The organism is Nesterenkonia sp. NBAIMH1 (genome assembly GCF_007922635.1).
Lineage (GTDB): Bacteria > Actinomycetota > Actinomycetes > Actinomycetales > Micrococcaceae > Nesterenkonia > Nesterenkonia pannonica.
In genome coordinates this window covers 1647107-1702928 of record NZ_CP042335.1, presented here as the reverse complement: position 1 = coordinate 1702928, position 55822 = coordinate 1647107, and the positions used below count along the sequence as shown (strand labels likewise).

General features: G+C 67.3%; 54 protein-coding genes and 4 tRNA genes (2 of these 58 cut by a window edge). 22 read left to right on the top strand and 36 right to left on the bottom strand.

The window, feature by feature from the left end:
* The 6 genes from rplA to FS388_RS08050 form a co-directional block, all read right to left on the bottom strand.
* Positions 1-180 carry the 5' portion of a 50S ribosomal protein L1 gene (gene rplA / locus FS388_RS08075; protein ID WP_146340952.1) on the bottom strand. 528 nt of this gene lie to the left of the window's left edge, so only the first 180 of its 708 coding nucleotides appear in the window; it begins with the start codon at positions 178-180; its stop codon lies beyond the left edge, outside the window.
* A gap of 103 nt (positions 181-283) precedes the next feature.
* Entirely contained in the window at positions 284-715 is a 432-nt protein-coding gene (gene rplK / locus FS388_RS08070; RefSeq protein ID WP_146340951.1) for a 50S ribosomal protein L11, read from the bottom strand.
* Between the two features lie 128 nt (positions 716-843).
* A complete protein-coding gene (nusG, locus tag FS388_RS08065; protein ID WP_146340950.1) occupies positions 844-1587 on the bottom strand; it encodes a transcription termination/antitermination protein NusG in 744 nt (247 codons plus the stop codon).
* A gap of 37 nt (positions 1588-1624) precedes the next feature.
* A complete protein-coding gene (gene secE, locus FS388_RS08060; RefSeq protein ID WP_210410169.1) occupies positions 1625-1870 on the bottom strand; it encodes a preprotein translocase subunit SecE in 246 nt (81 codons plus the stop codon).
* Between the two features lie 116 nt (positions 1871-1986).
* A tRNA-Trp gene (locus tag FS388_RS08055) sits at positions 1987-2059 on the bottom strand.
* 128 nt (positions 2060-2187) lie between these two features.
* The gene (locus FS388_RS08050; RefSeq protein ID WP_146340949.1) at positions 2188-2676 is read right to left on the bottom strand and encodes a hypothetical protein; all 489 of its coding nucleotides are present in this window, start codon (positions 2674-2676) and stop codon (positions 2188-2190) included.
* Positions 2677-2784: 108 nt separating this feature from the next.
* Between FS388_RS08050 and FS388_RS08045 the strand changes: the two genes are divergently transcribed.
* Entirely contained in the window at positions 2785-3990 is a 1206-nt protein-coding gene (locus FS388_RS08045) for a pyridoxal phosphate-dependent aminotransferase (protein ID WP_146340948.1), read from the top strand.
* Positions 3991-3994: 4 nt separating this feature from the next.
* Entirely contained in the window at positions 3995-5026 is a 1032-nt protein-coding gene (locus tag FS388_RS08040) for a 6-phosphofructokinase (protein ID WP_146340947.1), read from the top strand.
* Positions 5027-5039: 13 nt separating this feature from the next.
* On the opposite strand, the gene FS388_RS08035 is transcribed toward FS388_RS08040, so the two are convergent.
* The 3 genes from FS388_RS08035 to FS388_RS08030 are packed head-to-tail and all read right to left on the bottom strand — an operon-like array spanning position 5040 to position 6636.
* A complete protein-coding gene (locus FS388_RS08035; RefSeq protein WP_210410168.1) occupies positions 5040-6215 on the bottom strand; it encodes a folate-binding protein YgfZ in 1176 nt (391 codons plus the stop codon).
* Positions 6216-6222: 7 nt separating this feature from the next.
* Positions 6223-6345 carry a hypothetical protein gene (locus FS388_RS13350; protein WP_256369548.1) on the bottom strand — a complete coding sequence of 41 codons (123 nt, stop codon included), beginning with the start codon at positions 6343-6345 and terminating at the stop codon, positions 6223-6225.
* A gap of 30 nt (positions 6346-6375) precedes the next feature.
* Positions 6376-6636 carry a hypothetical protein gene (locus tag FS388_RS08030; RefSeq protein ID WP_146340946.1) on the bottom strand — a complete coding sequence of 87 codons (261 nt, stop codon included), beginning with the start codon at positions 6634-6636 and terminating at the stop codon, positions 6376-6378.
* A 161-nt stretch (positions 6637-6797) separates the two neighbouring features.
* Here FS388_RS08030 and FS388_RS08025 point away from each other — a divergent pair, with 161 nt between their 5' ends.
* The 6 genes from FS388_RS08025 to asd are packed head-to-tail and all read left to right on the top strand — an operon-like array spanning position 6798 to position 12082.
* Positions 6798-7466 carry a response regulator transcription factor gene (locus FS388_RS08025; RefSeq protein WP_146341932.1) on the top strand — a complete coding sequence of 223 codons (669 nt, stop codon included), beginning with the start codon at positions 6798-6800 and terminating at the stop codon, positions 7464-7466.
* An 18-nt stretch (positions 7467-7484) separates the two neighbouring features.
* Positions 7485-8447: a mycothiol synthase gene (gene mshD / locus FS388_RS08020; protein ID WP_146340945.1), complete on the top strand. Its 963-nt coding sequence runs from the start codon at positions 7485-7487 to the stop codon at positions 8445-8447.
* Between the two features lie 2 nt (positions 8448-8449).
* On the top strand, positions 8450-9475 hold the full coding sequence (locus FS388_RS08015) for an NUDIX domain-containing protein (protein WP_371708135.1): 1026 nt from the start codon (positions 8450-8452) through the stop codon (positions 9473-9475).
* 10 nt (positions 9476-9485) lie between these two features.
* On the top strand, positions 9486-10292 hold the full coding sequence (locus FS388_RS08010) for a thymidylate synthase (protein ID WP_146340944.1): 807 nt from the start codon (positions 9486-9488) through the stop codon (positions 10290-10292).
* A gap of 17 nt (positions 10293-10309) precedes the next feature.
* Positions 10310-10834, top strand: coding sequence for a dihydrofolate reductase (locus FS388_RS08005; protein WP_246836353.1), 525 nt, complete (start codon positions 10310-10312; stop codon positions 10832-10834).
* A gap of 45 nt (positions 10835-10879) precedes the next feature.
* The gene (gene asd, locus FS388_RS08000; protein WP_146340942.1) at positions 10880-12082 is read left to right on the top strand and encodes an aspartate-semialdehyde dehydrogenase; all 1203 of its coding nucleotides are present in this window, start codon (positions 10880-10882) and stop codon (positions 12080-12082) included.
* 9 nt (positions 12083-12091) lie between these two features.
* Here asd and FS388_RS07995 read toward each other — a convergent pair whose 3' ends face one another.
* From FS388_RS07995 to nirD, 9 genes are all read right to left on the bottom strand, one after another.
* The gene (locus tag FS388_RS07995; protein WP_146340941.1) at positions 12092-13210 is read right to left on the bottom strand and encodes a UDP-N-acetylmuramate dehydrogenase; all 1119 of its coding nucleotides are present in this window, start codon (positions 13208-13210) and stop codon (positions 12092-12094) included.
* A gap of 21 nt (positions 13211-13231) precedes the next feature.
* Positions 13232-14011, bottom strand: a complete 780-nt coding sequence (locus tag FS388_RS07990; protein ID WP_146340940.1) for an amino acid ABC transporter ATP-binding protein — start codon at positions 14009-14011, stop codon at positions 13232-13234.
* Positions 14008-14817 (bottom strand): amino acid ABC transporter permease, encoded by an 810-nt coding sequence (locus FS388_RS07985; protein WP_146340939.1) that lies wholly within the window; start codon positions 14815-14817, stop codon positions 14008-14010. Before FS388_RS07985 ends, FS388_RS07990 begins: the two co-directional genes overlap by 4 nt.
* Before the next feature lie 5 nt (positions 14818-14822).
* On the bottom strand, positions 14823-15737 hold the full coding sequence (locus FS388_RS07980) for an ABC transporter substrate-binding protein (RefSeq protein WP_246836154.1): 915 nt from the start codon (positions 15735-15737) through the stop codon (positions 14823-14825).
* A gap of 92 nt (positions 15738-15829) precedes the next feature.
* Positions 15830-16285, bottom strand: coding sequence for a MaoC/PaaZ C-terminal domain-containing protein (locus tag FS388_RS07975; RefSeq protein ID WP_146340938.1), 456 nt, complete (start codon positions 16283-16285; stop codon positions 15830-15832).
* Positions 16285-16743, bottom strand: coding sequence for a MaoC family dehydratase N-terminal domain-containing protein (locus FS388_RS07970; protein ID WP_146340937.1), 459 nt, complete (start codon positions 16741-16743; stop codon positions 16285-16287). The genes FS388_RS07975 and FS388_RS07970 overlap by 1 nt, the downstream gene beginning before the upstream one ends.
* Positions 16740-17021 (bottom strand): hypothetical protein, encoded by a 282-nt coding sequence (locus FS388_RS07965; protein WP_146340936.1) that lies wholly within the window; start codon positions 17019-17021, stop codon positions 16740-16742. The genes FS388_RS07970 and FS388_RS07965 overlap by 4 nt, the downstream gene beginning before the upstream one ends.
* 34 nt (positions 17022-17055) lie before the next feature.
* Positions 17056-17841 carry a sirohydrochlorin chelatase gene (locus FS388_RS07960; protein ID WP_246836153.1) on the bottom strand — a complete coding sequence of 262 codons (786 nt, stop codon included), beginning with the start codon at positions 17839-17841 and terminating at the stop codon, positions 17056-17058.
* Positions 17838-18182 carry a nitrite reductase small subunit NirD gene (nirD, locus tag FS388_RS07955; RefSeq protein WP_210410167.1) on the bottom strand — a complete coding sequence of 115 codons (345 nt, stop codon included), beginning with the start codon at positions 18180-18182 and terminating at the stop codon, positions 17838-17840. The genes FS388_RS07960 and nirD overlap by 4 nt, the downstream gene beginning before the upstream one ends.
* A 185-nt stretch (positions 18183-18367) precedes the next feature.
* On the opposite strand from nirD, the gene nirB reads away from it, so the two are divergent.
* Both nirB and FS388_RS07945 read left to right on the top strand, forming a co-directional pair.
* A complete protein-coding gene (gene nirB / locus FS388_RS07950) occupies positions 18368-21085 on the top strand; it encodes a nitrite reductase large subunit NirB (protein WP_146340934.1) in 2718 nt (905 codons plus the stop codon).
* Between the two features lie 26 nt (positions 21086-21111).
* Positions 21112-22290, top strand: a complete 1179-nt coding sequence (locus FS388_RS07945; RefSeq protein WP_146340933.1) for a uroporphyrinogen-III synthase — start codon at positions 21112-21114, stop codon at positions 22288-22290.
* A gap of 9 nt (positions 22291-22299) precedes the next feature.
* On the opposite strand, the gene glpK is transcribed toward FS388_RS07945, so the two are convergent.
* The 3 genes from glpK to FS388_RS07930 are packed head-to-tail and all read right to left on the bottom strand — an operon-like array spanning position 22300 to position 26497.
* Positions 22300-23856 carry a glycerol kinase GlpK gene (gene glpK, locus FS388_RS07940; protein ID WP_146340932.1) on the bottom strand — a complete coding sequence of 519 codons (1557 nt, stop codon included), beginning with the start codon at positions 23854-23856 and terminating at the stop codon, positions 22300-22302.
* 47 nt (positions 23857-23903) lie between these two features.
* Positions 23904-24632: an MIP/aquaporin family protein gene (locus FS388_RS07935; protein ID WP_146340931.1), complete on the bottom strand. Its 729-nt coding sequence runs from the start codon at positions 24630-24632 to the stop codon at positions 23904-23906.
* A gap of 59 nt (positions 24633-24691) precedes the next feature.
* Complete coding sequence (locus tag FS388_RS07930; protein ID WP_146340930.1) at positions 24692-26497, bottom strand: glycerol-3-phosphate dehydrogenase/oxidase; 1806 nt, start codon at positions 26495-26497, stop codon at positions 24692-24694.
* A gap of 107 nt (positions 26498-26604) precedes the next feature.
* Between FS388_RS07930 and FS388_RS07925 the strand changes: the two genes are divergently transcribed.
* Positions 26605-27573, top strand: coding sequence for a sugar-binding transcriptional regulator (locus tag FS388_RS07925; protein ID WP_146340929.1), 969 nt, complete (start codon positions 26605-26607; stop codon positions 27571-27573).
* Here FS388_RS07925 and FS388_RS07920 read toward each other — a convergent pair whose 3' ends face one another.
* From FS388_RS07920 to FS388_RS07910, 3 genes are read right to left on the bottom strand one after another with little or no spacing between them, the layout of a single operon-like run.
* Entirely contained in the window at positions 27574-29097 is a 1524-nt protein-coding gene (locus tag FS388_RS07920; RefSeq protein ID WP_146340928.1) for an FAD-dependent oxidoreductase, read from the bottom strand.
* The gene (locus FS388_RS07915; protein WP_246836152.1) at positions 29094-31325 is read right to left on the bottom strand and encodes a molybdopterin oxidoreductase family protein; all 2232 of its coding nucleotides are present in this window, start codon (positions 31323-31325) and stop codon (positions 29094-29096) included. The genes FS388_RS07920 and FS388_RS07915 overlap by 4 nt, the downstream gene beginning before the upstream one ends.
* Before the next feature lie 10 nt (positions 31326-31335).
* Entirely contained in the window at positions 31336-32718 is a 1383-nt protein-coding gene (locus FS388_RS07910) for an MFS transporter (RefSeq protein WP_146340927.1), read from the bottom strand.
* Positions 32719-33153: 435 nt separating this feature from the next.
* On the opposite strand from FS388_RS07910, the gene FS388_RS07905 reads away from it, so the two are divergent.
* The 4 genes from FS388_RS07905 to FS388_RS07890 all read left to right on the top strand — a co-directional run bounded on the left by FS388_RS07905 (position 33154) and on the right by FS388_RS07890 (position 36404).
* Entirely contained in the window at positions 33154-34977 is a 1824-nt protein-coding gene (locus FS388_RS07905; protein WP_146340926.1) for a DEAD/DEAH box helicase, read from the top strand.
* A gap of 66 nt (positions 34978-35043) precedes the next feature.
* Positions 35044-35115: transfer RNA gene (locus FS388_RS07900), tRNA-Thr, on the top strand.
* A gap of 78 nt (positions 35116-35193) precedes the next feature.
* Positions 35194-35267, top strand: a tRNA-Met gene (locus FS388_RS07895).
* 720 nt (positions 35268-35987) lie between these two features.
* Complete coding sequence (locus FS388_RS07890; RefSeq protein WP_146340925.1) at positions 35988-36404, top strand: hypothetical protein; 417 nt, start codon at positions 35988-35990, stop codon at positions 36402-36404.
* A 2555-nt stretch (positions 36405-38959) separates the two neighbouring features.
* Here FS388_RS07890 and FS388_RS07880 read toward each other — a convergent pair.
* The 3 genes from FS388_RS07880 to FS388_RS07870 are packed head-to-tail and all read right to left on the bottom strand — an operon-like array spanning position 38960 to position 42253.
* Positions 38960-39544, bottom strand: a complete 585-nt coding sequence (locus FS388_RS07880; protein ID WP_146340923.1) for an MOSC domain-containing protein — start codon at positions 39542-39544, stop codon at positions 38960-38962.
* Complete coding sequence (locus FS388_RS07875; protein WP_146340922.1) at positions 39541-40716, bottom strand: cystathionine gamma-synthase; 1176 nt, start codon at positions 40714-40716, stop codon at positions 39541-39543. The genes FS388_RS07880 and FS388_RS07875 overlap by 4 nt, the downstream gene beginning before the upstream one ends.
* Positions 40709-42253 carry a pyridoxal-phosphate dependent enzyme gene (locus FS388_RS07870; protein ID WP_146340921.1) on the bottom strand — a complete coding sequence of 515 codons (1545 nt, stop codon included), beginning with the start codon at positions 42251-42253 and terminating at the stop codon, positions 40709-40711. The genes FS388_RS07875 and FS388_RS07870 overlap by 8 nt, the downstream gene beginning before the upstream one ends.
* Before the next feature lie 145 nt (positions 42254-42398).
* Here FS388_RS07870 and FS388_RS07865 point away from each other — a divergent pair, with 145 nt between their 5' ends.
* Positions 42399-43451 (top strand): DNA-3-methyladenine glycosylase, encoded by a 1053-nt coding sequence (locus FS388_RS07865; protein WP_246836151.1) that lies wholly within the window; start codon positions 42399-42401, stop codon positions 43449-43451.
* Between the two features lie 4 nt (positions 43452-43455).
* On the opposite strand, the gene FS388_RS07860 is transcribed toward FS388_RS07865, so the two are convergent.
* From FS388_RS07860 to FS388_RS07850, 3 genes are all read right to left on the bottom strand, one after another.
* Entirely contained in the window at positions 43456-44058 is a 603-nt protein-coding gene (locus FS388_RS07860; RefSeq protein WP_168198658.1) for an aminotransferase class I/II-fold pyridoxal phosphate-dependent enzyme, read from the bottom strand.
* Between the two features lie 29 nt (positions 44059-44087).
* Positions 44088-44798, bottom strand: coding sequence for a GntR family transcriptional regulator (locus FS388_RS07855; RefSeq protein ID WP_146340918.1), 711 nt, complete (start codon positions 44796-44798; stop codon positions 44088-44090).
* Positions 44799-44919: 121 nt separating this feature from the next.
* Positions 44920-45001, bottom strand: a tRNA-Tyr gene (locus FS388_RS07850).
* Between the two features lie 94 nt (positions 45002-45095).
* Between FS388_RS07850 and FS388_RS13065 the strand changes: the two genes are divergently transcribed.
* The gene (locus FS388_RS13065) at positions 45096-45479 is read left to right on the top strand and encodes a co-chaperone YbbN (RefSeq protein ID WP_168198657.1); all 384 of its coding nucleotides are present in this window, start codon (positions 45096-45098) and stop codon (positions 45477-45479) included.
* Positions 45480-45558: 79 nt separating this feature from the next.
* Here FS388_RS13065 and FS388_RS07840 read toward each other — a convergent pair whose 3' ends face one another.
* Positions 45559-46782 (bottom strand): cobalamin-independent methionine synthase II family protein, encoded by a 1224-nt coding sequence (locus tag FS388_RS07840; RefSeq protein ID WP_146340916.1) that lies wholly within the window; start codon positions 46780-46782, stop codon positions 45559-45561.
* Between the two features lie 235 nt (positions 46783-47017).
* Between FS388_RS07840 and FS388_RS07835 the strand changes: the two genes are divergently transcribed.
* Complete coding sequence (locus FS388_RS07835) at positions 47018-47506, top strand: YajQ family cyclic di-GMP-binding protein (RefSeq protein WP_146340915.1); 489 nt, start codon at positions 47018-47020, stop codon at positions 47504-47506.
* A gap of 30 nt (positions 47507-47536) precedes the next feature.
* Here FS388_RS07835 and FS388_RS07830 read toward each other — a convergent pair whose 3' ends face one another.
* A complete protein-coding gene (locus FS388_RS07830; protein WP_146340914.1) occupies positions 47537-48778 on the bottom strand; it encodes a Na/Pi symporter in 1242 nt (413 codons plus the stop codon).
* 133 nt (positions 48779-48911) lie between these two features.
* Here FS388_RS07830 and FS388_RS07825 point away from each other — a divergent pair, with 133 nt between their 5' ends.
* From FS388_RS07825 to FS388_RS07815, 3 genes are read left to right on the top strand one after another with little or no spacing between them, the layout of a single operon-like run.
* Complete coding sequence (locus FS388_RS07825) at positions 48912-49775, top strand: M48 family metalloprotease (protein WP_146340913.1); 864 nt, start codon at positions 48912-48914, stop codon at positions 49773-49775.
* A gap of 9 nt (positions 49776-49784) precedes the next feature.
* Positions 49785-50219 carry a hypothetical protein gene (locus tag FS388_RS07820; RefSeq protein ID WP_146340912.1) on the top strand — a complete coding sequence of 145 codons (435 nt, stop codon included), beginning with the start codon at positions 49785-49787 and terminating at the stop codon, positions 50217-50219.
* Between the two features lies 1 nt (position 50220).
* Positions 50221-50718: an HIT family protein gene (locus FS388_RS07815; protein ID WP_146340911.1), complete on the top strand. Its 498-nt coding sequence runs from the start codon at positions 50221-50223 to the stop codon at positions 50716-50718.
* Positions 50719-50757: 39 nt separating this feature from the next.
* Here FS388_RS07815 and FS388_RS07810 read toward each other — a convergent pair whose 3' ends face one another.
* Together FS388_RS07810 and FS388_RS07805 are read right to left on the bottom strand one after the other, a co-directional pair.
* Positions 50758-51813, bottom strand: coding sequence for a polyprenyl synthetase family protein (locus tag FS388_RS07810; RefSeq protein ID WP_146340910.1), 1056 nt, complete (start codon positions 51811-51813; stop codon positions 50758-50760).
* A gap of 11 nt (positions 51814-51824) precedes the next feature.
* The gene (locus tag FS388_RS07805; protein ID WP_371708122.1) at positions 51825-52547 is read right to left on the bottom strand and encodes a demethylmenaquinone methyltransferase; all 723 of its coding nucleotides are present in this window, start codon (positions 52545-52547) and stop codon (positions 51825-51827) included.
* A 44-nt stretch (positions 52548-52591) separates the two neighbouring features.
* On the opposite strand from FS388_RS07805, the gene FS388_RS07800 reads away from it, so the two are divergent.
* Positions 52592-53863 carry an isochorismate synthase MenF gene (locus tag FS388_RS07800; RefSeq protein WP_146340908.1) on the top strand — a complete coding sequence of 424 codons (1272 nt, stop codon included), beginning with the start codon at positions 52592-52594 and terminating at the stop codon, positions 53861-53863.
* On the opposite strand, the gene menD is transcribed toward FS388_RS07800, so the two are convergent.
* Positions 53845-55743 carry a 2-succinyl-5-enolpyruvyl-6-hydroxy-3-cyclohexene-1-carboxylic-acid synthase gene (gene menD, locus FS388_RS07795; RefSeq protein ID WP_146340907.1) on the bottom strand — a complete coding sequence of 633 codons (1899 nt, stop codon included), beginning with the start codon at positions 55741-55743 and terminating at the stop codon, positions 53845-53847. The two genes, FS388_RS07800 and menD, sit on opposite strands and share 19 nt — an antisense overlap.
* Positions 55740-55822: the final stretch of an o-succinylbenzoate synthase gene (locus tag FS388_RS07790; RefSeq protein WP_146340906.1), read on the bottom strand. 964 nt of this gene lie beyond the right edge of the window; 83 of the gene's 1047 nt are visible here — the last part of the coding sequence; its start codon lies beyond the right edge, outside the window — the gene reads right to left on this strand; its stop codon occupies positions 55740-55742. The genes menD and FS388_RS07790 overlap by 4 nt, the downstream gene beginning before the upstream one ends.

Below are 55822 nucleotides of genomic sequence, written 5' to 3'. Positions count from 1 at the left end.
GCGGACCATCTGGTCCGCCTTGCGGGGGTCCACCGAGAGCCGCATAGCGACCTCCACGGTGGCGTCCGTCTTGGACGGGTTGGTGTCCTTGGCCAGGGCGACAGCCTGAGTCGGCGAGTACAGAGCGTCCTCGTCGATCTTGGCGGCCGCGGCCCGGAATGCTTTGCTGCGCTGTGCCATCTGCGTTCTCTCCTTAGCAGTTGTGGTACGCGGGCCGCGCTCGGCCCTTCCCACGCCGCCCGGCAGTCCTGCCGGGCCGGTTCTTCGATTCTGAAGCCGACAGTCAGCTGTCGACGGTGATGCCCATGGATCGGGCGGTGCCTGCAACGATCTTGGAGGCAGCCTCCATGTCGTTGGCGTTGAGGTCCTCCATCTTCGTCTGTGCGATCTCCGCAACCTGGGCCTGCGTGAGCTTGCCGACCTTCTCGGTGTGCGGAACGCCGGAGCCCTTCTTCACGCCTGCGGCCTTCTTGATGAGCTCTGCAGCGGGCGGAGTCTTGGTGATGAAGGTGAAGGAGCGGTCCTCGTAGACCGTAATCTCCACAGGGATCACATTGCCGCGCTGGGTCTCAGTCGCCGCGTTGTACGCCTTGCAGAACTCCATGATGTTCACGCCGTGCTGACCGAGAGCAGGACCGATGGGGGGCGCCGGGTTGGCGGCGCCCGCTTCGATCTGCAGCTTGATCAGACCGGCGACCTTTTTCTTGGGAGCCATAATCTGTCCTTACTGTTCGTGCGTCCTGCCGGCTCAGGAGCGAGGCAGCAGGGGTGAGCGGACCTGGCCGGGCCGCCCGTACCGTCGCCGGGCTTCCAAAGCTTGAAGCGCGACGACGAATTCTGGGGTCAGTAGATCTTCTCGACCTGGTTGAAGTTCAGCGTGACCGGAGTCTCCCGCTCGAAGATGGAGACGAGGACCACCAGCTGGCGCGAATCGGCATGAATCTCGTTGATCGTTGCAGGCAGGGTCGCGAACGGCCCGTCCGTGACCGTGACAGACTCGCCGACCTCGAAGTCCACCTTGACGTCGCTGGAGGACGCCTGAGCAGAGCCGCCCTGGCCATCTCCGGCCTCGCCCTTCTTCTGCTCGCCGGGCTTGCCGAGGCGGTGGTCCTTGAGCATCTGGAACACCTCGTCCGTGGACAGCGGCTGCGGGTCGTGCGCGTTGCCCACGAATCCGGTGACGCCCGGCGTGTGACGGACGACGCCCCATGACTCATCGGTCAGGTCCATGCGGACCACGACGTAGCCGGGAATGCGCACGCGGTTGACGATCTTGCGCTGGGTGTTCTTGATCTCGACGACCTCTTCCATGGGGACATCGATCTCGAAGATGTGCTCCTCCATGTCCTGGGTCTGGATGCGAGTCTCCAGGTTGGACTTCACGCGCTTCTCGTAGCCGGCGTAGGTGTGCACCACGTACCAGTCGCCGAGGCCTCGGCGGAGCTCGGCCCGGAGCTCTTCGGCCCGCTCCTCGTAGGTCTTCTCCTCCTCAGCAGGGGCGACCTCCTCCTGGGCAGCGTCGGGCTGCTCCTGGTCGGCCGGGACGGCCTCTGCCGTCTCTTCCTGCTCAAGCTCCTGGTCAGACACGATTCTCCTTGGTATGTGTACGTACTGCGGCGTCGCCTCAGCCGCCGAAGATGAAGTCCGCTCCGCGGCTGAAGATCCAATCCAGCCCGGTGACGATCCCGATGACGATCAGCACGAAGACCAGCACCACCAGGGTGTAGTTCAGCAGCTCCGAGCGGGTCGGAACAATGACTTTGCGAAGCTCATCGATGACCTGCTTGAGGAACCGCCATACTTTGACGAAGGGGTTCTTGGAGCCGTCGCCGGAGGCACCGTCGACTTCTGTCACCGGGGTGTGGGACACGCAGGCTCCATCTTCTGTGCGTTGCCGTGGTCAGTTCATCAAGCGGATCACTGGGTGACCACTCTTCAGGCTGAGGGCCCGCTGCCCGGGAGGGCGGCGGACTCGCCAGCACTGTGCAGGGCAGACAGGACTCGAACCTGCAACCTACGGTTTTGGAGACCGTTGCGCTACCAATTGCGCCACTGCCCTTCAAGAGCCTCATCCGACTCCTGCTCCGCCGGGTGGAAGGCGCACTGAACAGGGGCATCTGAGACACCGGGGATCCAGTCTACGCACCAGAGAGGGCTGAGGCCAACTGAGCCGGCGAGGATGCCTGCTCAGGCTGCCAGCGCGGAGCTGGTCCGCAGGGGCACAGAGAGCAGCGAGAGCTCGCGTCCGTCGACAGTGCGCCGGTGGGGATTGCGCTGGTCCGAGGATGAGCGGTCGACGAGGCGGCCCAACGGACAGTCGGCCTGGTCACGCCATGGCACGCACGCTCCGGAGCAGTCGTAGAAGCTGTAGCCCAGCTCCGTGCCGCGCGGCATGCGCCAGGCGATGGCGAAGAGCCCGTCGCCGAGGAACTCCATCTCAGAACGCTGCGCATCCTCGACCTCCGTCAGGCCGTCCAGGATGAGCAGCACGGTGTGAGCCGCGGGAGCGTGGCGCAGGAACGTGACCGTGACGCAGCCGTCATCCCCGTCATCGTCCTGGACGAGGGGCCACTGTTCGGTTCGCCACCGCGACGGCAGGGCGGGGACCGCCGTGCGCCGCACCTCAGGAAGGCCCCCTGATATCGGAGCGGTGAGCCCCAAATACGCCACTGTCATGTTCACTATTGTGCATGCTATTGGGTCAGGGAAGCCAATCCGACATACGGTCGGCATCAACACGTGGAAGCCCATGACGACTGGGACAGTGCGGGTTAGGCTGTTGCTATGCCTGCTCCAGCCTCACGACTGTCGGACCGCATCAGCTCGATCGCCCCCTCCGCCACTATGGCGGTCGACGCGAAGGCCAAGGCCATGAAGGCCGCGGGAGAGGACGTCATCGGCTACGGTGCCGGAGAGCCCGACTTCCCGACCCCCGACTACATCGTGGACGCCGCAGTCGCCGCGGCCAAGGACCCGAGATTCCACCGCTACACCCCTGCCGCAGGCCTGCCAGACCTGCGGCAGGCTGTGGCCGAGAAGACGACCCGCGATTCGTCGTACGAGGCGGAATCGTCCCAGGTCCTCATCACCAACGGCGGCAAGCAGGCCGTCTATGCGGCACTCGCCTCACTGGTGAACCCGGGCGACGAGGTTCTGCTCCCCGCGCCCTTCTGGACGACATACCCGGAGGCGATCCAGCTCGCCGGCGGCCGTGCCGTGGACGTCTTCGCCGGACCGGACCAAGGCTTCAAGGTCACTGTCGACCAGCTCGAGTCCGCTCTGACCCCGCGGACCAAGGCCCTGATCTTCGTCTCCCCCTCGAACCCCACGGGCGCCGTGTACTCGCCCGAGGAGACGCTTGAGATCGGACGGTGGGCCGCCGAGAAGGGCCTGTGGGTCATCACCGACGAGATCTACGAGCACCTGACCTACGACGACGTCCCGTTCACGTCGATCGCCTCACTGCCCGAGCTTGCCGATCAGACCGTCATCGTCAACGGAGTGGCCAAGACCTACGCCATGACCGGCTGGCGCGTGGGTTGGATGGTGGGCCCCCAGGACATCATCAAGGGCGCGACGAACCTTCAGTCCCACTCCACCTCGAACGTCGCCAACGTCTCACAGGCGGCCGCGCTGGCCGCCGTCACCGGGCCCATGGACGCCGTCGAGGAGATGCGCACCGCCTTCGACCGCCGCCGCCGGACGATGGTGGAGGCGCTCAGCGCCATCCCCGGCTTCGAGTGCCCCACACCCAAGGGAGCGTTCTACGCCTATGTCGACGTGCGCGGCGCCCTCGGCCGAAGCTTCGGCGGATCAGTGCCGCAGACATCCGCCGAACTGGCCGAGCTCATCCTGGAGCGGGCGAAAGTGGCTGTGGTGCCCGGTGAAGCCTTCGGGCCCGGCGGCTACTTCCGCCTCTCCTACGCTCTCGGCGACGAAGACCTGAAGAACGGCATCGACCGCATCCACCGCTTCATCGAGGGGGCCTGACCATATGCGCATAGGACTGCTGACCTCCGGGGGCGACTGCCCCGGGCTGAACGCCGTGATCCGAGCAGCGGTGCTGCACGGAGAGAAGAGCTTCGCCGATGAGTTCGTGGGCTTCCGAGGGGGCTGGCGCGGTCTCATCGAGGCCGACTACTTCCCCCTCAGCCGCCACGACGTCCGAGGCATCTCGCGCAACGGCGGCACGATTCTCGGCACCTCCCGGACCCACCCCTACAACCATCCCCAGGGCGGGCCTGAGAACATCATCGCCACCATGAAGGCACACGACGTCGACGCGGTCATCGCTATCGGAGGCGAAGGCACCCTCGCCGGTGCGAAGCGGCTGGCGGACGACGGTGTTCCCGTGGTGGGCGTGCCCAAGACCATCGACAACGACCTCAAGGCCACCGACTACACCTTCGGCTTCGACACGGCGATCAGCATTGCGACGGACGCGATGGACCGGCTGCGCACCACCGGAGAGTCCCACCACCGCGCCATGGTCGCGGAGGTGATGGGGCGCCACGTCGGATGGATCGCCCTCCACTCGGGCATGGCCGCAGGCGCTCACGCCATCCTCATACCCGAGCAGCGAGTGAGCATGGACCAGATCTGCGAGTGGACTGAGCAGGTCCACTCGCGCGGCCGCTCGCCGCTGATCGTCGTCGCCGAGGGATTCATCCCGGAGGGCGCCGAAGAGGCTCTGGCCGGCAAGGGCGTCGAGGACTCCGGCCGCCCCCGACTCGGAGGAATCGGAGAGTGGGTGACAGCTCAGCTCGAGGAGCGCACCGGGATCGAGACGCGCAACACCACGCTCGGACATATTCAGCGCGGCGGAAACCCGACGGGCTACGACCGGGTGCTGGCGACCCGCTTCGGCATGCGCGCCATGGATCTGGTCCACGAGGGCGCCTGGGGCCACATGGCCTCACTGCGAGGCACAGAGATCCTGAAGGTGAACTTGGAGGAGGCGCTCGACGGGCTCAAAGAGGTGCCGCTCTCGCGATACGAAGAGGCCAAGATCCTCTTCGGCCGCTGACTCGGCGGCCGAGTCAGCGGGGGCGGCCGCGCAGGAAGTCTCCCTGCGGACGTCCGACCGCCTGCCCAGCGTCCGGACGAACGATCAGCTCCTGCCCCGCGGCGTAGAACACCGGCTCCGGCACCTCTTCTGATCCCTCCTCGGCGGGAGGCTGATCGCGCACCACAAGCTGCGCCTCAGGGTCGACCTTCCGCTTGACCAGGGCCAAGGCGATAGGACCTGCCTCGTGGTGGCGGGCCACCGAGGTCACTCGCCCGACCGGACGCTCCTGAGCCATGCTTTCGCGACTGCCTGCATCCTTCGGCGCGAGGACGTCAGCTCCTGGTGCCGGCATCGTGTGCTCGGAGCCGTCAAGGTGCAGGAACACCAGGCGCCGTGGGGGGTGGCCCAGGTTGTGCACCCGCGCGATGGTCTCCTGACCCTTGTAGCACCCCTTGGTCAGGTGCACCGACGTCCGGATGAGGTCCAGCTCGTGGGGAATCGCCTTCGCGTCCACGTCCCAGGCAAGCCGCGGACGCCACGCAGCGACGCGGAGCGCCTCATACGCCCACACGCCCGCGAGGCCTGTTCCGTGCTCAGAGAGAAGATCTGCGCTGCGCTCAAGCTGCTCGCGGGGCACGACGGTCAGCAGCCAGCACCAGTCTCGGCCGGGGTGCTCCTCCTCGGCCACGGCCGTATAGGGCTCCGCGCCCGGGGCCAGGTTCGGCCACGGGTCGGCCCACACAGCCGGCGCACCCAGGCTTTCGGGCAGACGAGCGGTGGAGCCCAGCACGGCGAAATCAGCGCTGCGGTCCGTGATCTCGACCCGAAGCATGAACTTCATCGAGTCCAGCCATTCGGCCAGCTCCGCACCGTGGGAGCCCTCAGTGATGAGCCAGGCAGTCTCACCATCGTCGGTGATGGCGGGCGCCTGTTCGATGCGGCCGGAGATGTCCAGAAGCAGCAGCTCGGAGGAATCCCCCGGCTTCAGGCCGGCGACCTGCTGAGAGCTCAGCGTGGTCAGCCACGACAGACGGTCCGGCCCAGACACTGTCACCACCGCACAGTGAGACATGTCCACAGCGGCCCGTCCGTCCGCAAGTGCGCGCTGCTCGGCGACTGGACTGCCGTAATGGGCCGCGACGCCTTCGTCGGGCCCGGAGGCGGCCACCGCGCCGGGACGGTTCAGCAGGGGTGAGGGTGAAGCCACTGCTGAATCAGCGCTGACCCTTGTAGAGGCGTGAGAGCACCAAGTAGGCGACGTATCCGATCACCAGGCCTGCCAGAGCGATCAGGCCGATGAAGAACACCTCAAGTGCAATGATCTGTGCGTCAGTCATAGCGGTCAGTGTACCGGCTCACACGCGGCACTAGCCCAGCCAGAGTCGCTCGATGACGTAGGCCGCAGCCCCGGCGCCCAGCGCACCTGCGGCCAGGCCGCCCACCATGGTGAAGGTCCGCTCCAGCCTGCGCGGCCCCGCTCCCCACAGCACCTGGGCAGTGACCGCAGCCATGAAGCCCACCGCCAGGACGCCTGCAGTCGCCATGGCCGGCTGAACACCGAGAAGCACTGCGGCCGCGACAGCAAGCACCGCGGCGGAGGCGGCCACAAGCAGGGGGGTCTTCATCACGGCTCCATCCTGCCAGAGACTCAGGTCACGCCATGGTTATACTCAAGCTCGGACCAGACCGGGCCTTTTTCGTATGGCGGACATCGCTGTGCCCGGACCCGTGGCTGCGGTGTAGTGTCGCTGGCCAGAGTGAGTTGTTCCGATGAGTGGAGGGAATGCCGATGGCGCAGGTGCTTCTGCTCTCTGACTCCCCTGAGGATGCACTGCCGTCGCTGGAACTGCTGAACCACCGGGCTCGACCGTTTCCCGCTGAAGCCTCCTCCATCGTCCGTGCTCCCACGGTCGACATCACACTGGTGGACGCACGCAGCAACCTCAGCCACGCGCGGTCGCTGTGCCAGCTGCTCAGGTCCTCGATGCTGTCTCCGGTCATCGTGATCGTCAATGAGGCCGCCCTGCCGACGCTGAACGAATCGTGGCAGGCCGACGACTTCATCCTCACCGGCGCCAGCCCCGGCGAAGTCGATGCCCGCATCCGCATGGCCGCCGTGGTCACGCAGGAGGAGGCGCCCGCCGGCGAGATTCGGGCCGGAGCCATCGTCATCGATGAGACGACCTACATGGCCACCATCCACGGCAAGCTCCTGAACCTCACGTACAAGGAGTTCGAGCTGCTGAAGCACCTGGCTCTGCACCCGGGGCAGGTCTTCACCCGTGACCGCCTGCTCCATGAGGTCTGGGGCTATGACTACTTCGGCGGCACGCGCACAGTGGACGTCCATATTCGTAGGCTGCGCTCCAAGCTGGGGCCTGAGCACGAATCGCTGATCGGCACTGTGCGCAATGTCGGATACCGGCTGCTGGTCGACAGTGACGCCGACGCCGGGTGATCCCACTACCCTGGGGACATGAGCTCACATGCGCCGCAGATACTCCCAGCTCTTCTCAATGCGGAACTCGCCGACCAGCTTCTGACGCTCGCTGACGCCGCGCACGCGGCGGACGGCGCGGAGCCGTTCAACGATGAGACGAAGGCGCAGATCCGGGCCGGAGCACAGGGAGAGCACCCTTCGGCCACAGTGATCGGTGCCTGGTCCGCAGACGGCTCCGGAGGAATGGTGCTCACCGGCGCCGGCCTCGTCCTCCACTCCCGCGCGGAGGTCGGCACGGAGTCCGTGCTTGAACTGGTGGTCCATCCGGAGCAGCGCGGCCGCGGAATCGGGACTGCGCTGATGGAGCGCCTCTCCTCGGACACGCTTGCCCCGGAGGAAGGCCGCGTCCGGAGGGCCTGGGCCCATGGAGGTCACCCCGCTGCTGCGCGGCTCGCCGCTCGGTGGGACTGGGAGCCTGTCCGAGAGCTGTGGGTCATGCGTCATACAGACCCCGGCAGCCTCCCAGATGCCGCGCTCCCCGACGGCGTGCGCATCAGACGCTTCATGCCCGGCCACGACGAGGACGCCCTGCTGCGCGTCAATGCGGCAGCCTTCGCCGATCACCCGGAGCAGGGACGCTTGGACCTGAATGATCTGCGCGCACGGATGGCAGAGGAGTGGTTCGACCCTGCGGGCCTGCTGATGGCCTGGGAGGACGGCGCGCTGCTGGGGTTCCACTGGACCAAGGTGCCCCTGCGCGACGGCGCTCCCGGCCCGGTCGGAGAGGTCTACGTGGTCGGCGTATCACCGGACGCCCAGGGGCGCGGGCTCGGCAAGCAGCTGACGCTGGCAGGGGTGCAGCACATGGCGTCGCAGGGCCGGACGGAGATCATCCTCTACGTGGACGCGGCCAATGCTCCGGCCGTCGGGCTCTATCGCAGGCTGGGCTTCGAGGTGTTCAAAACCGACACGCAGTATGCCCCGGCTGGTACTTTTTGAGTGTGAACCGTCCGGAGCCCCTGGATCCATCGCCGCTGCTCATGCAATACGTTCCCCGACGCCGCAGTGCGTCGCTCTCCGACGACGGCACTCAGGCGGAGGTCCTCGCGGCGGGTGCGCTCATCTGGCGCCTGTATCAGGGACAGCTCCAGGTGCTGCTCATCCATCGCCCCCGCTACGACGACTGGTCGTTCCCCAAGGGCAAGCTCGACGAGGGTGAGACGCTGCCCGAATGCGCAGTGCGGGAATGTGCTGAGGAAGCATCCGTGAAGATCCGCCTGGGCGTTCCCCTGCCGGTGACGCGGTATGAGATCCAGGGACAGAGCGGCCCCCGCACCAAGGAGGTGTGGTATTGGGCCGCGCAGATCATCGACGGCAGGCCCAAGCCGGACGGCCAGGAGGCCGATGAGATCCGCTGGGTCACTCCCGAGCAGGCCCGCGGCATGCTCAGCCAGCCCGGAGACCTCGAGCCGCTGGATGAGCTGCAGCATCTCTGCGACGAGACGAGGCTTCACACGGTGCCGTTCGTGGTGCTGCGGCACGCAAAGGCGAAGCCCCGCTCATCCTGGTCCAAGCCGGAGTCGGAGCGCCCGCTGGCCGCCACGGGCAAGCGCCAGGCCAAGACCGTGGAGCAGCTGCTGTCTGCGTGGCGTCCTCGCACCCTGCACTGCTCCCCCTGGAAGCGGTGCGCGGAGACGGTCGCCCCCTACGTCAAGAAGCATCGCCATCGCATCAAGTACCGCAAGTCGCTCACCGAGAAGCGTGCCGCCCAGGATCCGGCCAAGACGGCGCGCCGGGTGCGCCGGTCGCTGGAGCTGGTCGTGCCGAGCCTGGTGTGCACGCACCGGCCTGTGCTGCCTCTGGTGCTGAACGCCTTGGAATCGTGGCTGGATTCGCCCTCATTGGCCGAAGCGATCCCGCAGGCGGACCCGTACCTGCAGCCGGGCGCGGTTCTCATTGCCCAGCAGGCGGTCGACCGGGGCGGGCGAATCGTCTCCCTTGAGATCTACGAGCCCTACGAGGATTAGACTCGTCTGCGTGAACGCCATACGCACACCCTATGAGGACTTGCTCGCCGACGTGCTCCACCACGGAGCCCTCAAAGAGGACCGAACCGGCACGGGGACCCGCAGCGTGTTCGGGCGACAGATCAGGTTCGACCTCTCGGAGTCCTTCCCGCTGATCACCACCAAGCGGGTCTACTTCAAAGGCGTCGCACTCGAGCTTCTGTGGTTCCTGCGCGGTGACTCCAACAGCACCTGGCTGCAGGAGCGCGGCGTCCGGATCTGGAACGAATGGGCGGACGACGACGGCGAGCTCGGCCCCATCTACGGCGTCCAGTGGCGCTCGTGGCCGGCTCCCGACGGCACCAGCATCGATCAGATCGCGCAGGTCGTCGAGCAGATCCGCAGCAGGCCGGACTCGCGCCGGCACGTGGTGAGCGCATGGAATCCGGGGCAGATCGATGAGATGGCGCTTCCTCCCTGCCACATCCTGTTCCAGTTCTACGTCGCCGACGGACGGCTCTCGTGCCAGCTGTATCAGCGCAGCGCGGACATGTTCCTCGGCGTGCCCTTCAACATCGCAAGCTACTCGCTCCTGACGCTCATGGTGGCCCAGCAGACCGGGCTGGAGCCCGGCGAATTCATCTGGTCCGGCGGGGACTGCCACATCTATTCGAACCACGTCGAGCAGGTCCGCGAGCAGCTGGAGCGCAGCCCGCGGCCCTATCCGCAGGTGAGGCTGGCCCGCAGGCCCGACTCCATCTTCGACTATGCCTACGAGGACTTCGAGGTCCTCGGCTACGATCCCCACCCGGCCATCAAGGCACCGGTCGCCGTATGAGGCGCGGGGTCGTGGGAATGATCTGGGCTCAGACCCCGGAGAGGGTCATCGGCGCCGACGGCGGCATGCCGTGGCACGTGCCCGAGGATCTGGCCTACTTCAAGAGCATCACCGCCGGCTGCCCCGTCGTGATGGGCCGACGCACCTGGGAGTCCCTGCCGGAGCGCTTCCGGCCTCTGCCGGGGCGGGTCAACATCGTGGTCACCCGCAGCGCGGAGCAGCGAGGCCGTCTGGCCGGGGAGGGCGCGGTCCCGGCGGAGTCGCTGGAGGAGGCCCTGGACGAGGCGCGCGAGCACGTCAACGATGCCTCCAGCCTCATCTGGATCATGGGCGGCGGCGGCGTCTACGCCGAGGCCGTGGAGAGGGATCTGGCGGATCTGGCCAGTGTGACGATCATCGACACTGACGCACCGGGGGACACCTACGCCCCGGAGCTGCACCCCTCCCAGTGGGTCATGGCCGGCAGCGCCCAAGGTGAGGGAAGCTGGGACACCTCGGAGTCCGGCACACGCTACCGATTCGAGACGTACCGCAGAGTGTGACCGGGGCCCTGCGCGGGCTTTCGGGAATTCGCTAAGGTGGGTGCCATGACTTCTGCGCCTGCTGCGTCCGCAGCCACCTCGTCCGTCGCCGCCGAAACCCCCTCAGTGGGACTGATCGGCTGGCGCGGAATGGTCGGCTCCGTGCTCCTTCAGCGGTTCGTGGACGAGGGAGACGCTGCGCACTTCGACCCGGTCTTCTTCTCCACATCCAACGCGGGCGGCCCCGCACCCACCTTTGAGAACCTGGAGCCGCAGACGTCCGAGCTCCAGGACGCCTATGACATCGACGCCCTGCGGAAGCTCCCCATCATCGTCACGGCGCAGGGCGGGGACTACACCAAAGCCGTCTACCCGAAGCTCCGAGAGGCGGGCTGGGACGGCATCTGGATCGACGCCGCCTCCACCCTCCGCATGGATGGCTCCAGCATCATCACCCTGGACCCCATCAACCGCGACGTCATCGACGCCGGCCTCGACGCGGGGGTCAAAGAGTTCATCGGCGGCAACTGCACCGTCTCCTGCATGCTGATGGGCCTGGGCGGGCTGTTCAAGGAGAACCTCGTGGAGTGGGGCACCGCGATGACCTACCAGGCTGCCTCCGGAGGCGGCGCCCAGCACATGCGGGAGCTGCTGACCCAGTTCGGCGCCCTGAGCAGCACTGTGGGGGCGGAGCTCGACGACCCTGCCTCCGCCATCCTGGACATCGACCGTAAGGTGCTGGAGGCCCAGCGCACCGGTGTGGACGCGTCCCAGTTCGGCGTTCCGCTGGCCGGCTCGCTGATCCCCTGGATCGACGCCGACCTCGGCAACGGAGTTGCAAAGGAGGAGTGGAAGGGCGGTGTCGAGACGAACAAGATCCTCGGCCGCGGCGACAGCCTCGCTCCGGGTGTTGAGCGCCGCGGGGACGCCATTCCCTTCGACTCGCTCTGCGTCCGCGTCGGCGCCCTGCGCTCCCACTCCCAGGCGCTGACTCTCAAGCTCCGGGAGGACCTCTCCGTGGGGGAGATCGAATCGATCATCGACAAGGGCACCGAGTACTCCCGGGTCATACCGAATGAGAAGGACGCCACCGTGGCCGGGCTGACGCCTGTCGCGGCCACCGGTGAGCTCACGATCCCCGTCGGCCGCATCCGCAAGCTGGAGATGGGGCCCGAGTACATCAGCGCCTTCACAGTCGGCGACCAGCTTCTCTGGGGCGCGGCGGAGCCGCTGCGCCGCATGCTGCTGATCGCCGTCGGGAAGCTCTGAGCGGCTGCGTCAGAGGGCACAGCCGACCAGCACCGGCTCCGGGTGCAGATCGATGCCGAAGGCGTCCAGCACCCGGTCCCGGGCGGCGCGGGCGACGGTGAGCATATCTGCGGCGGTGGCCGAGCCCCGGTTGGTCACCGCAAGTGTGTGCTTCGTGGACAGCGAAGCGCGCCCGTCCGTCAGCTCCGCCCCGAATCCGCGGCCGGCGCCGGCGTGCTCGATGAGCCACGCCGCTGACAGCTTGACCATCGGCTCGTCGGCTTCGTCATGCCCGGCCGGAAACCTCGGGGCCTCCTCCGGCACACCGACGGCGTCCGACGCACGGAGAATGGGGTTTGTGAAGAACGACCCGGTGGACCACGTGTCGTGGTCCTGCGGATCCAGAACCATACCCTTGGAGCTCCTCAGCTCCAGCACCTTCTCCCGGACCTCGCGCAGGCCGGTTCGGCGCTCCTCCGGGGGAAGGTTGGGGTCCATGCCCAGCTGCCTGGCAAGCTCGGCGTAGCGCACAGGGGCGGACAGCGCGCGTCCCGGTGCGTGGTGGAGGCGGAAGCGGACCTCGACCACCACATAGCGCGGCGACTCGAAGATCGTCTCCCTCTTCAGCAGCGAGTCCCGGTAGCCGAACTGCAGGTCCTCGTTGGTCAGGATGATGCGCTCATCCTCCACACGGTCCCATACGGTGACATCGAGGATGGTCTGCGAGACGTCGGTGCCGTAGGCGCCCACGTTCTGAACCGGCGACGCACCGACGGTTCCGGGGATGCCCGAGAGCGCCTCGAGCCCGTAGAGGCCCCGGTCCACGGTCCATGCCACCAGCGCCTCCCAGGAGTGCCCGGCGGCGACCGTGACGATGACGGCGTCGTCCTCAGCGGACCTGTCCGGGACCGCGCTGATGCCGGAGAACGCCAGCTGCAGCACGGTTCCGCCGAACCCCTCATCGGAGACGAGAAGGTTGGAGCCACCGCCGAGGACCAGGAGGGTGTCGCGTCCTGCGGCACGATCGGCATCGCTGGGCAGGTGGTGCTCCCGGAGCACGGCAAGTGCCAGCTGGTCGGAGTACGCGGTGACCCACTCCCCCGCGCTGCCTCCGACCCGGGCAGTCGTGTGGTGGGCGAATGTCTTCATCGGCACTGACCCTACCGGAGGCTACTGCTCGGAGAGGGGGTTCAGAACCCGTCGGAGGAAGTCCTGTGTGCGAGACTGCTGCGGCGCACCGATGACCTGGGCCGCCGAGCCCTCCTCCACCACGACGCCCTGGTCCATGAAGACGACACGATCGGCCACTTCGCGTGCGAAGCCCATCTCGTGGGTGACCACGATCATGGTCATTCCGGCCTGCGCCAGCTGACGCATGATGGCCAGCACGTCGCCCACCGTCTCCGGGTCCAGGGCTGAGGTGGGCTCATCGAAGAGCATCAGGGAGGGCTTCATCGTCAGGGCCCTGGCGATGGCCACGCGCTGCTGCTGACCGCCCGAGAGCTGATCCGGGCGCCGTTCCGACAGATGCTTCAGGCCGACCTTCTCCAGCTGCTCCATCGCGTCCGCCTCGGCCTGATCCTTCGAGGCCCTGAGCACCTTCCGCGGAGTGACGGTGCAGTTCTCCAGCACGCTCAGATGAGGAAAGAGGTTGAACTGCTGGAAGACCATGCCGATCTCGCGACGCATCGCGTCGAGGTTCACGTCAGGGTGCGTGGCCGTGTGCTGCCCCACCGTGATCTGCCCGGCGTTCGGCTCCTCCAAGCGGTTCACGCAGCGCAGCAGCGTGGACTTGCCGGATCCGGAGGCGCCGATGAGGCACACCACCTCGCCCGGCTCCACCCGCATGCTGATGCCCTTGAGCACCTCGTTGTCACCGAAGGACTTGTGAAGATCCTCGATGGTGACGCCTGCCGGCGTCTCCGGCGTGAGGTTCGCGCTCGCGCTCATACCTTCACCTTCTTTCGCCGCGCCGGCCTGGAGCCGCGGGTCTCCATACGTCGGGCCAGAAGGCTCAGCGGAATGGTGATGAGCAGGTAGCAGAAGCCGGCCACGACGAGCGGCGTCAGACCGGCCTGGTACATGTTGATGCCGTCCCGGCCCATCTTGGTCAGCTCCGCTGCACCGCCAGCCATACCGACCACAAAGATGAGGGAGGAGTCCTTCGTCAGCAGGATGGCCTCGTTGGTCAGCGGCGGGAGGACGATCCGGAATGCCTGCGGAATCTGGATGGTCACCATGGCTCGCCAGGCGGGCATGCCCAGAGCCCGAGCCGCCTCCACCTGACCCTTGGGCACGGCCTGCAGTCCGGCACGGAGCGTCTCGGCGATGTAGGCGGACCCCACAATGGCAAGTGCCGACGAGGCGACCTGGAGCGTCGAGAGGTTCCAGCCGAAGGCCAGGGAGGCGCCGAAGCCCAGAGCGATGAACACCAGGATGGCAGGGATTCCGCGGAAGAACTCAATGTAGGCGGTGGCCAGCCAGCGATACACGGGGAAGGTGGCCAGCCGCATGAGCGCCAGCACCGTGCCGCCGAGCAGCCCGAACACGAACCCGAAGAACGTGTACTGCAGGGTGTTGACCAGTCCGAGCGTAAAGATCTCCGGGAACATCGGCAGCACAGGCTCGACGTTGAAGAAGCTCTGCCCAATCGCCGTCCAGTCGACCACGATGCCCAGCACCACGACGACCAGGACGAAGAGCCCAGCCTGGATGCCCAGGCTGATGCGCTGCCTGGTCCGGTTGGAGAGGTCCATATGGATCAGTCGTCAGAGTCCTCGTCGGCGTCCTCGTCCTCGACGTCGCCCTCTTCAGCGTCCTCGCCTTCGCCCTCTTCAGGGGTCTCGTCGGACTCGAACCAGCGCTGCTCGAGCTCGTCCATGTAGCCGTTCTCCTCGAGCTGAGCCAGGACGTCGTTGACGGCTTCGATGAGCTCTTCGTTCTCGAGCTGAGCGGCGATGCCGAGCTGCTCGCCGGTCTCGATCTCCTCGACGAACTCGAACTCGTCAGAGTCCCCGGCCTGGTAGCCCAGGATGGAGATGTTGCCGACTGCGGCCTCGACCTGACCGGCCTCAAGGCCTTGGATGAGCAGGCCGGAGTCCACGAACTCGACAGTGTCGAGACCCATCTCCTGGGCCTCATCGGCGCCGGTGGTGGCCTGCTGCACGCCCACCTGAGCGCCTTCTGCGTCCTCGAGCGACTCGATGCCGGAATCCGCTGCGGCCAGCAGACCCAGATTGTCGTCCAGGTAGGGGTCGGAGAAGGCCATGTTGCCCTGACGCTCCTCCGTGATGGAGATGCTAGAGATGGCGAGGTCGCACTGCTCGGCGTTCAGGGAGACGCCGGACTGGATGCCTTCGAAGGCGGACTCGATGATTTCGAGGTCCTTGTCCATGGCGTCCGCAATGGCCTGAGCGATGTCGATGTCGAAGCCGACGACTTCGCCGTCCTCGTCGTAGTACTCGAACGGCGGGTAAGGCACGTCCGAGCACACCTGCAGGGTGCCCTCCTGAAGCGTGGTGACCTCTGCGTCGACGGTGATGTCGAAGTCGACGTCCGACTCGGCCTCTGCCTCCTCCGCGTCGTCCTCACCGTCGTCTCCGCAGGCGGTCAGGGTCAGGGCGGCGATTCCGGCGAAGGCCGCAGCCTTCATCCAGGGCGTCTCAGCAAAAGTCATGGGGTCCTCACAGGTGCGATGGTGCTCAGTGATATCAGGCGATTATAGGCACAGCTGGTCCCGGCGGCGGGTGAACGCCGCCCCGTCGAACGTCAGAGGCGGACGAGAGCCTGCGTCTTGGCCAGCACCTTGGTGCGGGACTCCCCCTCGACCAGTTCGACCGTCAGATCGATGCGAACGGTTCCTGCCTCTTCGTCGAGCTTGCCGACCTTGCCGGAGACCTCCAGCTCGGCGGTCGGCTCCGAGGGAGAGCCCGAGTCTGCGTCGGCCACGGGGACGGGCTTGGTGAAGCGTGTCTGATAGTCCAGGATCGCACTCGGGTCGCCCGCCCATTCGCTGACGATGTCCGAAGCAGCGCCCATGGTCAGCATGCCGTGGGCGATGACCCCGTCGAGGCCGACCTCCTGGGCGAAGCGTTCGTTCCAATGGATCGGGTTGTGGTCGCCGGAGGCTGCGGCGTAGGCGACGAGGTCAGCACGGGAGAGGCTGATGCGGCGCGTGCCGATGCTCTGGCCCTTCTCCAGCTCGGTGATCTGCGGTGCGGCCATCAGGCAGCCTCCTCGTCGTCGGCGCGGACCAGGAGCGAGGACGTCACCGTGGACTTGGCCTCACCGTCCTGGTTGGTGATCTCGGTGACGGTGGTGACCATCGCCCCTCCGCCCATCACACGGATGCGCTCCAGCGTGGTCTGGCCGGTGAGGGTCTCGCCCGCTGTGATCGGGGCATGATGGGTGAACCTCTCCTCGGCGTGCACCACCCGCGAGAAGTCGATGCCGGCGGCCGGGTCGCTGACGACGGAGGCCTCAGCCCGCTGCGCGACGAGCACCGCAAAGGTCGGCGGCGCCACGAGGTCGGCGTGGCCGAGCGCGACGGCCGCTTCGGGGTCCGTGTGCGCCGAGCCCCGAGCCTTCACAGAGGCCGCGAACTCGCGTATCGCCTCCCGGGAGACCTGGTACGGCTGGGCCGCCTCGTAGGTGTGCCCTTCTCGTTCCGTGCTGATGCTCATGCACTGTTCCTCTCAGCGTCTTCCTCCGCGCCGCGGGCGCGAATGATGTGGGCAGCCTGCCTCTTGCGCAGCCCGATGCCCATCAGGTGGGAGACCATGCCGATGCCGAGCGTCACGAGCCCCACGGTCTGCAGGGCCGGGGTGTCCGTCATTCCGGAGGCGACGATCAGGATGATCCCGATCAGGCTGCCGGCCATGCCGATGATCAGAGCGGCGCGATAGGCAGTGGTGCCGGTTGACCACGGGTCCATCTGGGCGTTGGAGAGCTGCTGGGACATCCCCCTCATCCTACCGTCGTGGGGGAGCCGCCGCTCATGCCGGCAGCGCCCTGAGGCCGGCGCGGAATCGGTCCAGAACCAACTCTGGGATGCCGTCGGGGACGCTGCCCTCCAGCAGAAGAGGCTTCGCCACCACGTCTGCGCCCTGTCTGCGCAGCAGGCCCTGGAAGTAGCCGGGGGCGAGCAGATAGCTGGCAATCGCGACTCGCCCTCCAGGGGAGTCCGCACGCGCCTGCTCGACGGCCCGGTGGACCGTCGGCTCCGCAAACGAGAGGTAGGAGGCGGTCACGGGGACGCCGAGATGGTCTGCGAGCATCTCGGCCGTGGTGCGGACATCCTGCTGGGCCGAGGTGTCGGAGGAGCCCGCTCCGCCCAGAACGATGGTGTCCCGGCTGAGGTCGGCGCCGGCTTCGCGGAGCCGCTGCGCCATCGCGCGGACGAGCCGCTCGTCCGGACCCATGGCCGGCGCCACAGCCACCGGCTGATTCGCCTCCTCGAGGGCCTCCTGCATGTCGACGTTCACATGGAAGCCCGCCGACAGCAGAAGCGGAACCAGCACCGCAGGGGCCCCCGGGGGAAGAGACTCCAGGGTGGCCGCAATGTCCGGCTGCTCCACATCCACATGGCCCAGCCTCGTCTCGCTGACCGACGCGGCCCCGCCGGCGAGCGCCGCGACCCGCTCGGCGAGAGCCTTCACCGCAGCTCGGCCCTTCTCCGACGAGGTGCCGTGCGAGATGGCGGCCAGCGCCGCAGCCCTGTGCGGGCCTGAATCTTCCGGAGCAGTGCTGTGCAGGTCTGCTCCGGAGGCGGAGACGCTCACGCTCTGACCTCGATCTGCCCCTGGGCGACGCGGACTTCGTAGGTGCTGATGGACGCTGCCTCGGGATCGGAGAGGCATTCGCCGGTTTCGAGGGCGTAGACCTGCTTGTGGATCGGCGAGGCGATCGTCGGGGCGCCGGCCTTGGAGCCCACGATGCCTCGGGCGATCACGTTCGCTTCGGCCACGGGGTCCCAGTGGTCGACGGCGAAGACCCTGTCATCGGGCAGTCGGACCAGTGCGATCTGCTTGGAGCCCACGAGGGCGGCTTCGCCCCACATCGGGTCCACGTCGTCCAGGCGACAGATCGTCTGCCAGGAGGTCATCTCTTCGGTGTCAGCCATCGGACCTCATCGTAGCCAGCGTTCGTTTCAGATGAACAGGTCGGGCGTAAAACAGATCTCACAGGGTGCCCCTGCGTTCGTGAGGAGAGCGTCACATCGGTCTCACACCGCGGTCACGGCCCTTTAATGCGCACCTGTCACGGTGGGTGAGCAATCAGACTGCCCCGACGAAGGTGATAGCCATCATGTCTGCTCACGCTCCCGCACCCAGCGCCGACCGGCGTCGCCATGTCGCTGTGGTCGGCGGCGGCCCGGCCGCACACCGTCTGGTGGAGGCCCTGACTGACAGGAATGAGGCCAGCCTGCGCATCAGCCTCTTCACCGAGGAGGCGCTTGCGCCCTATGACCGGGTGGCGCTGTCCAAGCGGTTCGAGGACCGCGAGAACAATCTTCTGCTGGGCGATGAGAGTCTGTGGCAGAACCCGCAGGTGCAGCTGCACACCTCCACTGCAATCGCTGCGCTGGACGCTGAGGCCAAGACGATCACGGACTCCTCGGGCGCGGTCCACCACTACGACGACGTCGTTCTCGCCACCGGCTCCTCGGCAACCCGTCCGCCCATCGACGGGGACCAGCACATTGCGGTCTACCGGACCCTCGATGACGTCGACTGGCTGGTCGACGAGGTGAGGCGGCTGGCTGAGGAGCTCGGCCGGACCCCTCGCTGCACGGTGATCGGCGGCGGACTTCTGGGGCTGGAGGCCGCCGGAGGGCTCAAGGGCCACGGGGCGGACGTGACGATCGTGCACTCCCGTGAGTACCTCATGAACGCTCAGCTGGATGAGGGCGGGGGGCGGACCCTGAACCGGCTGCTCTCCCAGGAGGGGTACACCCTGAGCCTGGGTGAGCGTCCGGCGTCCGTCGCTGAGAGCGATGATCCTCAGCAGACGCGGTTCTGGCTGCACTTTCCGCAGAAGGAGGCGATCGCCTCTGATCTGGTGGTCGCGGCGATCGGGATCACCGCGCGTGACGAGCTGGCCGTCGCCGCCGGGCTCGAGCGCAGCTCGGCCGGGGGTGTGGTCATCGATGAGACCTGCGCCGCCTCCGCCGAGAACGTGTGGGCCATCGGCGAGGTCGCCAGCTTCGACGGCATCTGCATGGGCCTGGTGGCTCCCGCCAACGCGATGGCAGAGGTCGTCGCGGACCGGCTGTGCGGCGGCGAGGCCAGCTTCGAGGGCTTCGACACGGCCGCCAAGCTGAAGCTTGCGGGCATGGATGTGGCGAGCTTCGGCGACACCCTCGGCACCTCGCCCCACGCACTGGAGGTCACCTTCGCCGATGCGTTCGCCGGCATCTATCAGAAGCTGGTGGTCACCGATGACGCCAAGACTCTTCTGGGCGGCGTGTTCGTCGGCGACGCCTCGCCCTACACCGCGCTTCGCCCGCTGCTGGGTCGGGAGCTGCCTGCTGAGCCGGGCGCCTTCCTCTCCTCCACCGGGGGCGGGGTGGACATGGATCTGCCTGACGACGCCGAGGTCTGCTCCTGCAAGGGAGTCGAAGCGGGGCATCTGCGATGCGCTGTTCGGGGCGAGACCACCGGTGAGCCCGTCAGCGACATGGGCGGGATGAAGAAGTGCACCAAGGTGGGCACTCAGTGCGGCTCCTGCATCCCCATGGCGAAGAAGATCATGGAGAAGGAGATGGCGGTGCAGGGCATGGAGGTCTCCGCAGCCATGTGCGAGCACTTCGACGACTCCCGCCAGGCCCTCTTCGCCAAGGTCAAGGACGCGGGGCTGCGCAGCTTCACCGAAGTGGTCGACCATTTCGGCTCCCCCGCCGACAGCACCGTCAACCTCGGCTGCGACATCTGCAAGCCCGCGATGGCATCCATGATCGCCGCGCTGCACGACGAGTACATTCTGGGCGAGGGACGCGGGGCCCTGCAGGACACCAACGACCGCGCGCTGGCCAATATGCAGAAGAACGGCACCTACTCGGTGATGCCGCGGATCCCGGCCGGTGAGATCACCCCGGACAAGCTGGCCGCCATCGCCCAGGTGGCCAAGGAGTTCGGGCTGTACACGAAGATCTCGGCCGCCCAGCGCATCGACCTCTTCGGCGCTCGCCTCGAGCAGCTTCCGAAGATCTGGATGCGGCTGGTCGACGCCGGCTTCGAATCCGGCCAGGCCTACGGCAAGGCCCTGCGCAACGTGAAGTCCTGCGTGGGGACCACGTGGTGCCGGTACGGGCTGCAGGACTCGGTGGCGATGGGCATCCGCCTGGAGAACCGGTACAAGGGCATCCGGTCCCCGCACAAGATGAAGTTCGGGGTCTCCGGATGCGCCCGCGAGTGCGCGGAGGCGCGGGCCAAGGACGCAGGCGTCATCGCGACCCCCGACGGATGGAACCTCTACGTAGGAGGCAACGGCGGCGCCACCCCGGTGCATGCGCAGCTGCTGGCCAAGGACCTCGACGACGAGACGCTGCTGAAGTACATGGACCGCTACATCATGTACTACATCCGAACGGCCGACCGGATGCAGCGCACCGCGCGCTGGATCGAAGAGCTCCCCGGCGGCGTGGACCACATCTACGACGTCGTCGTGGACGATTCCTTAGGCATCGCCTCGGACCTCGAGGAGGCCATTCAGCGGCACGTGGACCGGTACGAGGACGAATGGACCGCCACCCTCAACGACCCCGAGAAGCTCCGTCGGTTCCGCAGCTTCATCAATGCCCCGGATGCCCCCGACACTGACCTCAAGTACGTGGTCGAAAGGGATCAGGTCCGGCCTGCCACGCAGGAGGAGAAGCAGGCCGCCGCCTCAGGGACCGGGCCAGTTCTGCTGGGACCGGAGATCCCCGTCCGCTCCACTGGGTCTGCGGAGCCGGAGGCTGAGGAGGAGCCGGCCGCGGAGCCTGAGCTGGAACTGGTGGGCGCGCCCGCAGACGGGCGACTGTGAGCGAGCCGGGCACTAGGCTTGGCGCTGTGGAACCTGAACCCGACCCCCAGGAAAGGTCCGCAGCTCCGGGCGGCCCCGCAGAGGCGCCCGCCGCTGGGTCGCTGCCCCAGACCCTGTCCGGGTTCCGCATCGGCGTCACCTCGGACAGACGCTCCGATGAGCTGATCAGCGCCTTCGAGCGCCGCGGCGCGGACGTGATGCACGCTCCCGCCCTGCGGATCGCCTCACTCACCGAGTCCATCAGCCTGCAGCACGATACGAACAAGGTGGTGGAATCCGCCCCCGACTATGCCGTCATCACCACGGCCTACGGGATGCGCCGCTGGGCCGAGGCGGCCGAGGCCTACGGCGTATGGCCGCAGCTCTTCGACGCCCTGGAGAGGGCCTCGATCCTGGTGCGCGGCCCGAAGGCCCGCGGAGCCGTCCGCGCGGTGGGGCTCGACGACGACGGGGCCGCTGAGGATGAGCGCACCGAAACGATGCTCGACATGCTCCTGGAGAACGACATCTCCGGGAAGACGGTCGCCTTCCAGCTGCATGGGCTCCTCAACCATGACCAGGTCTCACGGCTCGAGGCGGCCGGCGCGCGGGTCATCACCGTGATGCCCTACACGTGGACGAAGCCGCCGGAGGATTCGGATCTGCTGAGAATGATCGATGCCGTCATCGAGCGGCAGCTGGACCTGGTGACGTTCACCGCAGCGCCTGCGGTGGATGCCATGCTGGGCGTCGCTCAGCAGTACGGCAAGCGGGAGAGCCTCATCGAGGCTCTCCAGACCGACGTGATCGCCGCGGCCGTAGGCGGGGTGACCGCGCAGCCTCTGGAGGAGGCGGGAGTGGAGGCGGTCACGCCCCATCGCTGGCGCCTCGGTGCGATGATCAAGAAGGTCATCGATCATCTCGAGACCCATCACACCATCCGACTGGACACCCAGCTGGGCCCCGTTGAGCTCCGGGGGGCCGAGTTCCGGGCGCCCGAGCTGACCGACGATCCGGTCCGCCTGGCGCCTGGGCCCCTGAGCCTGGTCCGCACGCTGATGGAGGCCGAAGGCGCCACCCTGTCCAGGGAGCACCTGCTCGAGCAGGTGAAGTGGTGCGACTCCGAGCATGCCCTGGAGATGTGGGTCTCCCGGCTCCGCAAAGCCCTTCCCTCCTCCGAGCTGGTGCAGACCGTGGTCAAGCGCGGCTACCGCATCAAGACCTGAGAGTCCTTCTCAGCCCTGCTCGCTGTCCTCGTCCACCCAGTCGAAGCTGCGGGTGACAGCCTTGGACCAGTTGCGCATGAGGCGCTGCCGCTCCTCATCTTCGATCTGCGGGCTCCAGCGCGAGTCCTCGGACCAGTTGGCGATCACATCGTCGATCGAGTTCCAGAACCCGACTGCCAAGCCGGCTGCATAGGCGGCGCCCAGTGCGGTCGTCTCGATCACGGCGGGGCGGACCACGTCGACTCCGAGAACATCCGCCTGGAACTGCATCAGGGTCTCGTTGACGACCATGCCGCCGTCCACCTTGAGCTCCTTCAGCGGGTCCGAGGCGTCATGGGCCATGGAGTCGACCACCTCGGCTGACTGATAGGCCACGGACTCCAGGGCAGCCCGGCAGAGGTGGTTCTGGTTGACGAAACGAGTCAGTCCGACGATGACGCCCCGGGCATCGGGCTTCCAGTGCGGAGCGAAGAGGCCGGAGAAGGCCGGCACGATGTAGGCGCCGCCGTTGTCCTCGACCCTCTTCGCCTTGGTCTCGACCTCAGGCGCGGAGGAGATCATGCCGAGGCTGTCGCGCAGCCACTGCACGAGTGATCCGGTCACGGCGATGGAGCCCTCAAGGGCATAGACCGGCCTCTCCTCTCCGAGGCGGTAGGCCACCGTGGTCAGGAGTCCATGATCGGAGCGGACCATCTCCTCGCCGGTGTTCATGAGCATAAAGTTGCCGGTGCCGTAGGTGTTCTTCCCCTGACCGGGTGTGAAGCATGCCTGCCCGAACGTGGCGGCCTGCTGGTCACCCAGGATGCCGGTGATCGGGGTGTCGATCAGCAGGGACTCCTTGCGTCCGTAGCCGTAGACCTCGGAGGAGGAGCGGATCTCGGGGAGCATGCTCAGAGGCACGCCGATCGCTTCGGCCAGCTCCTCGTTCCAGTCGAGGGTGTCGATGTTCATCATCAGCGTCCGGGAGGCGTTGGTGACGTCGGTGATGTGGACGCCCCCATTGACCCCGCCGGTCAGGTTCCAGATCAGCCATGTATCCATGGTGCCGAACAGCAGCTCGCCGGCCTCCGCCCTGTCCCGGGCACCCTCCACGTTGTCGAGGATCCAGCGGATCTTGGGACCGGCGAAATAGGTGGCCAGGGGCAGCCCGGTGCGCTCCCGGAACGTCTCGCTGCCGTGTGCGGCCTCGAGCTGGTCGCAGATCTTCTGGGTCCGGGTGTCCTGCCAGACGATGGCGTTGTGGACGGGCTCTCCGGTGCTCCTGTCCCAGACGAGGGTGGTCTCCCGCTGGTTGGTGATCCCGACGGCTGCCAGCGAGTGCCGGTTCACGTCGGCGTCGGCGAGCGCGAGCCCTATGACCTCCCTGGTATTGCGCCAGATCTCAGTGCCGCTGTGCTCGACCCAGCCGGCCTTGGGGAGGATCTGCTCATGCTCACGCTGGCCTGAGGAGACGATGCTGCCGGAGTGGTCGAAGACCACGGCCCGGGTGGAGGTCGTTCCCTGGTCGATGGCCAGTACGTACTGGGCCTCGGTGGGCCGCTTGGTGGTCGGCGCGTTCTCAGTCATGGTGCTGTCCTTTCGGAGCGGGGACGTTCAGCGGAGAGGGGCGGCGCTCAGCCGGCCAGCAGGATGGGGGCGGTCAGCCCGGCCAGCACGGCGCCTGCGAGCGGGCCGACGATGGGGACCCACGAGTAGGCCCAGTCGTTTCCGCCCTTATTGCGGATCGGCAGGAGCGCATGGGCCAGGCGGGGGCCGAGGTCACGGGCGGGGTTGATGGCGTAGCCGGTGGGCCCGCCGAGCCCGGCGCCGATGCCGACCACCAGCAGGCCAACGGCCAGCGGGCCCAGCTCCGACGGGGTCGCTCCGAACAGCAGGACGACGAGCACCAGCACGTAGGTGGCGATGACCTCGGTGACGACGTTCCAGCCGTAGTGCCGCTCAGCCGGATCGGTGCAGAAGGTGCCCTTGATGACCCCGGGATCCTCAGCCTTGTCGTAGTGCTTCTTGTAGGCGGCCCAGGCCAGCACGGCGCCGACGAAAGCACCGATCACCTGCGCGGCGAAGTAGGCAAGCATATGGGGCACGTTCGCGGTGATCCCGTCGGCGAACTCGCTCTCCCCAGAGACGAAGATGCCCAAGGTGACCGCCGGGTTGATGTGCGCCCCGGAGGCCCACGCCACGTAGACGCCGGAGAAGACCGCCAGCCCCCAGCCGAAGTGAATCATCAGCGGGCCGCCGGCATGGCCCTTGGTGCCGGGAAGCAGGGCGTTGGCGACCACGCCGGTGCCGAGAAGGATCAGGGTCGCCGTGCCCATGATCTCGAAGAGGAAGATGGTTTCCACCGGATGACTCCTTTGTCATGGATGCTCGTCGGAGCGGAATCGGTCAGATGGTCAGAGGGTCATGCTGCGTCGAGGCTCTGGTGAACGGGAAGCACGCTCTTCATCGCCTGGGCGGCCTCGGCGTCGCTGGAGGAGCGTTCGGCGGTCAGCTGCGCCTCGACGTAGCTGGTGTAGGCCCGCTTCTCGTAGTCGGCGCGATCAGCGTCCCAGCCGAGATCGTCTGCGACCAGGGCGATGACGTGGTCGGCCGCTTCGAGGCCTCGATCGGCGACCTCGTGGAAGAGCCGCGTCCTGCGCTCCAGGAGGTCCTCCAGGTGGACGGCGCCCTCGTACCGGGCGGCGTAGACGAACTCTGCCGCAAGGTATCCGGCCCCGCCGGGGACCTCCTCGGCGAGCGCAGGCTCTTCGCGGATCAGGGAGAGCAGCTCCCCCATCAGGGAGCCGTAGCGTCCCAGAAGCCGCTTCACCGTCTTGGGCGGGAGGTTCTGCTCCGCGGCGACCTCGTCGGTGCGGCCGGCCCACTCGCCGTAGCCCTGGCCGCCCAGCAGCGGCAGCCGGTCAGTGAGGGACTCTCGGTCGGCGAACTGCTCGGCGACCGCGAAGTCGACGGCATCCTCGGCCATGGAGCGGTAGGTGGTGAGCTTTCCGCCCGCCACGGCTGTCAGGCCGGGGGCCATGCGCATCACCGTGTGCTCGCGGGACACCTTGGAGCTTGACTCCTCGTCGCTGGCGACCGGCTGCAGCAGCGGCCGAAGACCGGCCCAGGTGCCGATGACGTCGTCCGGGCTGAGGTCCGTCTCGAGGACGTCATTGGCGTGGTCGAGGACGTATCGGATGTCAGCGGCGGTGGGGGCCGGGACGTCGACGGGCTCGCGCCATGAGGTGTCTGTGGTGCCGATGGACCAGTAGTCGTCCATAGGAATGATGAACAGGACCGACTTCTCGGTCTGTGTGATGACGCCCACATGCTCCTGGGCCGGGATCCGATCTTTGGGGACAGTGATGTGGATGCCCTTGGAGGCCAGCACCTTCAGGGCTGGACCGGATCCGTCCTCGGCCTCGGCGTGGGCCATCTGCTCCTGCTCACCGGTCCACACGCCTGCGGCCATGATGGTCTCGCGGGCGTAGACGCTCATGGTGCGGCCTGTCTCTCTATCCCGCAGGACGACCCCTACGACCTGCTCCTCCCCTGCGCGCGTCTCGCGCAGGTACTCGACCACTTCGGTGCGCACTGCGACGTGGGCCCCGAGGCTCGCCGCGGAGCGCGCGAGGGTGAGCACCAGGCGCGCGTCGTCCACCTGGGCGTCGAAGTATTCGAGCGCGCCGATGAACTTGCTGTGGTTCAGCCCGTCGAAGCGCTTCCGGAGGCCCCGGCGCGTCATGTGGCGGTGCAGCGGTGCGCGGCCTTTGGCGCTGAGCACCGATTTCAGGCCGTTTCCGCGCGCTGATGCGGCGAATGACAGACTGTCGTACAGCATGACGCCGGAGCCGATGAACGCCCGGTCGAGCCCTCGCTTCTGGAACGGGAACACGAAGGGCAGTCCCCGGACCAGGTGCGGCGCGGTGCGGGTCATCAGCAGGTTCCGCTCGCGGAGAGCCTCTGAGACAAGCTTGAAGTCCAGCATCTGCAGGTAGCGCAGCCCGCCATGGATGAGCTTCGATGAGCGCGACGAGGTTCCCTGGGCCAGGTCCTGGGCCTCAACGAGCCCGGTGCTCAGGCCTCGGGACGCCGCGTCGAAGGCCGCCGCAGCTCCTACGACGCCTCCCCCGACCACCAGGACATCCAGGGGCTGCTCGGGCGTGGTGCCGGCGAATGCCTCGAGAGCGTCCGTGCGGGACGAGGGATTCATGGGCCGTGGCTTCATGGCACATCCTGTAGATCGACGTTGACTGTGATGCTCATAACATCCGAGGTGCGGTCTTTTTCTCAATACTTATGCACATACGTGCACAGAGGGTCCACAATGGGGAAATGAAGCCCTCATACAGGGAGAAGGTCGAGTACGTCGCTGCACGGATGTACTACGCCGAGAACTGGACGATGCAGCACATCGCCAAGGAGCTCGGAGTGTCACGATCCACCGTCTCCCGACTCCTGACAGAGGCGCGTGAGCAGGGCATCGTGCGCATCAGTCTCCACCCGCCCACCGACCGCCCCAACGCCTTGGAGCATCGCATCGCCGAGATCTACGGCGTGACCGTGCACGTGGCCCACACCCTCGCCCGCGAGGACGCCTACGCCCGCCACGAAGCGGTCGCAGCGCTCGCGGCATCAGTGGTTGACTCCCTCATCGAACCGGACATGGTCGTCGGGGCCGCCTGGGGCGCCACGATGACCTCGGTGGTGGACCGGCTCCCGCAGCGCGCCGTCCCCGGGCTGCAGATCGTCCAGCTCAACGGGGCGGTGAACTCCCAGCCCGCGGGCGCGGAGTCGGACGGCACCGGAATCGGCATGGGGGTCGTCGAGCGCTTCGCCAAGGTCTACGGGGGACGGCCGCACCTCTTCGCAGTGCCCGCCATCTTCGACTACGAGCAGACCAAGCAGATGCTCTGGCGGGAACGCTCAACCTCGCGCGTGCTCAACCTGCAGCGCCGCGCCACCCTGGCCGTCTTCGGAGTGGGCACGTTCGCGGCCGGCCGCCCGTCGCAGGTCTACGCCGAGGGGTACCTGAGCCGTGAGGACCTCAACCAGCTCACCGATGAGCAGGTCGTCGGCGACATCTGCACCGTCTTCCTCCGGGGGGACGGGTCCTGGAGGAACATCGAGCTCAACAGCCGCTGCTCCGGCATCAGGCCCGACGAGCTCTCCCGGGTTCCCCGACGGGTATGCGTGGTCAACGGCGCGCACAAGGTTCCGGCCCTGCGCGGAGCACTCGCCGCAGGGCTGGTCACTGACCTGGTCCTGGACCAGGCCTCCGCAGACCTGCTCGCCCACGGCTGATCAGACCGGCTGGGCCGCGGACTCCTCGAGAATCTTCTCGATGGCGCGATGGCAGGTGCCGCATCCGGTGCCTGCCCGGGTCTGCGAGGCGACGTCCTCGACGCTCCGGCAGCAGGGGGCAGCGTCCTGGACCACGCCGACCGTGGTCCCGGCGCAGCGGCAGAGGACATCCCCAGGCCCCAGCTCCGCCTCCCTGGTGGCATGCTCAGCAGCCAGCAGTGCGGTGCGGTCGGCTGTCGGCAGAGTGCCTCGAGCCGCGTGCATGGACAGCTCCGCTGCGGTCCGTGGCATGCCGATGACGACGAAGCCGGTCAGCCGCTCACCCTCGGTGACGAGCCGCAGGTACTGGCCGCGCCGCGGATCCGCCCATGTGGAGACATCAGGGGCCTGAGGATCCCACGGGTCGATGTCCGTCTCACCGGCGCAGGCCATGTTCAGACTCTCGGACTTCACCAGGATCACATCCAGGCCGGCAGACAGCGACGGCTGGGCAAAGTCCACCAGCTCGCCCGCCGCATCACGGTCCGGGGAGGATGTGAGCCCCAGGTCATCGCGCAGGCCTGAAGCGACCACCTCCGCCTGCAGCCACCCCGGTGCGATGAGGCCTGCGGAGCCTCGGCCCTCCACAGACGCACAGTCCCCGGCGGCGAAGATATGAGGATCTCCCAGGCTGCGGCCATCGGTTCCCACCGTCACGCCCCATGAGCACGGCAGCCCCGCATCCTTCGCGAGGGAGTCGCGAGCGACGACCCCGATGCACACCACCAGCAGCGTGGCAGGAATCCGCTCGCCCGAAGAGGTGCGCACGGCGACGAGCTCCCCGTCGTCCGACACCACCTCGCGCACGTCCGTCGCCGCTCGGACGTCGACGCCCATGCTCGTCAGCTCGCGACGCAGCAGCATCCCAGCGTCGGGGTCCGCCTCGCGGCTCATCGGTGTGCCGCCGCGATGCAGCAGCGTCACCTCAGCGCCTGTCTCCGCCAGCGCCAGAGCGGCCTCCACGCCGAGCACGCCGCCGCCGAGCACCGTCACCGGCTTGCCTATGCGCGACCTTTCGCGGACGGCGAGCGCATCCTCAATGGTGCGCAGCGGCACGACGCCTCGGGGCATCTGTGCACCAGAGCGCTCCCCGTCGAGCTTTCCACCGCGGCGGACCTCCACGGTGCAGGGAGGCATGCGCGGCTCCGCCCCGGTGGCCAGCACCAGCCTGTCGTAGCTCACTCTGCGCCCGTCGGAGAGGGTCAGCTCCTGAGCGTCGCGGTCCAGGTGGGCAGCCTCGGCACCGAGGATCAGCTCCACGCCCTGTGCTGCGAGCGCCTCGGGGGAGTCCACCATGATCTCCTCGGGGAGGATGCGGCCCACGCTGACGTCTCCGATGCGGATGCGGTTGTACGCCGCATGACGCTCGGCTCCGATGATGGTCAGTGCGGCGCGGCCCTCGCGGATCTCCGGCAGAAGCTCCTCAGCGAGCCGGGAGGCGACGGGCCCGAACCCGACGATGACGATGTGCTGCGATCGGCTCATAGGGGTGCCTCCTCCGCCGGCCTGATCGTGGCAGGCGTGGACTTGAACTCCGGCATGGAGCTGAGCGGGTCGGTCAGGCTTCGGGTGAGCAGGTTCGCGGTGCCCGATCCGGGGAAGTGGAAGGGGGCGAAGACGGTGTCTGCGCGAATGCCGTCGGTGACCCGGACCCGGGCCTTCATCTGGCCGTGGGCTGAGGTGACGATGGCGCACTCATCCTCGGTGAGCCCGAACTGGCGGGCGGTGGCTGGGTGGACCTCCACGAAGGCCTCGGGGTGGGCGGCGGCCAGGGCCGGCACTCGCCGCGTCTGGGTCCCTGACTGGTAGTGCTCCATGACGCGTCCGGTGGTGAAGGTGATCTCCCCGGCCCCGCGCGGCTGATTCTGCCGCCGGGGCCGTATCGCCGAGAGCCGCGCCCGCCCGTCCGGGTGGGCGAAGCGTTCGTGAAACATGCGGGGGGTGCCGACCATCGGCTCACCGGTGGCTGAGGCCTCTGCTGAATGCTGCGCGGCGGGCACGGGCCAGTAGGCGGCGTGCCCGTCGTCCAGCGCGGCGTAGTCCAGGCCTGAGTAGTCAGCAGGGGCTCCGGCGGTGGCACGACGGATCTCCTCGAAGACCTCGGACGGCTCAGTGGGCCATGCGGACGGAGCACCGAGCCGCTGCGCCAGATCGGCGAAGATGCGCAGCTCGGAGCGGGGGCCCGAGTCGGGGTCCGGGGAGGCCGGAGGCTCCACGGCGCGGCGTCGCCGCAGTATGCGGCCTTCGAGGCTGGTCATCGTCCCTTCCTCCTCAGCCCACTGGAGAACCGGCAGCACCACGTCCGCCTCCTGAGCAGTCTCGGACATGAAGAAGTCGGCGACGACCAGCAGGTCGAGGCTGCGGAGGCTGTCCGCCACACGGCCGGCGTCAGGTGCCGAGACGGCGATGTTCGAAGCGTGCACGAAGAGTCCTCGCACACCGTCGGCCGCGCCGATCCGATGCAGCATCTGGGTCGCTGGGGTGCCGGGCCCGGGGATCTGCTGGGCCTCCACGCCCCAGACCCGAGCCATGTGCTCACGGTCCGCGTCATCGGCGATGCTGCGCATGCCGGGGAGCTGATCGGACTTCTGACCCATCTCGCGGCCGCCCTGCCCATTGCCCTGGCCGGTCAGGGTGCCGTAGCCGCCGCGCCGGCCGCCGTCGGAACCCGCCCCGGGCAGTCCCAGCAGCAGCGCGAGGCTGATGGCGGCTCGGGCGGTGTCGGTGCCGTCACGGTGCTGCTCGACTCCGCGTCCGGTGAGGATGAACACCGGGTCGCCGCCGGCGCGGGCACCCTGCGCCGCATGGCCGAGCTTCCGGGCCAGCAGCCGGATCTGGTCCGCGCCGACCCCGGTGGCCGCCTGGGCCCGCTCGGGCCACCAGTGCGATGCTGAACGGCGGAGCTCCTCGAGCCCCAGGGTGCGCTCATCCAGGTACTCCGAGTCGGCGAATCCTTCCTCCAGCACCACCTGCGCCACGGAGAGCAGCAGGACGAGATCGCCGCCGGGGGCAGGCTGGATGTGCGCCCCTGCTCCGTCGGCGGTGAGCTCGGCGGTGGCGGTCCGACGCGGGTCCACCACGATCAGCCCGCCCTTGCTGCGGACACCGTCGAGGTGCTGGACGAAGGGCGGCATCGTGTCGGCCACGTTGGAGCCGAGCATCAGCACCGAACAGGCGTCATTGAGGTCAGTCAGGGGAAAGGGCAGCCCACGGTCCAGCCCAAAGACCATGGTGGAGGCTTTGGAGGCGGAGGACATGCACCAGCGGCCGTTGTAGTCGATCTGGGAGGTGCCGAGTGCGATCCGGGCGAATTTGCCGAGCGCGTAGGTCTTCTCGTTGGTGAGGGCTCCGGAGCCGAAGACGCCGAGAGCGTTCTTGCCGTGCACGTCCTGGATCGCGCGGACCCTGTCCACGATCAGGCTGAGAGCCTCATCCCACGTGGCTTCGCGAAGACCGTCCTGCTCGCGGATGAGGGGGGCCATGATGCGGTCGTCGCGGCGGCCGAGGAGCTCATGCGCAGTGCTGCCCTTGCGGCAGAGGCGTCCCCTGTTGGTGGGGAAGGAGGCCCCCTCCACGTCGAAGCTGTCGGGGACCTCCGGACGTTCGGACACCGTCAGTCGCATGGCGCACTGCAGTGCGCAGTAGGGGCAGTGCGTCTGCACTGTGCGGCTGCGGGCTGACTCAGTCCCAGGCATCGGCAGGGCCTCGACCATCAGAGGAGCCTCATACCCGTGCGGAGGCGAAGACGGTGCCGGGCCGCATGTAGACCGCCCAGGTCAGGAGGGCGAAGCCGACGTAGGCTCCGGCGAAGCACCAGAACGCGGTGTCGAAGCTCCCGGTGGCCTCGTTGGACGCGTTGAGGATCTGCGGGATGGCGAAGCCGCCGAAGGCGCCGATCGCGCCTATGAAGCCCAATGCGGCGGAGGCCTTGCGCTCATGGCCGACGCGGTCCCCCTCAGGGACTGAGAGCCGGAAGACGAGCGGGATCATGCGGTAGCTGGAGCCGTTGGCCACACCGGTCAGGGTGAACAGCGTCAGGAACAGTCCCAGGTAGAGCCAGAAGCTCCCCCAGTCCAGGGTGACCACGACCACCGCGGTGACCGCGGCCATCGCAAGGAAGCTCACTGCGGTGATGCGCGCCCCGCCGACCCGATCCGCGAGCTGTCCGCCGTAGGGCCGTGCCAGGGAGCCGACCAGCGGGCCGAGGAACGCCAGCGACAGGGCCGCGCCGAGCACCTGGAAGCTGGAGAATCCAGGGAACTGGATGCTGATCAGCGTGGGGAAGACGGAGCCGAAGCCCATGAACGAGCCGAAGGTTCCGATGTAGATCACCGCGATGATCCACAGGTGCCGCTCACGCAGCGCCGCCAGGGTGCCCTTGACGTCGTTGGAGGCGTTCGTGAGGTTGTGCATGTACTTCCACGCGCCCCAGGCGGCCAGGAGAATCAGCGGAATCCACATGACCCCGGCCACGGGGAGGCTGGGGCCGAAGTGGCCGAAGGCGAAGAGCGAGACGACGATCGGGACCGCGAGCTGCGCGGCCGCCACTCCGAGGTTGCCGCCGGCGGCGTTGACGCCCAGCGCGGCGCCCTTCTCCTTGGCCGGGTAGAAGAACGTGATGTTGGCCATGGAGCTGGCGAAGTTTCCGCCGCCGAAGCCGGCTGTGGCTGCGATGAGGTACAGCGCCCAGATCGGCGTTTCGGGGTTGGCGAGCGCGACGGCCATGGCGACAGTGGGGATGAGCAGCAGGAGCGCGGAGATCACCGTCCAGTTGCGGCCCCCGATCATGGCCACCATAAAGCTGTAGGGGATCCGCATGGCCGCACCCACCAGCGGCGGCAGCGAGACCAGCAGGAACTGCTGAGCGCTGGTGAGGTCGAAGCCGGCGGCGGGCAGGAACACCACGGTGACGGACCAGAGCTGCCAGACCGCGAATCCGAGGAACTCGCAGAAGACCGACCAGATGAGGTTGCGGCGAGCGACCGGACGCCCGGGGCCTTCCCAGAAGTCCTGGTTCTCCGGCTGCCAGTTGGTGATCCAGCGGCCTCGCTCTTCCACAATGCGCTCAGTGGGGGGTGCGTGCTGAGTTTCGTTGATGACGCTCATGCATTCGATCGTCCCAGCGGCATGTTTCAGGCCTGCGGCTCAGTGTTACCGATGTGAAAAACGGGTCTCACGCGCAGGAATGAGGCCTGTGAGACGCTCGTTTGGGGTTTTGGCGATCGGGCACGTATGATTGCTGGGCATTCTCCGGATAATCCCGTTTATCTGTTGCTGACTCCCGGCACAGCTGCATTTCGATCAGCTGGTAGGTCCGGTGGAGTTCTGTTGTTCTGTGTGCGGGTCGACTCCGGAGCCTTTCCTCGGCCTGAGTCCCCGTGATCCTCGTTCCAGCGAAAACCGTCCGATAAGTCCTGCCGTGCCCATGCACGGCCTGCTCCTGATGGAGCCGGCCGTTCGAGCACGAGCGGTAGACACTGTCGGAGCGCTGGAGCGCGGCCGCGGCGGTCCAGGCCGCCTACGTGACAAGGAGTCACCCGCATGTCTGAGACAGACGCCCCCACTATTCCCCCCTTCAGCGACCTCGGCCTGGACTCGCGCGTCATGGCTGCCATTGAGTCCATGGGCTACGAGACCCCCTCCCCCATCCAGGCGGAGACCATCCCCCAGCTCATCGCCGGCCGCGACGTGGTCGGCCTGGCGCAGACCGGCACCGGCAAGACCGCGGCCTTCGCCCTGCCGGCGCTGACCCACATGGCAGCCGCCCACGACGAGGGCACCCTCGGCAACCGGCCCAACACTCTGGTGCTCGCCCCCACGCGAGAGCTGGCCATCCAGGTGGCCGAAGCCTTCACCACCTACGCGGCCAAGGTCGACGGCATCTCCGTGCTGCCCATCTACGGCGGCGCTCCCTACGGTCCCCAGCTGCAGGGACTGCGGCGCGGCGCCAACGTCGTGGTCGGCACCCCGGGCCGCGTCATCGACCACATGGAGAAGGGCTCCCTGGACCTCTCCGAGGTCGAGCACCTGATCCTCGATGAGGCCGACGAGATGCTGCGCATGGGCTTCGCCGAAGAGGTGGACAAGATCCTTGCCCAGACGCCGGCCGACAAGCAGGTCGCCCTCTTCTCCGCGACGATGCCGACCGCCATCCGTCGCATCTCCGAGCAGTACCTGAACGACCCGGTCGAGGTGAAGGTCAAGTCCAAGACTCAGACCAGCTCCAACACTCGGCAGCGCTTCCTGTTCATCAAGCACCACGCCAAGGGCGAGGCACTGACCCGCATCATGGAGACGGAGGCGCACGACGCCGCCATCGTCTTCGTGCGCACCCGGTCAGCCACTGAGGAGGTCGCAGGGATGCTCAACGCCCGCGGCTTCCGAGCCTCGGCCATCAACGGCGACATTCCGCAGAACCTGCGGGAGAAGACGGTCGAGCAGCTGAAGTCAGGCCGCATCGACGTCCTGGTGGCCACCGACGTGGCCGCCAGAGGCCTTGACGTGGAGCGCATCAGCCACGTCTTCAACTACGACATCCCCCTCGACACCGAGTCCTACGTCCACCGCATCGGCCGCACCGGCCGCGCGGGACGCTCCGGTGAGGCCGTCCTGTTCGTCACTCCTCGCGAGAAGCGCATGCTGCGCTCCATCGAGAAGGCGACCCGCCAGACGGTCGATCAGATGAGCCTGCCCTCCGTCGAGGACGTGAACGCGTCGCGTCTGGACCGGTTCTCCGAGCGGATCACCGCCACCCTCGCCGGCGAGGACCTGGAGGAGTACCGCGCGCTGGTCAGCAGCTACGTGGAGAACCACAACACTCCCGCCGAAGATGTGGCCGCCGCACTGGTCTCCATGGTGCACGAAGGCCGATCCCTCCTGCTGGATGAGAAGGACGACTCCGGCATGCGAGGAGCCCTTCCGGAGTTCCGTGAGGACAACGATCGGGGCGGACGCTTCGAGGACCGCGGGCCCCGCTCGGACCGCGGCCCCAAGGGAGCACCCAGCGCAGCGCCGGGCAATGCCCTCTACCGGCTGGCAGTCGGACGCAACAACCGGGTCACCCCGGGCCACGTGGTCGGCGCCATCACCGGCGAGGCTGGCCTGACCGGTGCACAGATCGGGAGCATCGACATCCGCCCCACGCACACCCTCGTCGAGCTTCCGGAGCACCTCTCCGGCGACCAGTGGGCTGCGCTCACCAAGACGCGGATCGGCGGCGAGCTGATCCGCATCGAGAAGGACTCCGGCGGACCCGCGCCGCGCACCGGCGGCGGTCGCGGCGGCGACCGGGACGGCGATCAGGGCGGCTTCAAGAAGGGACCGCGCAAGGCAGGATTCGGCGGTCGCAAGAAGCCCCGCCACTGAGCCGGATCGCCGTGCGCGCGGTGATTTGGGCGGCATGAATATCCGGTGCTAGGATGTTCTGTCGTTGCCCCAATAGCTCAGTGGTAGAGCGCAGTCTTGGTAAGACTGAGGTCCCGGGATCGATTCCCGGTTGGGGCTCGAGTGAAAGCCTCGCGCAGCGCACGATACGAACTGCGCGGCGTGAGGCTTTTTCACTCCAGTCATCTGCTCACTCAGGGCGGTGTAGCTCAGCTGGTTAGAGCGCACGACTCATAATCGTGAGGTCGGGGGATCGAGCCCCCCCACCGCTACGCGAGCAGGACCCCGTTACGAACGGGAAAGGGCCCCGCCCGGCACGTGCCGGGCGGGGCCGCTTTGTGCCCTGACGGCCATTCTGATGGCAGTTCTCCCTAATCGGCCCTGTGGGTCCTCCATTCATCTAGCGCCTGTCACCGCGGTATGCACTGCTGGCCCTTACACGAATGGGAATGACTCGCCCAGGGCGATCGACACGCAAAGTTCGTGACAGTTGTAATTCCGATCTGCAATGCCGTACTTGGGCCGCCTTCAGGCAAGATAGGTCTATGAATACTCGCTGGGTGCCCCCAACGCTCGACGAAAGCGAAGTCGAGGACTTTCTGACAATCAAGGCCGGAATTCCCCAACAGCACGTCGTTCCCTCACTCGATGGCTAGTGCCCGGCGAGCATTATCAGCGCAAGAGCACGCAGTGGATCACTGACTTCGAACGTGTATCGGGCACGGTGGTGTTTACGGAGTACGGTGATTACGAGGAGGCGGCCACCTTATGGGCTTCCCTCGAGAAAATAGCTGAGAAGAAGTTGGTCGATCTGCTGGACTACCGACTTAGTAGCCACACCGTCCAGTCGCACTACACACACGATGACGTGAAGCGCCTAGAACGCCTCCTGGACGAGGCTAACGCCGGGTGGCGCGTCGGCCCTCGGGGGAGAAGGTATGGCCTGCTGAAACGCATACCGGAGGGGAGTCGAGCACGTAGTCGACCAGGTGGTGAGCTATGAACAGCGAGCTAGTACGTTCCTCAAACAGGCCTGGGAACATGCCTTCAGCTCAAGCCCGAACCCGAGCAACGCATATTGGCTAGCGGTCAAAGCTGTCGAAGCAGTCGCGATCCCGGCGATGGACCTGAACTCGCCCAAACCAACATTGGGAGGTTGCATTGGGCAACTTAAGAATGCTGGCAAGAGCTGGAGTTTCGTTCTGCCCGGCGCGGACGACCAGGACTCCCTAGGCCAGCTCCGAGAAACTATGAACCTTCTCTGGGGCTCCCATCATGATCGACACGGTGGAATCGAAGACTACAAGGATGTGACGGAGGAGGAAGCTCAAGCAGCCGTTCTTCTAGCCAGCACTTTGGTCGGGTGGTTTTCCCTCGGTTTCTTCAGCAGAGGCAAATCCGGAGAATGAGGGATTAGTGGAGCGTCCGCGCTAGCTATGAAAGCAGCCGGTGGATAAGTTGGGCTATTTGGCAAGTACGCGACACCAAACACAACCGCCACCCGGTAAATAAGTACCTGCCCCTCTCCACCTGCTGGGGGGGGGTAAGAGAATCCAAATCGCTGGAGCTAAGCAGCTGAGCCGCGCTACGTTAGAAGTCCGTGAAAAATCTCAGGCTGAGAGCCCCCTTGTCACTATTTGACTGAGAGAGAAAAAAAGCGAGCCTTCCGAGACGACGAGTGCCCCGCAGTTGGCTAGCGGCGGCGCCCGAGGCGCCGCTCCGCTTCCAAGAGATACACCAGGTCGTGTTTCTTCTTCACTGGAGTGCGCCTGGAGCGTCTGACGAGTTCCTGTGAGGGCCAAGGTCCCTGCGGTCACCGCCAAACCTCCCCGTAGGAATTAGACTCGCAAAGTCCGCGACCCCAGCGATAACAATCGCAATCAGATTGCCGGCCTTTTCATCTGCGAAGCGCCGCGCGGCACTCCCAGCCAGACGGGTCATCTTCACAGAATTCTGGAGCTCTCAGGTTGTGGTTGGACCTCATCGTGCCAAAGCTCGTCAAGTTCATAGGGCAGGCTATCGTCGAGGGCAGCAGATTCAAGTCCTCGCTCTAGGCGCTTAACCGCATTGCGATACCCCTGACGGTGGTCAGTAAGTTCCTCGCGGGCCTCCAGGATGTGCTCCATTGGAGCATTCGGGAAGGTCGGGAGCCTCTCAACTAGACCGGTTCCTGTCGATGCTCGCCGAGATCGACTCGCTGCATACGAACCGAAGTGTCCGGAGTCCTCGGACTCTCGAGCGAGCTTTGACGTTTCCGGATCTAGTAGTACGCCCGATGAGTGATCACTGAGAGCGCCCGATAGTTGCTTCTTGTACCACGCGGCCACGGAATCAGCGCCTTCGTCAAAGTCGAAACCTGTGTCGATTACCGTAAGGGCTTCGCTTTCGATAGCCCGATCCATCTCGGGACCGTGCCCGCCGTATTGATCGCTCGCTAATACAGCCGCTTCCTGAAACGCAGGTGCAAACTTCTCCGCCCACTGTGACCGTTCAGGATCATCCACTGGAAGTTTTGATAGTTCTTGAACACGCTGTCGAAGACGTGGCAATTCTGACGCAGGAAAACCCATCCGAATAAGAGTTGGAGTTGGCAGTGCGCGCAAGCCGTTGACTGGGTCAGCCAACGATACTTTCCTCAGGGGATCGAGGGTGCGAAGCATATTTAGACCCGGTGAGACCACGCTAATATGGTCGGCGTAGAGTAACGAACTTTTGATCATTCGCAACTCACGCTCGATAGAGAGCCGACGCTCTGTTCCCATGCGCGGGCTAACACACAGTGTGAGACGCATCTCTGCTCGTGCGGACTTCCGCGTCCGACGGTCTTTTCGGTTCTTTCTTCTCGAAGGCTTACTCATAAACCAATTGTGCCGCAGGTGCACCCTTAAGAGTTTTCTGTCTATATAAGGAGCACGATGACAGCAGTAATGACAACCAACTCAGGTGGCCCGTGGTGCCACCACAGCACCGGAGTCCTAGGGCGGCACTCGCAAAGACGGACAGGAGAACGACTCTGGAGATCGTCCAACCTCACCACAGGTTCAATTCCTCCATAACACACCAGTCAAGCCAGCCGAGATCTCCCACACGCCGACTGATTATGGGCCAAGATCATTGACCAGATGACTAGCGTCGGCCTGTTAAAGCCCGTTGACGCGGCGGGGTTGGAAGAGATGTCGGAAATCTTCGCGCGGCGGCACGAGACGGTTCGGTTCGGGCGTGAGCGGGCGCTGTTGTCGAATATCAGCCAAGGAACCGTCGCTGCTCCTTGAGTCGTAATGGAAGAGCGCGCTGTCAGGAGGTCCGCCCCTGGTGCGCTGAGTACGGAATACGCGCTGAATCTGTCTGCGGTGAAGCGCACGGCCTGCCCAGCGCTACCGTAGTCCGCCGGCCTGAAAACCAGTTGAGAGGCCTCCTAGTACATGGTGACTCAGGGCCATTAGCCGCCGTCGCTCCCGCCACTGATAAGAACGCCCGCGGGACCCCAGGCAAAGGGCGCTACCTCCGACCCGCTGGGGCGGACCGGGTGCTTTCGTCCATCGGCTACCTACGGCACATCCAAGGTGGGGGTGACTGCGCTGCCGGCAGGCCCGGAGGCATTCTTTCGTGTCTAGTCGGCCGCGCTGACCCCAGCCTCCTAGGCCCGCACTTCACCCCCTGCGAAGATGAAGCACTGGGGCTCATCTTCGGTCGTATCTGCCGCTATCTAGACGGGTGAGCCGGCATCTGCCGGGATGGCGAGTAGCCGCGCTGTGGTGTTCGCGCTTTGGGAGACGTAGCGGATAAGTCGGTGGTCCGGGCCGGAGACACCCTCGCCCTCGGTAGAACAATGGCGGCCGCCTGCTGCGCCTTAGTGACATTCGTAGTGCCCATCGCTGGAATCTGGCCCCGCGACATCCGGCAGCCACGTGAGTTAGATTGCACCCCAGTTGGGGCTTTCTTCGTGCCGTCGTGCCGGCCGCGCTCAGTCGTCGGGGCGTGCGCTCGTGGGACCTTTGGCCAGAGCCGTCTCACGCATGGTGGGACCCTCGCCCTCCTCAAGCACCGTGACCGCGTCGCCTGACCGGATCTCGCCCGGGGTGAGGACCCTCAGGTACGTCCCCGGACGTCCGGCCTGCAGAAACCGCTTGACCCACCGGGCCTCGCCCATCCAGCGTCCGAACGTGGCGCACGGGATCCGGGGCCGAGTGACCTCCAGGACGGCCCGGCCCCCCACCTGCCACCGCTCGCCGGCACGGGCACCGTCCACGTCGAGACCTGATATCCGCAGGTTCTCGCCCAGGCTTCCCGCCGGCAGGTCGCGACCCAGCGCCTCCGACCACCACGCAGCGTCCGACTCGGCGTACGCGTAGACAGCCTGCTCGGGGCCGCCGTGATGCTCACGGTCGGCCTGGACGTCCCCATGCAGGCCGAGGGTGCGCACCTTCACCGGACCCTCCACCGGCCGCTTGTCGATGGCGGTGGTCCCCACGGAGCCGGGGTCCGGGGTCAGCCGACGGACGACGCACACCGCGTCCACCGTCCCCCGCTGACCCCGTCGTCCCGTCACAGCCCGGCGAGCGCCTTCTCGACATCGTCGATGAGGTCCTCGACGTCCTCGATGCCCACCGAGAGGCGCAGGAGGTTCTCCGGCACGGCCAGCTCGGTGCCTCGGACCGAGGCGTGGGTCATCTCATGCGGGTAGTTCATCAGCGACTCCACGCCGCCGAGGGACTCGGCGAGGATGAACCACTTGGTTCCCTCCGCCACCTTGCGTGCGGCCGGCTCGCCCCCTGCCAGCTGCAGAGAGACCATGCCTCCGAAGTCCCTCATCTGGGATGCCGCCAGCTGGTGCTGGGGGTGGGACTCCAGGCCCGGGTAGAGCACCCGCTCCACGGCGGGGTGGCCCTCGAAGTGCCGGGCCAGGGCCAGGGCATTCGACGAGTGGCGGTCCATGCGCACACCCAGGGTCTTCAGGCCGCGAGTTGTCAGGTAGGCGTCCAGGGGTCCGGAGACCGCACCAACGGCGAACTGCTGGAACGCGACCTTCTCCGCCAGGTCATCTGCGGCGTTCCCCTCGCCGAGCACCACGGCACCGCCGACCACGTCGGAGTGGCCGCCGATGTACTTGGTGGTCGAGTGCACGACGACGTCCGCGCCGAGGCTCAGCGGCTGCTGCAGGTACGGGGTGGCGAAGGTGTTGTCCACCACCAGAAGGGCGTCGTGGGCGTGCGCGATGTCCGCCAGGGCGCGGATGTCCGTGACACCCATCAGGGGGTTGGAGGGCGTCTCGACCCACAGCAGGGTCGCGTCGCTGTGCTGAAGCTCCGCGGCGACGCGCTCGTGGTCCGCCAGGTCGATGGGAGTGTTGGTGATTCCCCAGTCGCCGTGGACGCGGGCGAACAGCCGGTACGTTCCTCCGTAGGCGTCGTTGCCCATGACCAGGCGCTGGCCGGGCCGCATCAGGCCCCGGATGATCGCGTCCTCGGCCGCCAGCCCGGAGCCAAAGCTGAACGCATGGCGCCCGCCCTCCAGCGCCGCCAGCTGCTGCTGCAGGGCGGTGCGGGTGGGGTTGCCGGCGCGTCCGTAGTCGTAGCCGTTGCGGAGGTTGCCGATGCCGTCTGGGGCGAAGGTGGTGGACAGGTGCAGAGGCGGGACGACAGCGCCGTACACCTCGTCGATGTCCTGGCCGGTGTGGATGGCGTGGGTGGAGAAGCCGGGGGTGCGCTGGTTCTCACTCATTGAGGTCGATCTCCTGTCGTGGGGCTCCGGAGAGGTGGGCAAGCAGGTCATTGCGCGTCAGCACACCCACGATGTCTCCGCGGTCGGCGACCAGGAGGGTGGGGTGGCTGCGCAGCTTGGAGAGGATCTGCGGGAGGGTCTCTGTGATGCCCAGCAGAGGCAGGTGGTCGCGCAGGTGGTCGGCGACCGGCTCGTCCGGGCTGGCCTGGCCTTCGATGACGTCCTCGGAGAGCTGCTCGACATCCACCACCCCGTAGACCTCGCCGATGCGGGCCACCGGGCCCGGGTGGTCGATGACCGGGACGATGTCCACGCCGTAGCGGTTCATCACGCTGACGGCCTCACGCAGGGTCGTCTCTCGGCTGATGGAGATGACCTCCGGCAGCGCTTCGGAGAACATGCCTCGCTTGGCCTGCAGGAGGTCTCCGGCTGTGGTGGTCGCCGGGTCCTGCTCTCCGGTGCCGGGGGCCTGGTGATGGGTGTCGGTGCCGATCACTCCGTCGCGGACTGCCTGGGAGAGCTCCTCGGAGGTTCTGACGGCGATCTCGGTGCCGGTGGAGGTGGAGACCACTTCGCCGAAGCCGTGGTCGATCATCCACTGGTCGTTGAAGATCTTGCCGAGGTACCCGCGCCCGGAGTCCGGCAGCACTGCGACGATCACGTCGTCGGGCCCGAGGCCTTCGGCGACCTTCAGCGCCGCGGTGACCGCGGTGCCCGAGGAGCCGCCCACCAGCAGCCCCTCCTCGGTGGCGAGGCGGCGGCACATCGCGAACGACTCCGCATCGGTGATCGCGTGGTGCTCGTCGGGGACGCTCGGGTCGTAGTTCTTGACCCAGACGTCCTCGCCGACGCCTTCGACGAAGTAGGGGCGTCCCTCGCCGCCGGAGTAGATGGAGCCGTCCGGGTCTGCGACGACCACACGCACCGGTCCCGACTCCCTGTCCGCTGAGACCTCTTTGAGGTAGCGGCCCGTGCCGGTGACGGTGCCGCCGGTTCCGGCGCCGACGACCAGGTGGGTGACCTTCCCCTCCGTGTCCTCCCAGATCTCCGGACCGGTGGTCTCGTAGTGCGAGGTGGGCGCATTCGGGTTGGAGAACTGGTCAGGCTTGTGACCGCCTTCGATCTCCCGCGCCAGCTGATCGGAGATGCCGTAGTAGCTCAGCGGGGACTCAGCGTCGACCCCGGCGGGGCCGACCACCACGTCGGCGCCGTAGGCCCGCAGCACGTCCCGCTTCTCCTGGGCCACCTTCGGCACCGTGATGAAGACGGCCCGGTAGCCCTTCTGCTGGGCCACCAGCGCGAGCCCCACGCCGGTGTTGCCCGAGGTCGGCTCGACCACCACTCCCCCGGGGGAGAGCTTGCCCTCGGCCTCGGCGGCCTCGATCATCTTCAGCGCGATCCGGTCCTTGATGGATCCGCCCGGGTTCAGATATTCGAGCTTGACCAGCACAGTGCAGGAGAGGCCTTCGACGACTCTGTTGAGCCTCACCAAGGGCGTGGAGCCGATGAGCTCCACAACGGACTGGGCATATTTCACGGTGGTTCGCTTCCGTCGCTTGGGTGCTGAGCCGGCGTGCCGGCTCCTTCCTGCCCCCAGACTACCGGGGCGCTCCCCTCCCCAATAAGGTCTGGACTCAAAGGGAAACAGTGCTGGGGCCTCGATGGGGTGGCACAGTGTAGGGGTGACTTTCTCGGCTGAGCGCACGGTGGACCTGGGGGCGCCCTTCGACCTCCCCCGGACCCTGCGCCCGCTGCAGCGGGGACACGCAGACCCGGCCGTTCGGGTGGATCCGGGAACGTTTGACGGGGGCTCGCGCGGCACCGCAGGGGCCGGCGCCTGGGTCGCGCTCCGCCCGACTCCGGACCGCACCGTCGCGCACGCGGAGGACGGCGATCAGGCGGTTCTCCGGCTCGATCAGCTCGACGCCTCCCGGGTGAGGGTCCGGATCATCGCCGCGTCGGAGCCCGCGGCAGAGGCCGCCGTCGAGCGTGCCCCGGAGCTCCTGGGCGCTGCCGACGACTGGTCGGAGCTGGACGAGCTGCTGGCCGGCTCCGACGCCCACATCGCGCAGGCCATGGCGGCTGTCCGGCGTCGTCACCCCGGGGTCCGGCTGCCGGCCACCGGCGCCCTGTTCGACCAGCTGGTGACCGTCACCCTGGAGCAGAAGGTCACCCACGGGCAGGCGCGGCACGGGTGGCGGAACCTTCTGCGGCGCCACGGGTCCGCCCCCGCCCACGGCTGGGCTCGCCATACGCCTGTGCCTGTGCCCGAGTGGCTTCGCATGCCCCTGACCGCAGGCCAGCTGCGAAGCGTCCCCTCATGGGAGTGGCACCGGCTCTGGGTGCAGCCGCCGCTGTCGAAGACGATCCAGAGCATCGCCCAGCGCTCAGCCGCCCTGCACCGCCTGGGCGCCCAGACGCCGCCCGGGACCGAAGCGGTCAATGCGCTGGCCGAGAGACTGGCTTCGATTCCGGGCATCGGAGTGTGGAGTGCGGCGGAGGCCCTTCAGCGCTCCCACGGCGCAGCCGATCTGCCGGCAGTGGGCGACTATCACTTGGCCCACTTCGTGGGTGAGGCCATGACGGGTGCCCGGACGGACGACCCGGGGATGATCCGCCTGCTGGAGCCGTACAGGCCTCACCGGCAGAGAGTGGTCCGACTGCTGAAGCTCTCTGGGTTCGCCCACCAGCGGATGGGGCCCAAGCTCGCCCCCGAGGATCACCGGAGCCGGTAGCCCCTCAGAGGAAGGTCGGCCGAAGGTCGCCGGATGCCGCATGGCTGATCATCTGCGTCAGCTCCGCCGCCCGCTCGGGCGACTCGGGGAGCTGGGCGATGCTGATCCTCAGACGAGAGGGCGGCTGCTCGTCCAGCGACGCGGAGGCGCCCACGTCGACCACGACTCCCTGAGCGGACAGAGCCAGCGCGGTGCGGTGCGCGTCGGCCACATCGACCCACACGCTCCAGCTGTTCGGACCGCTCGAGGCGGTGAAGCCTGCCTCGGCGAAGGCCCCCAGTGCCACGTCCCGCCGCCGGGCGTAGTGCTGCCGGACGCTCTTGAGCCGCCGCCGCTGGCCTGCTGAGCCCGCCAGCTCTGCGACCATCTGCTGGAGTATGCGACTGTGGGAGGACAGGCCCTCTGCGCGCAGCCGGACCGCGCGGGCGATGAGGGGCTCGGGGCCGGCGAGGATGGCCGTCCGGATGTCTGCGCCGAAGGCTCGCGCATAGTCGAGCACGCGGAGGCTGCGCTCCGGGCAGCGGGCCGCGAGGCTTGCCGTCGGGCTCTCCACCAGCGGGCCCAGGGGGTCATCCTCGATGATCACCGCATCGGCCTTCTCCACCACGGCCTGCAGCGCCTCCGCCCGCTCCTGACTCAGCGCATGCTGGAATCCGAACGGACCGGACGGGGCGAGGACGAACGCCGAGGCCCGGCGTCGAGGGCCGCCTGCAGGGGAGTCCGGCAGGGGCCCTCCGCATCGGTGGCAACGCCCACGAGGGTGAGGCTCATCTTGCGCGCCGTCTCCAGGAAGCCGGGGTCGAACGGCGTTTCGACGGCGAGGACGTCTCCCGGGCTCGCTGCGACGGACGCTGCGAGCCAGAGCCCTCGCGCACCGCCGGCGACTGCTATTGCACGGTCAGGGACGTAGGGCAGGTCCTGGGCGGAGGCTCGTCGCAGATCATCGGTGAGGTAGTCGCGGGACCAGGCGTTGATGCTGGGGTGCTTCAGCGCAGCCGCGGCGGCCTCCTCCAGCGGGGGCAGCAGCGCCGGGTCAGGGCTGCAGGCGTGAAGGTCCACCGAGCCGAAGCCGCGGAAGCCGGCCGCGGGATCGCTCTGACCGTCCACCACCCGGGTGCCGCCTCTGCGGCGCGTCTCGACGGCGTTCTCCTCACGCAGCAGCCCCCACGCCTGAGCGATGGTGCCCACCGAGACGCCCAGCTCCTGGGCGAGGTCGCGCACAGTGGGCAGCCGGGCGCCCGGAGCCAGCGTCCCGTCGTCGATGAGCTCCTGGACCTGGGAGGCGATCCCTGCAGGAGTTCGGGATTCGAGCCGCCGCGCCAGCTCGGCGGCATCGATCTCTGCCATCAGGGCCTCCGGAAGTGTTCGGATAGTAGGAGAATCTTCGCCTCACAGGGTAACGCTCCATGCCCGGGCAGACAGTGAGAAGGGGACCCTGGATGATCCAGAGTCCCCTTCTCGCGTGCGGTGGCAGGTGAGGGATTCGAACCCCCGTAGGCAATGCCGGCTGATTTACAGTCAGCTCCCTTTGGCCGCTCGGGTAACCTGCCGTGCGACTGCTTGCGCCCCAATGAGGCACCCCACAACTTTACCCAAGAGCGGAAAAATTCTCGAATCCGGAGATATCTTGCGTACCGTGGGGGTATGGCTACTACAGACCTGACCGCTGACACCTTCCAGCAGGCGCTCGAGGACAACGACATTCTGCTGATCGACTTCTGGGCGGACTGGTGCGGTCCCTGCAAGCAGTTCGCTCCCATCTATGAGCAGGTCTCAGAGGAGCACCCGGATGCCGCCTTCGGCAAGGTGGACACGGAGACGGAGCAGGAGCTGGCTGCGGCAGCCAACATCACCTCCATCCCCACGCTGATGGTCTTCCGCGAGAAGGTGCTCGTGTTCTCCCAGCCGGGCGCACTCAACGCCGAGCAGCTCGGCGGCGTCGTCAAGGCCGTCAAGGACCTCGACATGGCCGAGATCCACAAGCAGGTCGAGGAGCAGCAGAGCGAGGGCGAGGCCCCGCAGAGCTGAGCCTCCCTCACAGACCACGACGGCGGCCCGCCACCTCGCATCACTGCTGGTGGCGGGCCGCCGTCGTCTCAGGGACGGGTCAGAAGCTCTTCGACGTCGCGATCGCAGCGCCCTGGGCCAGAGACTCCAGCTTGGCGAATGCGATGTCCGGATGCAGACGGCCCCCCAGGCCGCAGTCGGTGCCGGCCTGGACGTTCTCACGGCCCACCCGCTCGATGAAGCGCCCGAGGCGCTGAGCGACCAGCTCCGGGTGCTCCACCACGTTGGTGGCGTGGGAGACGACGCCGGGCACGATGACTTTGCCCTCGGGCAGCGTGAGGTCGTCCCACACGGTGAACTCGTGCTCGTGGCGGACGTTCCCGGCCTCAAACGTGAAGTACTTGGCATCAGCGCCCAGGCACAGGTCTGCGATGTGCTTGAACTCGATGTCCGTGGTGTGGGGGCCGTGCCAGGAGCCCCAGCAGATGTGCAGCCGGACCAGCTCGGGGTCGATGTCCCGCAGCGCGTAGTTCAGGGCGTCGATGCGCAGCTGGGTGAACGCCCGGTAGTCCTCCACGGAGGGCGCTGGGGTGATCTGGTCCCAGTTCTCGGCGAGGCAGGGGTCATCGAGCTGGAGGATGAGGCCCGCGTCGGTGATCGCCTTGTACTCGTTGCGCATCACGTCTGCCCAGGCGTAGAGGTGCTCCTCCGCACTGGCGTAGTGCGAATTGGGAACGCGCGCTCCGGAGCCCGGGGCGATCGAGGTGAGGAACCCCTGCTGAAGCCCTGCCGCGTCGAGTCCCTTCTTCAGGTTGGCGATGTCGGCCTCGATGGCCTCCTGCCCGCGCCAGGTCAGCTCGCCTGTGGTGGCCGGGAAGGGAACGGCGTGGCTGCCGGTGGGCGCACCGTTGGTGTAGAAGTCATAGAACTTCACCCAGTCGCGGCGGTTCATCATGTTGGTCAGCCTGAGGTCTCCGGGTGCGGATTCCTGGTGCGGCCAGTTGAAGAGGTTCTCCCCTGTCACCTCCAGGCCGCCGACGCGCTGGAAGACGTATGACCACCATGCTCCGTAGTCCACGGCCGAGCTCATGGCCTTGCCGTATTCGCCGTCGCCGGGGAGGGTGACGCCCAGGTCGGCCTGACGCTTGACCAGGTTCACCACGGCATCGGTGAGCAGGCCGTCGAATGCGGGCGTCTTGGTGAGGGTGAAGCCGTCTTCGGCGATCTCGCGCGCGGCGTTGGCTTCGATGAGCTCCGGGGTTCGCGGCAGGGAGCCTGCTGTGGAGACCAGGATCTGCTGGCTAGGATCTGGGGAGAGCGGCATGCGGGCCCGCGTCCTTTCGTATCGGCTTGCCCGGCCGGGAGGACGCTGCGCCGGGGAAGGACCCGACCGGTGCGAACCTCTTCTGGCCAGGCACTCATGTCAGGTGCGTGATGGGAAGGGTTCGCAGCGGTGACCACTACAGTCGCGAGGCTTCGCATTCTCGCTGCGAGAAATGTTCATCATTAAGTTGTGGGCGTTATCTTACACACAGCATCCGACGACGAAAGGTATGGCAGTGGCTAAAGAGTCAAGCTTCGACGTGGTCTCCCAGGTGGACAGCCAGGAGGTCTCCAATGCATTGAACCAAGCTCAGAAGGAGATTGCTCAGCGCTATGACTTCAAGGGCACCGGCACGGAGATCGACTTCTCCGGCGAGGCGATCCTGATCCGCGCGAACTCTGAGGAGCGCGCCAAGGCGGCGCAGGATGTGTTCGAATCCAAGCTGATCAAACGCGGCATCAGCCTGAAGTCCTTCGAGGCCTCTGAGCCCAAGGCCTCGGGCAAGGAGTACCGCATCGAGGGCCAGATCAAGGAGGGCATCGACCAGGCGACGGCGAAGAAGATCTCAAAGATCATCCGGGACGAAGGGCCGAAGTCGGTCAAGGCCCAGATCCAAGGGGATGAGCTGCGGGTGACCTCGAAGTCACGCGACGACCTGCAGGATGTCATCACCCTGCTGAAGGACTTCGACGACGCCGCGCTTCAGTTCATCAACATGCGCTGAGGCGTGCGCCCCGTCCGCCGCCGGGCCTGCTCAGAGCAGGAAGATGAGCCCCAGGGGCAGTGCAATGAAGACTGCGCACACCCAGGCGAAGGCGGCGGGCGCGCGGCGGACAGCAAGCTCGGAGAGCCAGCGCGCTCCGATGAGCGGCACCTCACGCAGGCCGGGAACGCCGAAGATGAGTGCTGTGGCGAAGATGTTGAAGAACAGGTGCACCAGTGCGGCGGTGAGAGCAATGGTGCCGAGATGGCCGTCGAAGGCCATGGCGGCGATCAGTGCTGTGATGGTGGTGCCGATGTTGGCGCCGAGTGTGAAGGGGTAGATCTGCCGCAGGGAGAGCTTCCCGGAGCCGGCCAGGGGCACCATCAGTGCCGTCGTCGTCGATGAGGACTGCACCATGACGGTCACCACGACGCCGGAGCCGATGGCCACGATGGGGTTGCGGCCGACGGAGGCGTGCAGGATGCGTTCGGCCCGGCCCACCAGGACTGCTTTGAGCTTCCGGCTGATCATGTTGATGACCACCAGGATCATTGCCGTGGCGAAGGCGATCATGGCGATGCCGGCCCAGACGTCGGGCAGGGGCGAGAATGCGGCTCCGATCAGCTCACCGGTGGGAGCCGTCGCACCCTTGATCATGGCGCCGACGCCCCCGAGGAGGGTCTCGAAGAGACCGGTGTCGGCTGCCTCGCTGCCGTCGATCATTCCGGCGACGGAGGTGGCCGCACGCTCCAGGAGCCCGAAGGCCATCTCCAGCGGCAGGAAGATGGCGACCGCGAGCAGGTTGAAGAAGTCGTGCACGGTGGCGGCGGAGAAGCCGCGGCGGAACTGCTCCTTGTCGCGGATCATGGCCAGCGAGACCAGCGTGTTGGTCATGGTGGTGCCGATGTTTGCGCCCAGCATGATCGGAATGGCGATGCTCAGCGGCAGTCCGCCGGCGACCAGTCCGACTGTCACGGAGGTGGTCGTGGAGGAGGACTGAGTCAGCGCCGTCGCTGCGATGCCGATCATCAGCCCGATCATGGGGTTCGCGGCGAAGCCGAAGAGGGCCTCTGCCTGGTCCCCGGTGGCCAGCGAGAAGCCGGAGCCGATGACTCCCACTGCCGTGATCAGGAAGTAGACGCCGGCGGCGACGGCGAGCCAGTTCAGCACCGTGCGGCGGCGGCTCAGCGGTGCCTGCGCCTGAGGGCTGAAGGACTGCTGGGGGGATGAGGCGGAAGTCTGGATGCCTGAGGCGGGAGCGGTGACCTGACGCTCCGCGGGGGTAACGGCCATAGGGTGAACAGTTCCAACCGAAGGTGAACGAAAGGTTAACTGAGCGCCAACGCCGTTCAAAGCATGGAGCGGAATCGTCCCAGATACGATGATGTTGCTCACAGGGGACGACAGGACCGGCGAAAGGGACCGCATGCACCACCATCACGGACGACTCAGGACAGCAGGCCTGCTTGCCTTCCTCTTCGCCATGGTGCTCGTTGTGGGAGCCATTGTGGCCGCCGCGACCGAGACGCCCGCATTCATCTTCGTCTTCGGGATCCTGGGACTGGTCTCCGTCGCGTACTCGTACTGGAACTCGGACAAGATCGCACTGCGGGCCATGCAGGCCTACCCCGTCACCAGGGAGCAGGCTCCCGCTCTCTATGCCATGGTCGAGGAGCTCGCCTCCCGCGCGCAGCAGCCGGCCCCGAGGATCTACATCTCGCCCCAGCCCACCCCCAATGCCTTCGCCACGGGACGGAACCCGGAGAAGGGTGTGGTCTGCTACACCGAAGGCATCCTAAACCTGCTCAGCGAGCGAGAGCTGCGGGGCGTCACGGGCCACGAGCTGATGCACATCTACAACCGCGACATCCTCATCTCTTCGGTGGCCGCAGCCGTTGCCGGGTTCCTCACGACGATCACGCAGTTCTTCATCCTGTTCGGACGCGGCGGCCGCGGCCAGAACCCGCTGGCCATCGTGGGGGCGCTGCTGGCGGCCATCCTGATGCCCATCGCAGCGAGCATGATCCGCTCGGCCATCAGCAGAACCCGCGAGTATGACGCGGACGCTGACGGGGCCGAGCTCTCGGGCGACCCGCTGGCGCTGGCCTCGGCCCTGAACAAGCTCGACGGCGGGATCCGCCAGGTGCCCCTGAACGAGGACCCCAAGCACGACGCCCACGCCCACATGATGATCGCCAACCCGTTCGGGGCGCGGGCCAAGCAGATGTTCTCCACGCACCCTCCGATGGACGATCGCATCGAGCGGCTGAAGAGCATGGCCGGGCAGTAGGCTGTCTCTGTGGCAGAGATGTTCTACGAGAAGTTCCAGGCGTTAGTTCCCCGATACCTCGACGACGCGTGGACTCCCGACGAGGGGCTGTCCGCCGAGGATCTGGCAGGCATGCTCGCCGATTCGGAGCTGCCGGACGCCTCCCGCCTGCCCCTGGTGCTCGAAGAGTTCTACCGTGCGCTGGGCCGGTGCGAGGAGCTCATGGAGGCCTACCACTTCTTCTTCGACCCGGACGAGCTGGTCACGGAGGAGGGCCATCTTCTGTTCCTCGAGGATGAGGAGGAGCGCTTCGCCTGGGGCGTGGACGTCGCTGACCTGCGGATTCCCGATCCCCTGATCCGGCGGCGGAAGAACGCGACGCACGAATGGTCTTCGGAGGGCGCCACTGTCAGCGAGTTCATCTTCGATCTGCTGGAGTTCTCCTTCGAAGACAGCGAGGCATAGCGTGGCGGTCACATGGGCCTCGCACGCGCCCCCGAACTACTCGTGCCCCTTCTGCGGACTGGTGCAGGGGGACGTCTCCGATCCGTCGAACAGGTGCGAGCTGGGGGATCTCGTCCACCAGGATGAGGACGTGGTCGTGTTCATCGGGTGCGACGGCTTCGGCCCCTATCCGGGGCACGCCATGGTGTCTCCCGTGCAGCACCTGGAGACGCTCTATGACCTCGACGACTCGATCCTGGCGAAGATCAGCTCCATGTCACGCGATGTGGCGCTGGCGATGAAGCTCGCCTGGAATCCGGAGGGCACGAGCACCCGGCAGCACAACGAGCCGGCGGGCAACCAGCACGTCTGGCACTATCACCTGCATGTGTTCCCCAGATGGGGCGACGACAGGCTCTACCGTCAGCTGCGCGAGCCCCTCAGCCCCGAGTTCCGGGCCCAGAAGGCCGCAGAGCTTCGTCCGGCGCTGCAGCAGGTCCTGGCGGAGAAGCCGGCCTAGGACTGCACTGCGGCGCGCGGGATCCGCGCCGCTGAGCGGTCAGCCCTCGCGATCCACCACGGCGTCGGCGAAGCTGTCCAGCGCCTGCTTCACGATCGAGTCCGGCAGGCCGGAGATGGCCGCCTTGGCTCGGGCCGACCAGGACCGGGCGACCTCCCACGCCTGCTCTGTCACGGGGTGCGCCACCACTGCGGCGACCGCTTCGGCCAGGGCCGCGTCGGAGCTGAGGTCGGCATCGACCAGGCTCAGCGCCCGGACTGCCTCGGCGTCGCCCTGCGCAGCCGCCTCGCGCAGCAGCAGGACAGGAAGCGTGGGGACGCCTTCGCGCAGATCTGTTCCGGGGGTCTTGCCGGAGGCTTCCCCGTCGGCGGTGAGGTCGATGATGTCGTCGGCGAGCTGGAAGGCGATGCCGACGGCCTCGCCGTACTCCTCGAGAAGCTGCGCCTGCGCGTCGTCGGCGCCGCCGAAGTGCGCCCCCAGACGCGCGGCAGCGGCGACGAGGGAGCCTGTCTTGTCCACGATGACGCTCAGATAGTGGTCATAGGCGTCCTGGTCGCCCTGCGGGCCCAGGGTCTCGTGCAGCTGGCCGAGGACGAGGCGCTCGAACGTGCGGGACTGGATGCGCGAGCCCTCCTGGGACAGCTCCGCCATCAGCAGCGACGCGCGCGCCAGAATGAGGTCTCCGGTGAGGATCGCCACCGAGTTTCCCCACACCTCGTGGGCGGACGGCGTTCCCCGCCGCAGGGGCGCCGAGTCCATGACGTCGTCGTGGTACAGGGTGGCCAGGTGGATCATCTCGATGAGCGCGGCTGCCTGCCGCACGTCGGTGTTCAGGCCTCCGAAGAGCTCGGCCGTGAGCACCGTCAGGAGCGGACGCACCCTCTTGCCGCCGGCGTCTGCCAGGTACCGCGCCGAGGGGTCGGTGAGGTCGTCGCCGGCCGTGAGCGCGTCGAGGAGCCGCTGCTCCACGTCGTCGAGCGCGTCGGTGATGTCGGCCGCCAGCGTCTCATCGGAGGCGAGCACGTCGAAGCCTGCGGGAAGCTTGATAGTGGGTGCATCCTCCGGGGACACGGGCTGCACAGAGGGATCAGTCATCGCACACAACTCTATCGGGCGTCAGCGGACTTCACTGCGCGATGAATGGCAACGATCCCGCCGGTGAGGCTTCGGTAGCCCACCTCGGACCATCCGGACGCCTCGACCATGCGTCCCAGGGCGTCCTGATCCGGCCATGCGCGGATGGACTCCGCGAGATAGACATAGGCATCCGGGTTCGAGGAGACGGCGCGAGCGGCAGGGGGAAGGGCTCGCATCAGGTACTCCTGGTAGACGGTGCGCAGGAGCCGGTTGGTGGGGTCGGAGAACTCCATGATGGCCAGCCTGCCTCCGGGCCTGGTCACACGCAGCATCTCGGCCAGCGCCTTGGAGGGGTCGGCGACGTTGCGCAGGCCGAAGCTGATCGTCACCGCGTCGAACTGCCCGTCGCCGAACGGCAGATCCATGGCGTCGCCCTGGATGAAGGTCATGTCCGGACGTCGCCTGCGGCCCACGGCCAGCATGCCTTCGGAGAAGTCGCAGGCGATGGCGTGGGCGCCCGCGTCGTGGAAGGGCTCAGCGGATGAGCCTGTGCCCGCTGCGAGGTCCAGCACGTCCTCCCCCGGCTCCACGCCCAGGGCCTCGACGAGGCGACGACGCCACACCTTGGTCTGGCCCAGTGACAGGACATCGTTGGTGATGTCGTAGCGCTCGGCCACGTGGTCGAACATGCCGGCCACGTCGTGCGGCTTCTTGTCCAGACTGGCTCGGGGTCCTCGGAAGGCAGGATTCACCCCAGCATTCTTGCAGATAAAGCGACGAGTAGGATTGATGGGCCATGACCTTCGCGCCCCGCCCCCTGACCCTGCGCACGGCGGACGTGAACCTTCCGCCGTCGGGGCTTGCAGGGCTCGCCGGCGGGCTTCGACCATCCGCCGCCTGGATCAGGCAGGGCCATGGACTTCTGGGGCTCGGCGAGGCGCTCAGGGTCAGCGCATCAGGGCCTCGCCGCTTTCAGCAGCTGGACGCAGCATGGCGGCAGATCACCGCCGAGCAGAGCGACCTCACCGGCTTCGTATCCGTCAGCTTCTCGGCAGCCTCCGAGTACGAGTCGCTGCTCACGGTGCCCGCCGTTCTCCTCCGAAGCGACGAGAGCGGCGCCCGTCTCCAGGTCGTCGAGGAGACCGGCAAGGACCTGCGCAGCATGCTCGCAGAGCATGGTCTTGTGCTGGAGGACGGAGCCCTCCGTCTCGCCGCACCGGAGCTCCCTCAGGTGCCTCCCGCCGCCCTGGGGCCGGGCACACAGACCTCTGCCCAGTACCTCAGCGCCGTCGCCGCGGGGCTCAGCGCGATCGACTCCGGAACGGTGGAGAAGCTCGTCCTGGCTCGCGATGTGGTCGTCTCGGCGGATGCGGCCCTGCCTGCCGGGCCGCTGCTGGCACGTCTGGCTGCCGACTATCCGCAGACCTGGACCTACCGGGTGGGGCAGATGATCGGGGCCACCCCGGAGATGCTCATGCAGCTGCGCGGCGAACGGCTCTTCTCACGCGTGCTGGCGGGCACCGTGGACCACGATGCGCCTGCGGAGTCGCTCCTGACCGACCACAAGCAGCACCGCGAGCATGACCTCGCCGTCGCCTCCCTGATGGATCAGCTCGCTCCCCTGACGGAGTCGCTGCAGGCGCCGGCGGATCCGCGGCTCCTTGAGCTCCCGAACGTCTACCACCTGGCCAGCGACGTGACGGGGGTGCTGGCGCACCAGGACGACGGGGCGCTCCCCAGCCCGCTGGAGGTCGCAGAGGCGGCCCACCCCACTGCTGCGGTCTGCGGCACGCCTACGGCGGCCGCGGGGCAGCTGATCGAACAGCTGGAGGGTCTGGACCGCGGGCCGTTCTCCGGGCCCGTCGGCTGGTTGGACGCCGCCGGCAACGCGGAATTCGGGATCGCTCTGCGCGGCGGAGTGCTGGAGTCGGACGGCCGGCGGGTGCGCCTCTACGCCGGCGCGGGGATCGTGGCCGGCTCAGACCCGGATGCGGAGCTCGCCGAGACCGAGTCCAAGCTGCGTCCGATGCTCAGCGCGCTCGGCGCTCGTCAGACGGCATCCGGGTAGGCGAGCGCCCTGATCCGGGCGTGAAGATCGCGCAGCAGCGTCCTGTCGGAGGCGATCTCCACAATGCGGATGCCGAGCCTGTCGTCGGGGTGAGCCAAGGCATCCTCAAGCTCGCCGAGTGACTCGACGAAGCGATACTCGTGATGATGAGCGTCGGCGAGCGCCTCCACATCGACGCTCTGAGGCGTGCCGAAGAGCCGTTCGACGGCATCGGCCTTCCCCGGACGGCGCCCCACCGTCCCGTGCTCCAGCTGATCGAAGATGGCGCCGCCGCCGTCGTTGATCACCACAACATCCATGGTGGGGATGCGCTCAGTCGTGGGGTAGAGCAGCGCGTTGGTGTCATGGAGGAACGTGAGGTCCCCGACGACTGCGGTCACTCGTGTCCCCGCGGCGAGGGCGATGCCGGCCGCCGTCGATACGTTCCCGTCGATGCCGGACAGGCCCCGCAGCGCGTGGACCCGGCGGACCCGATCTCTGCGGGTGAGCACAGCACCGAGGTCCACATCCCGGATGACTGATGAGGACCCCAGCAGCATGGGGCCCGGCGCCGACTCGGCGACGAACTGGGCTGCGCGCACCGAGGACAGGCCCCCAGACTCTTCGCTGAGGACCGCGTCGACGGCGCGCTGCACATTCAGCCCAGCCTCCTCCCAGGCCTCGGCCCAGCCTGCGGGCGCCCCTCCTGCGAAGTCGGCGAGATCCCCGATCTCTCCGATCACCGGCCTCGGAAGCCCGTCGCTGAACCAGGGCTCGGCGACGGGTGCGTACTGGGCGGCACGCACGTCGGTGCGGCTGATGAGCTGCTGGACCGGTCGGGACAGGGTGGGGCGTCCCGCGACGACGACGCGCTGGACCGAATCCACCAGGTCGGCCGCGGCGGTTCCGGAGGGCGCCTGCAGCACGAGCCGGTAGCCCTGGACTGGTCCCAGCTCGGCCCACCGGGCGCCGGAGGTCGGCTCGGCGAGAATGGGCTGTCCCAGCCTGCGGGCCGCGCGGACTGCTTCGGCGGGGGCATCGTGGCCGAGGACGAAGACGGTCCGCTGAGCAGCGGAGACTCGCGGAATGGCCTGTGACGGGCTGTCGGACGCCTCCCCGCCCTCGTGGAGCCAGGCGTCGTCCACGTTGCGCCGGACGCGGAGGTGCTCGGCAGGGCTGAGCTGATCCGCCTGATCATAGAGTCGCTGCCGCTCCTTGGGCGGGATCACGCCACGACGTGCCCAGCGGCCGGGTCCCCGCGCTGAGGGAGGCTCGACGGGCACCAGCGGATCCGCGAACCCGATGTTCAGGTGCACCGGACCGGGCACCTCCTGGCGGCTGCGGGCACCGGCCTGACGCAGCAGGAGCGCCACCTGAGCCTCCGCAGAGAGGATGTCGTCGCGCGACTCCGGCTCCAGACGCAGCTGCCCCTGGCGGATGAGGCCCTGCTCGAGGTGCAGCTCGTCACGGACGCGGCCGGCGAACATCTCCTGCTGCCATGTGGTCTGGTTGGCCCCCGTGCCGTGAAGCTCATCGGGACGGTCAGCGGTGATCGCCACGAGCGGGACGCCGGCGAGGTCGGCTTCCATCACCGCCGGCGTGAGGTTTCCCGCCGCGGTCCCGGAGGTGGTGACGACAGCCGCCGGCTCCCCCGCGGCCATGGCCAGGCCCAGGGCCGTGAACGCTGCGGAGCGCTCGTCGATGCGAACATGAATGGTGATGGCCCCGAGCTGCTCCGCCTCTGCCAGCGCGTATGCCAGGGGCGCTGAGCGGGAGCCTGGGGCGAGGACGACGTGACGCAGGCCAGGGGTCAGTCCGCGGATGACGCGGCGAGCCAGTCGGATCGACTCGGCGTCGTGGGAGTCGTCGAACTCGCGGAACGGACGCCGGGGTGAAGTCACCCCACAATCCTACTGGCGAGTTCCGCGTGCGCGGCGTGGACGCGGTCGAACCACCACGCCTGGCGTGCAGGGCTGAGCC

What these genes read in the sequence shown, in the direction of transcription:
- FS388_RS07970 (WP_146340937.1), bottom strand. Translation starts at nt 16,743, where the DNA reads ATGAGCATCAGCACGGAACGAGAAGGGCACACCTACGAGGCGGCCCAG.
- FS388_RS08045 (WP_146340948.1), top strand. Translation starts at nt 2,785, where the DNA reads ATGCCTGCTCCAGCCTCACGACTGTCGGACCGCATCAGCTCGATCGCC.
- FS388_RS07875 (WP_146340922.1), bottom strand. Translation starts at nt 40,716, where the DNA reads ATGAGTGAGAACCAGCGCACCCCCGGCTTCTCCACCCACGCCATCCAC.
- FS388_RS07925 (WP_146340929.1), top strand. Translation starts at nt 26,605, where the DNA reads ATGAAGCCCTCATACAGGGAGAAGGTCGAGTACGTCGCTGCACGGATG.
- FS388_RS07990 (WP_146340940.1), bottom strand. Translation starts at nt 14,011, where the DNA reads ATGAGCGCGAGCGCGAACCTCACGCCGGAGACGCCGGCAGGCGTCACC.
- FS388_RS07980 (WP_246836154.1), bottom strand. Translation starts at nt 15,737, where the DNA reads ATGACTTTTGCTGAGACGCCCTGGATGAAGGCTGCGGCCTTCGCCGGA.
- FS388_RS08005 (WP_246836353.1), top strand. Translation starts at nt 10,310, where the DNA reads ATGATCTGGGCTCAGACCCCGGAGAGGGTCATCGGCGCCGACGGCGGC.
- FS388_RS07825 (WP_146340913.1), top strand. Translation starts at nt 48,912, where the DNA reads ATGCACCACCATCACGGACGACTCAGGACAGCAGGCCTGCTTGCCTTC.
- FS388_RS07920 (WP_146340928.1), bottom strand. Translation starts at nt 29,097, where the DNA reads ATGAGCCGATCGCAGCACATCGTCATCGTCGGGTTCGGGCCCGTCGCC.
- FS388_RS07810 (WP_146340910.1), bottom strand. Translation starts at nt 51,813, where the DNA reads ATGACTGATCCCTCTGTGCAGCCCGTGTCCCCGGAGGATGCACCCACT.
- FS388_RS07830 (WP_146340914.1), bottom strand. Translation starts at nt 48,778, where the DNA reads ATGGCCGTTACCCCCGCGGAGCGTCAGGTCACCGCTCCCGCCTCAGGC.
- FS388_RS07985 (WP_146340939.1), bottom strand. Translation starts at nt 14,817, where the DNA reads ATGGACCTCTCCAACCGGACCAGGCAGCGCATCAGCCTGGGCATCCAG.
- FS388_RS13065 (WP_168198657.1), top strand. Translation starts at nt 45,096, where the DNA reads ATGGCTACTACAGACCTGACCGCTGACACCTTCCAGCAGGCGCTCGAG.
- FS388_RS08025 (WP_146341932.1), top strand. Translation starts at nt 6,798, where the DNA reads ATGGCGCAGGTGCTTCTGCTCTCTGACTCCCCTGAGGATGCACTGCCG.
- rplK (WP_146340951.1), bottom strand. Translation starts at nt 715, where the DNA reads ATGGCTCCCAAGAAAAAGGTCGCCGGTCTGATCAAGCTGCAGATCGAA.
- FS388_RS07840 (WP_146340916.1), bottom strand. Translation starts at nt 46,782, where the DNA reads ATGCCGCTCTCCCCAGATCCTAGCCAGCAGATCCTGGTCTCCACAGCA.
- nirB (WP_146340934.1), top strand. Translation starts at nt 18,368, where the DNA reads ATGTCTGCTCACGCTCCCGCACCCAGCGCCGACCGGCGTCGCCATGTC.
- FS388_RS07855 (WP_146340918.1), bottom strand. Translation starts at nt 44,798, where the DNA reads ATGGCAGAGATCGATGCCGCCGAGCTGGCGCGGCGGCTCGAATCCCGA.
- FS388_RS07975 (WP_146340938.1), bottom strand. Translation starts at nt 16,285, where the DNA reads ATGGCCGCACCGCAGATCACCGAGCTGGAGAAGGGCCAGAGCATCGGC.
- asd (WP_146340942.1), top strand. Translation starts at nt 10,880, where the DNA reads ATGACTTCTGCGCCTGCTGCGTCCGCAGCCACCTCGTCCGTCGCCGCC.
- FS388_RS13350 (WP_256369548.1), bottom strand. Translation starts at nt 6,345, where the DNA reads ATGACTGACGCACAGATCATTGCACTTGAGGTGTTCTTCATCGGCCTG.
- FS388_RS08050 (WP_146340949.1), bottom strand. Translation starts at nt 2,676, where the DNA reads ATGACAGTGGCGTATTTGGGGCTCACCGCTCCGATATCAGGGGGCCTT.
- FS388_RS07995 (WP_146340941.1), bottom strand. Translation starts at nt 13,210, where the DNA reads ATGAAGACATTCGCCCACCACACGACTGCCCGGGTCGGAGGCAGCGCG.
- FS388_RS08040 (WP_146340947.1), top strand. Translation starts at nt 3,995, where the DNA reads ATGCGCATAGGACTGCTGACCTCCGGGGGCGACTGCCCCGGGCTGAAC.
- glpK (WP_146340932.1), bottom strand. Translation starts at nt 23,856, where the DNA reads ATGACTGAGAACGCGCCGACCACCAAGCGGCCCACCGAGGCCCAGTAC.
- FS388_RS07910 (WP_146340927.1), bottom strand. Translation starts at nt 32,718, where the DNA reads ATGAGCGTCATCAACGAAACTCAGCACGCACCCCCCACTGAGCGCATT.
- FS388_RS07905 (WP_146340926.1), top strand. Translation starts at nt 33,154, where the DNA reads ATGTCTGAGACAGACGCCCCCACTATTCCCCCCTTCAGCGACCTCGGC.
- FS388_RS07930 (WP_146340930.1), bottom strand. Translation starts at nt 26,497, where the DNA reads ATGAAGCCACGGCCCATGAATCCCTCGTCCCGCACGGACGCTCTCGAG.
- FS388_RS07965 (WP_146340936.1), bottom strand. Translation starts at nt 17,021, where the DNA reads ATGTCCCAGCAGCTCTCCAACGCCCAGATGGACCCGTGGTCAACCGGC.
- FS388_RS07915 (WP_246836152.1), bottom strand. Translation starts at nt 31,325, where the DNA reads ATGGTCGAGGCCCTGCCGATGCCTGGGACTGAGTCAGCCCGCAGCCGC.
- nirD (WP_210410167.1), bottom strand. Translation starts at nt 18,182, where the DNA reads ATGGCTGACACCGAAGAGATGACCTCCTGGCAGACGATCTGTCGCCTG.
- FS388_RS07800 (WP_146340908.1), top strand. Translation starts at nt 52,592, where the DNA reads ATGACCTTCGCGCCCCGCCCCCTGACCCTGCGCACGGCGGACGTGAAC.
- mshD (WP_146340945.1), top strand. Translation starts at nt 7,485, where the DNA reads ATGAGCTCACATGCGCCGCAGATACTCCCAGCTCTTCTCAATGCGGAA.